Source organism: Mycobacterium gordonae (genome assembly GCF_001417955.2).
In the GTDB taxonomy this organism is placed as follows: Bacteria; Actinomycetota; Actinomycetes; order Mycobacteriales; family Mycobacteriaceae; genus Mycobacterium; species Mycobacterium gordonae_B.
On record NZ_LKTM01000361.1, the window covers coordinates 1 to 57,671 of the forward strand.

The window sequence follows — 57,671 nt, forward strand, 5'->3', positions numbered from 1 at the left end:
ACACCCCCAGCCAACCAGACCCCCCGATCACCAGTCGAAAACAGCTGACCGCCCTACACCCTCAATTGCGAAGAGCCGGTTTTCCGATGACGATGTCATGCGGCAGGTCCAGGCGTGGCAACGAGATTCGCTGTTGCGCGAACTCCGCTCCATCTACCGCCGCGAGCAGGCCACCAATCCGATCAGCCACGAGTGGATCGTCAGCGGCGCACCTGCATTCGAATTCAGTTAGCCCCGACGAAGATTCACGCATCACGCGGTCGCGCCGCACACTGCCGCTGAATCACCGAACAAGCTCCTGGCAGCGGTTCAGCGGTACTCGCGAACTTCTCGTCAGCGGGAAAGGATGAACATGCGCGCCGAGCACGGCATTCGAAAACCCTTGGCGATAGTAGGAATCGGGTGCCGCTTCCCAGGTGGCGCAGACAGCCCGGACGATTTCTGGAACTTGCTGTGCAGCGGAACGGATGCCACGCGCGTCGTCCCGGAGACGCGATGGAACGCCGCGAAGTATTACGACCCGAACCCGGCGAAGGTCGGCAAAATGGTCACCCGCCGGGGTGGGTTCCTCAGCGAGATCGACAAGTTCGACCCACAGTTCTTCGGCATCTCGCCACGCGAGGCGAACCTGCTCGACCCGCAGCAGCGACTGATGCTGCAGGCCACCTGGGAGGCGCTGGAGGACGGCGGCCTGCCCGCCGACAAGTTGGCGGGTACGGACGTCGGTGTGTTCATCGGCGGCTTCACCCTGGACTACCAGCTGCTGCAGAATCAGGGCCGCACCAGTCGCTACCGTTTCAAGACCCATTCCGCCACCGGGATGATGATGACGATGCTGGCCAACCGGATCTCCTACACCTTCGACTTCCGCGGGCCGAGCATGACGGTGGACACCGCCTGTTCGAGCTCACTCGTCGCGGTACACCTTGCGGCTCAAAGCATCTGGAACGGCGAGTGCGACCTCGCGCTGGCCGGCGGCGTGAACATCATGGTCGGCCCCAACACGGCTATCGCCGAGTCCAAGAGCGGGTTCCTCAGTCCCGACGGCCGCTGCAAGGCGTTCGACGAGTCCGCTGACGGTTACGCACGCGGAGAAGGCGGCGCCGTCGTCGTCATCAAACCCCTCGAGCAGGCACTGCGCGACGGCGACGAGATATACGCACAGATCCTCGGCACAGCGGTCTCGCAGGACGGCCACACCGACGGCATCACCGTCCCCAGCGAAGAGGCGCAACAGGCGGCGATCACCACCGCGCTGCAGCGCGCTGGGGTCCGTCCCGCCGAGATCGGATACGTGGAGGCGCACGGCACCGGAACCCCGGTCGGTGACCCGGTCGAGATGCGGGCGCTCGCCAACGCGCTCGCCGCGGACCGTCCGGCGACCGAGCCACTGCTGATCGGATCGGTCAAGACCAACATCGGCCACCTCGAAGCCGGCGCCGGCGTCGCCGGTCTGATCAAGACGGCGCTGGTGCTCAAATACGGGCACATCCCGGCGAACCTGCATCTGAAGAATCCCAGTGGGTCAATCCCGTTGGCAGAGCTGAAGATCGACATCCCCCGCAGCGGCCGTGAGTTTCCCGCGAGCCCGCGGCGGCTGGCGGGGGTCAACTCCTTCGGCTTCGGCGGCACGAACGCTCACGTCGTGCTGGCGCAACCGCCTGCTCCAAGCGTGGCGCCCGACCAAGCTCAGCACCTACCGCTGGCCGTGCTGCCCATCTCGGCGCGCAACGAAGAAGCGTTGCTGGCGACCGCGGACAATCTGGCCCGGCACCTGCGCGCCCATCCCGAGTTGACGCTGCCGGATCTCGGTTACACCCTCGGCCAACGCCGCTCGCATCTGAACTATCGCCGTGCGCTGGTGGCGAGCAGCGTCGCCGACGCCCGGGACCAACTTCAGGCGCTGGCCGACGGGGGACAGATCGCCGCGAACCGCACCCAGCCGACCACACCGAAACTGGCTTTCGTCTGCACCGGCATGGGTCCGCAGTGGTGGAAGATGTGCCGGGGACTGCTCGACGTCTATCCCGCCTTCACCGAGAGCATCGTGCGCAGCGACCGCGAACTGTCGCGCTACGCGGACTGGTCTTTGCTCGAGGAACTTCGCCGCGACGAGGCGAGCTCCCGGATGGCCGAAACCGCGATCGCGCAGCCGGCCAACTTCGCCGTCCAGGTAGCCCTGGCCGCTCAGCTCGCACAGTGGGGGATCACACCAGACGCGGTGATCGGACACAGCGCCGGCGAAGTGGCGGCGCACCACCTGGCCGGACTGTTGACCTTCGAGCGGGCCATCGAGGTGATCTACCACCGCAGTCGTCTCCAACAACGCACCAGCGGACTCGGCCGCATGCTGGCGGTCGGCCTCGGCGCCGACCTGCTGCTGCAGACGCTCGACGACAAAGCGCGCGATGAGATCGGGCGGCGGGTGTCCATCGCAGCGATCAACAGTCCGTCAGCGGTGACCATCGCCGGCGACAGCGACGTCCTGGACGACATCGCCGGCCAGCTGGAGGATGCCGAAGTCTTCAACAGGTTCCTCAACGTCAAGGTCCCGTACCACACCCACTACATGGACGCGGTGAAAGACGACCTCTGTAGCGCCCTGCAGGGGTTGTCCTCGGACCTGGGGACGGTCCCGCTGTACTCGACGGTGACCGGCGAACTGTTGGACAGCTATGCGGCGGGCGCCGCCTACTGGTGGCAGAACACCCGCGCCACCGTCCTTTTCGAACCGGCGGCCCGCCGCATGCTCGAAGACGGATACACCCACTTCGTCGAGCTGGGTCCGCATCCGGTGCTGGCGTCGTCGATCATCGAGATCGCCGGCAGCCAGAACACCGACATCGTCGTCATGGCCGCGCAGCGCCGCGACGACGACGATTCGCGCACATTGATGAATTGCGTTGGCGCGCTGCACTGTCACGGCCACCCCATCGCATGGGATGCGCTGTACCCGCGCGACCGGTCCCGCCTGGTGAAGCTGCCCAACTACCCGTGGCAGTCCAAGCGCTTCTGGAACGAAACCCAGGAAGCGGTGGAGGATCTGCACTACAACCCGGTTCACCCCCTGCTGGGGCAACCGGTGAGCGCCGTGCACCCCACCTGGGAAGTCGAGTTGAGCACCACCATCGCGCCCTTCCTCGCCGACCATCAGGTGCAGGGCAGCACGATTGTGCCGGGCGCGGTGTTCATCGAAATGGCGCTGGCGGCAGGCAGAGAAACCTACGGATCCACCGACCACCGGGTCGACAACCTGGTGCTCAAACGCGCCCTCATCCTCGACGAGACGTGCGACCCGGTGCTCCGGACCACGCTCAACCAGGACACCGGCGCCCTGGAATTCGCCGCGTTCACCGCAACCGCCGACGGCGAGCTGAAGTGGACGATCACCGCGACCGCCGAACTGAGCACCCGGTCCAGGTCGTCCCGGCCCGACGCCCCCGACACCCACCACGACGGCGAACTCGTCACCACGCTGAGCGGCGACGAATTCTACGACCGCACCCGTGCCATCGGGTTCGCCTACGGCGAGGCGTTTCAGACCGTCGCCAAGCTCACCTCCGGGGACGGCTGGGCGGCCGCTCAGATCGCCGTTCCAGCACCGATCGCCGGCGAACTCGATGACTACCGATTTCACCCGGCGCTCATCGACGGTGCCTTCCAGACATTGTTCGGCGCCGACATCGCCGGACAGGACTCCGACGAGAGTCCTTACCTTCCCACCCGGATCCGGCACAGCGCCATCTACGGTCCGCCCCGGCAGAACATGACCGCTCACGTACGCGTCGTATCGGCGACCAGGGAACAGATCGAGAGTGACATCACGATCACCGACGACCTCGGAGAGTTGCTCGCGGTCTTCACCGGCTTCACGGTGGAATCCCTGAGTGCCTCGTCCCGCATGTCGCCCGAACGGATCGACAAGGGCCTCTACGAAATCGCCTGGGTGGCAAGCGAAGAAGATCATCAGCAGGACGCAGCCGAGGATCGCGCCTGGCTGGTCCTGGTCGACGATTCCGGCGTCGGCACCGCGGTTGTGGAGGAGTTGCGACGCCGCGGCCAACGTGTCCGGGCAGTCGCACACCGACCCGTCGCCGCGCTGACGGAAGACGACGAAGGGTATGCCGCCGATCCTCGTCGGCCCGACCAGCTACGCCAGTTGCTCACCACCCATCTGGACCGAGAAGGTGATCTCGCCGGGGTGATCGACTGCTGGCCGCTGGATATCGCCGAGGAGTCCGAAAAAGACTACGGGATCGGCGTTCTCGCGGTCCTGCACCTCGGCAAGGCCCTGGCGGAGCACGACTCCGCCCAAACCCGCCTGTACCTGATCACCGCTAACGCGCAACCGGTGCCGGGTACCACAACACTGGCCGTCGACCAGGCCCCGCTCTGGGGGCTCGGCCGGGTCATCGGGCACCAGGAAGTCGCCAATCACTGGGGCGGGCTGATCGACATCGATGACGCCGACGACCACGATCAGCAGGCCGCCCGGATCTGCGGGCACGTACTCGGCGAGGCAACCGAGGACCAGATCGCGATACGCGGCGACACCACCTATGTACCGCGGCTTCGGCTGTGCACCGGCCTGACGAAGCCATTCCCCACCAAGCTCACCAGCGACGCGACCTACGTCGTCACCGGCGGTGCCGGTGCGCTCGGCCGCACCGTGGCCGGCTATCTCGCCGAACGCGGAGCGCGACACATCGCGTTGCTGAGCCGAAGCCCAATCCCGCCGCGGGAGCACTGGCCGATGCTGGCCGAGGACAGCGCGCATTACGCGACCATCAGCACCATCCGCAAGGTGGAACGCCATGGCGCCCAAGTGATCACCGCCAGCGTCGACATCACCGACGCCGACCAGGTGCAGTCCTGGCTGAGTGACCACATCCGGGCCGGGGGCCGACCGGTCCGCGGCATCATCCACGCCGCCGGATCCGTCGACGACCAGCTCCTGGTGAACATGAGTGAAACCGATTTCACCACCGTGCTGGCTCCGAAGATCACCGGCACCCGAGTGCTGCACAAGGTATTTCACGATCTGGAGTTTTTCGTCATGTTCGGCTCCGCGGGGTCGGTCATCGCCTCGCCGGGGCAGGGCAACTACGCCGCCGCGAACGCGTTCCTCGACGCCTTCGCGCACTACCGGCAGGCCCGGGGGCTGCCCGCGCTCACCATCGGGTGGGGTCCCTGGTCGGTAGGCATGGTCGAAGAGCTCAAGCTGGAAATGGTTTACGCACAGCGGGGAATCGAGCTCATCACACCCGCGGCGGGAGCCCGGATCCTGGATCGCCTGATCAATCAGCGCACGCCCAACGTCGTCGCCATCAGCGCCGACTGGAGGCGGGCCCGCAGCATCGGGCTCGGCGGCCAACTGCCGCCGATGTTCTCGGAACTCGGCACGGCCGAGACCGCGACGGACCCCGGCGATTCAGAATCCTCCGTACTCGAGTTCCTCGCGGCGATTCCGGAAGCCGACCGACTCGACGCGCTGGCCGCCCAGGTCCGCCAGATCGCCTCGGCGGTATTCGATCTCGCGGTCACCGACATCGGCGCCGACGACACCCTCAACGACATCGGCCTGGACTCGATGATGGCCATGGATTTCCGGGTGCGGGTGAACTCCATGTTCGCGATCGACCTGCCGGTGCTCGAACTGCTCAGAGGCGTCAGCGTCAACTCACTGGCCGCTCGCATCCTCGCCGAGCTGGCGCTACCCGGTGCCGAGGCGGACGTGGTCGACGACCGACCAGCGGAACCAGCCGCAGCCGGGGAAGATGTCGACCATCTTCTCGAACAGCTTTCCGAGGCCGAGCTGCGCCAGCTGCTGGCCGAGCTCGAAGGCCAACCCACCGGGCAGGAGCCCACCGGGGGACCCGCGTGAGCGCTGCACCGTGCGAGCCCGCCTGTGCGGTGCACGTCCGCGGTCTGTCCAAGGCCTACGGGCAGATCCACGCGGTCCGGGACCTGGACCTCGACGTCGGATACGGCGAGATCTTCGCAATCCTCGGGCCCAACGGCGCGGGCAAGTCGACCACCATCGAGATCCTCGAAGGTCACCGTAAACGCGATTCCGGCAAGGTCCGCGTACTGGGCGAAGATCCGGGCAGCGCGGGCAGGTCGTGGCGCGCGAAGATCGGCATCGTGCTGCAGGAGGCCAGCGACTTCGGGATGCTCACCGTGTCCGAGACCATGCAGATGTTCGCGAAATGCTATGGGACGGCCCGTGTTCCGCAGGAGGTGCTCGAACTCGTCGGGCTGGGATCGGTGTCGGCTTCAAAGGTGCGGACCCTGTCCGGCGGGCAGCGCCGCCGGCTCGACGTCGCACTCGGCATCATCGCCATGCCCAAGGTGCTGTTCCTGGACGAACCGACGACCGGATTCGACCCGGAAGCCAGACGACAGTTCTGGGATCTCATCAGGCTGTTGGCCGCCGACGGCACGACGATCCTGCTCACCACCCACTACCTCGAGGAAGCCGCCACCCTGGCCGACCGGGTGGCCGTCATCGCCGACGGCAGAGTGGTCGCGCTCGACTCACCGGCTAAATTGACCGGGTATGTGAACTCCGCTGCAACGGTTCGGTGGATGGAGGGTGACCGGGTCCACGTGGAGCAGACAGATCATCCGACGGACTTGATCCGGCAGCGGTCCAGGGATGGGGCGGAATTGACCCAGCTGACCGTTACCCGACCCACGCTCGAAGACGCCTACCTGCAACTGATCGGCCACGCGTGATGGCCATCGACCACACGAGAAGTACCCGGCCGACGAAACACCGCGCGGCTGGCCCGGATTCAACGCTCCCGTCTCCGCTGCGCATCGGGCTGTCGCGGGTCATCCCTGAATTGAAGATGTTCTACCGGCGGCCCGAGCAGGTGGCGCTGACGTTTTCGATGCCGGCGGTCATCTGCATCCTGCTGGGTTCGATCTTCTCCGCAAAACTGCCCGACAGCGATACCAGCACCGGCGCGGTGATCGCGGCGAGCATGCTCGCCTACGGCATCCTCTCGACATCGTTCATCAACCTCGGTATCAGCATCGCCGCCGATCGTGACACCGGCGCCTTGCGGCGACTGCGGGGGACGCCCACGACCGCGTCCTCGTACTTCATCGGGAAAATTCTGCTGGTCGCCATCGCCAGCCTCGCCGAGGCGGTGGTGCTGCTGTCGGTGGGAGTCTTGATCTTCAAACTGCGGCTACCCACATCGGTATTCGGGTGGTTCACGCTGACCTGGGTGTTTGTCCTGGGCATCGTCAGTTGCTCGTTGCTGGGCATCTTCATCAGCAACTTTGCCAGCAATGCGGTTTCGGCGGCCGTGCTCACCAATGGCCCGGCGGTGGGTTTGCAATTCCTTTCCGGAACCTATGTTCCGTTGATGGTGTTGCCGGCATGGATGTTGACCATCGGCTCCGTCTTCCCGGTGAAATGGATGGCTCAGGGATTCCGATCGGTGCTGTTGCCGCCGAATATGGTGATCTTCGAACCGGCCGGCAGCTGGGAGCACTGGCACACATTCTTCGTCCTGACGGCGTGGAGCATCGGCGGGCTGATCGCCTGTCTGGCCGTTTTCCGGTGGTCCGACAAGACCTGAGGCGACAGTCGGTGCTGCGCCGGCTGCACTCACGAAAGAGCATTTCGGCCCCCTAAACGAGGTTGACATCTGCGTTCCGCGGCGTCATAAACTAACGAACCGCGCGTCGTAAACGATGGAATAGACGGAATTGCTGTGCCGATTCACTCGAGGGAGTCGAAATGACATTCAAGCTTGTTCGCTGCGGCGCCGCGATATTGGGTTGTGCTGCGGCACTTGCCTTTCCTACGGCGGTTGCCAGCGCTGACCCACCCGACCCGCACCAGCCCGACATGACAAAAGGCTTCTGTCCCGGCGGGCGGTGGGGTTGGGGCAACTTGGCGGTATGCGACGGCGACAGGTACCCGGACGGGTCGTACTGGCATCAGTGGATGAAGACCTGGATGGTCGGTCCGCAGTTCTACTACGACTGCGTCAGTGGCGACGAGCCGATGCCCGGTCCGCCGCCGCCCGGTGGCTGCGGCGGCGCGATTCCGCCCGAGGGAGCCGCGCCGCCGAACTGACCGCCTGCGCTCACGGCAGCCGGTCGAGTTCGGCGATTGACGGCAGCGGCCGCCGCGGGTCGTCGGTCACCAGCGTCAACAGCTTTTGCAAGCGCCCGACGATGGTTTCTACGGCGTCGGGTGTGAACACCGAGGTCCGATATTCAACGACGCCGCTGATTCCGGCGGCTTCACCGGTATCCGTGAAGTGTTCCGCCAGCGACAACAGGAAGTTCATCCGCGCGGTCCCGGTGTGCACCGGGATCGGCGTGATATCGAGATCGCCGAGCGTCAACTCGGCGGGCTTGTTGTTCTGCCACGCCAGCATGACCTGTGTCAACGGCCCCGGCGGGAACGAACGGGCGGCGTTGATCCGGTCGACGAGAATCCCGTAAGGCATGTCCTGGTGATCGAATGCCTGCAGGCTGCGCGTCCGCACCTGTTCCAGCGCATCCGCGAAGTCCGGGTCGTCGGTCAACTCGATGCGCAGCAACACGGTGTTGACGAAGATGCCGACCAGGTCGTCCAGCATCGGGTGGCGGCGCCCGGCGACCGCGATGCCCACCACAACGTCGTCGCTCGCGGACAGTCGAGAGAGCAGCACGGTCAAGCCCGCTTGAACGACCATGAAGCTGGTGGCATGGTGCTCACGCGCCAGCTCGTTGATCTGGCGATGCAGCGCCGTGGGCCATTGCACGGCCGCCGTATCGCCCTGGTTGCCGTACGAAGTGGACCCGGCTTCAACAAGAGAAAACCGGGAAGGCGCGGGCATGTTCGCGAGAGTTCGCTCCCAGTAACGGAGTTCGGCGTCGATCATGCTGTCGGCATCCGCCGGGTCGCCCAGGTATGCGCGTTGCCACAGCGCGTAGTCGATGTACTGGATCGGCAGCGGCGCCCAGACCGGGGCCTGCCCGGCGCTTCGACTGCGGTAGGCCGCGCTGAGGTCGGCGGCCAACGGGGCCAGTGACCAGCCGTCAACCGCGATGTGGTGCAGCACAAGAGCCAGTACGTGCTCGTCGTCGGCCCGGCGGTAAAGCCGGGCCGACACGGGGAGCTCGGCAGCGACGTCGAAATTGCGGCGGGCTTGGGAGGCAACGGCTTCGCGGATCTTCTCCGGCGTCCATCCGGTGGCATCGATGACCTCGCAGCGCAATTCGGCCTCGCCGGCCGGCAGGACCACCTGGTGCGGTACACCGTCGACGGCGGGGTAGATGGTGCGCAACGGCTCGTGGCGATGCACCAGGTCGGCCAAAGCCAGTGCCAGCGCCTGCGTGTCGAGCTGCCCCCGCAACTCGAACACCCACGGGATGTTGAACACCGCCGACGGCCCCTGCACTTGGATGACACTCCACATGCGTTGTTGGGCAAGGGATAAGGGGACGGTCTCGGGGCGCTCGACCTGTGCAAGCGCTATGGACGGAGCGGTGCCGGTGTGGATGTGCGGCGCCAGCTCAGCGACGGTCGGGGCGTCGAACAACACCCGCACCGACAGGTCCGCGGCCAGGGCGGTGTTGACCGCCGCGACGACGCGCATCGCCAGCAGCGAATCGCCGCCCAGGTCGAAGAACGACTGGTCCGTGCCGACGCGCTGCAGGCCGAGGACGCGGGCGAAGATTCCGGCCACGATTTCCTCCACCGGTGTGGCCGGGGGCCGATACCCGATGGTGGTGTAGTCGGGCACGGGCAGTGCCGCGACATCGAGTTTGCCGTTGACGGTCAGCGGCAACCGGGGCAGCGCCACCACGGCCGACGGCAGCATGTAGTCGGGCAGGCGGTCCCGGAGCCCGGCGCGGACCGCGTCGGGGTCGGCCTCGCCGGTGATATATGCCACCAGGCGTTTGACGCCGGGACTGTCTTCCCGGGCGATGACGACCGCGTGCTCCACCCCCGTCGACCGGACCAGCGCCGCGGTGATCTCGACCGGCTCGATGCGGTAGCCGCGAATCTTCACCTGGTCATCGCAGCGGCCCTGGTACTGCAGCTGCCCGTCGGGTCCCCAGCAGGCCAGGTCGCCGGTGCGGTACATACGACCTCCCGACGCTGCGGCCCCGGTGAACGGGCACGCCACAAAGCGCGCCGCCGTCAATCCCGGCCGGCGCCAATACCCGACGCCCACTTGGCTTCCCGCGATGTACAGTTCTCCGACGACGCCCACCGGCACCTGCCGCAACCACCGGTCCAACACGAACAGTGCCGTCGACGGCAACGGTCGTCCGATGGGCGCCACTCCGGAACCGGCGGTCAATGGTGCGCTGATGGACACGCAGACGGTGGATTCGGTTGGGCCGTAGGCGTTCACCATCACCCGACCGGGGGCCCAGCGGTCCACCACCTCCGCGGTGCAGGCTTCACCGCCGACAACCAGTGCCGTGCCGGTCAAGGTCGGCAACGCCGCAACCGCCGATGGCGTCTGGGTCAGGACTGTCACGTGTTCTGCCACCAGCAGCGCGTGAAAGTCGTTGGGGGAGCGGGTGACATCCTCGCTCACCACCACCAGTCGCCCACCGTGCAGCAGCGTGCTCCAGATTTCCCACACCGAGAAATCGAACGCGTAGGAATGGCACTGGGTCACCGCAGATTCCGCCCGGTCATTGAGCGGGGTCTGCGCCATCGCGAGTTGCGCGATGTTGAGATGCGTGATCGCCACACCTTTGGGCGTCCCAGTTGTGCCGGAAGTGTAGAGCAGATAAGCGATGTCGCCGGCACCCGGCGCCGGCGGCGCGGTATCGGGCTGCGCGGCGATAGCCGGATCGTCGACGTCGATGACCGGCACGTCGTAGCGATCCACCAGGTCGCCCAGCTCGGCGGTGGTCAGCACGGCCGCCGGCCGGGTGTCCGCCAAGAGGAGGGTGACGCGGGCCTGCGGGTGCTCCGGGTCCACGGGCAGGTAGGCAGCTCCCGCTTTGAGGACTGCGAGGATCGCGACGATGGCCCGGCGGCCGCGGGGCAGCAGCAACGCCACGACATCGCCGGGCCCGATACCGCGTCCGGCCAGTAGCGACGCCAGCCGGTTGCTCGCGGCGTCGAGTTGCCGATACGTCAACACCCCGTCCGCGGAGGTCACGGCGACGGCTTCCGGTGCCCTGCTGACTTGGGCGGCAAACAATTCCGGTATCGATGGAAAGGAGTTGACGGGGCGAGCCAACACGGCGCGGTTGCTCCACGTCACGATCGAGCGGTCCGCCCGCGGGTCCAGCAGATCGATCGACGACAGCCGGTGCCCCGGATCGGCCGCCATGCGGGTCACCAGCCCGGCCAGGCGGTGGGCCAGCGCGGCACCCACGAAGCCCTTCGACGGCGCCCCGGCGCCGGCGGTGCTGACGAGCAGCCGCTGTCCTTCGTTCATGAAGAACAGCCCGAACCGATCCCCGCGACCGAAGTTGGTGTACAGCAGCGAAACCGGTGCATCGCCGAACGGCGGCACGCTCGTCGGCGGAAAGAGGTTTAGCGCGACTCCGCGGTTAGGTCCGCTGAGGTTCTGCACTGGAAACCGTTGGTGCTGCACGATTCCGCGTATCTGCGAGTCCGCGTGCAGGCACAGATCGGCAACGGACGACGTCGGCGCTGTCGTCAACGTCAGGGGAACCACCCCGGCGACCATCCCCGGGATCGTCTTCAACGTCGCACTGGTGCGCCTGGCTACCGGAAAATCGAGTACCACCTGAGGTCCGCCGCCCTCCCAGCCGTGCACGAGAAGGCCACATGCCGCCGCGATGACCGATGATCGCCTGATGCCCAACACCCTTGATAGCTGGTCGATTTCGTGCACGACCGCGGGGTCGATTTCAACCGGCTCCGCGGCGACGTAGTAATCGTCACCGTCGCCGGCATCGGTGCTCCGATATTCCACCGGGTCGTGATGCGGCGGAAGGTTGCCTTCCCAGAAATCCAGGTCTTCCCGATAGTCGCCGGATGCTTCATATTCCGATTCGATGCTGACCAGCTCACCCAGTGTGCCGAAGGGGGATTCCGGAACCGGTGAGCCGGCGGCGAGGGCGGAATAGACGGCGGCAATGCGGTTGACCAGCAGCACGGTACTGAAACCATCGACAACGATGTGGTGGAGGCAGACGAACAGGAAGGATTGCTTCGGGCCGGTGCGGAACAGTGCGAATCGGAACAGCGGGCCGGCCCACGACATCGGCTCGCGCTGCAGCAAGGATGCGAGCCGGTAGGTTTCCGCGACCGGGTCCTGCGAGTCGCTCACGTCGAGGAACGGGACCGGGACAGCCGGGTAGTCGACAAGCCTCTGGAAGACCTGCCCGTTCGCCTCGAAAATCGCGGCCCTGAGCGCTTCGCAGTCGCTTATCGCGCGATGGACCGCCCGCTCGACCAGGTTCGGCTCCACGGCACCCTCAATGACCGCGAAAAAGCTGGCCTGCCAGGGTATTCCCGATCCCCCGGTCTCCTGGTCGAGCCAGATGTCCAGCTGGCTCCGCGTCAGTGGCAGCGGCTGCTCGTCACCGGCCATGTCGTGGCGATCGCCCGTCAACTCCGGCATCAGGTACCGTCATGTCGCCGAATGGCCAAGACGCGACACCTATCTCTCGTGTGGGTGCTGATAGGTTACCCGCCGCAGATCGGAACTCATCGCGTTCACGTGTCCTCTGATCGGGGGACGTCGCTGTCCTCCGCACGGTGGAAAAGCCAATCCGCCGGATTCACGGCTATTCGGGGGATGTCTCGTTTCCCGAGAATCGGCAGACTTCATGTCGAAGGATGGCAAGCGCCTCCGACAGTTTCAATCACAACCACCAGAGGAGACGTTTCCATGGCACACGAGATCCTGTTCTGCGAGGCAGAGGCCGTCTACACCGCCCCCGCTTTCCACGCGGAAAACGTCGTCGACTGACTTCAGCACCACACCAATAGGAGTTCCATCCGCCTGGATGGGACTCCTATTGTCGTCAGCGGCTTGTCGTCAGCCGCCCGGTGACGATTTGATGGTCTGAGCATCCGCCGCACTACAGGAATGAGGCACCCGTCATGACCGCAGATCTGCCCGGCACCGCGCTCGAACTGCGTTCCCTGGTGAGTTCGGATGGCACGCTGGAACTTTCGCTGCAGGACGTTCCGGTGCCGACGCCCGGCGCTGACGAGGTGCTGGTCCGGGTGGAAGCCGCGCCGATCAATCCGTCAGACCTTGGGCTGCTGGTGGCGACCGCCGACATGTCCAAGGCGGCCGTGGCAGGGACGCCCGAGCGTCCTGTCGTCACCGCCCCGATCGGACAGTCCGCGTTGAAAGGGCTCGCCGCGCGACTCGGCCAGTCACTTCCGGTGGGCAATGAGGGCGCCGGCACCGTCGTGGCGGCCGGCTCGTCCGAGGCCGCCCAGGCGCTGGCCGGAAAGACGGTGGCGATCGCCGGCGGCGCGATGTATTCGCAATACCGGGCCGTTCCCGCGTCGGCATGTCTGGTCCTGCCCGGGGGCGCCACCGCGCGAGACGGGGCGTCGTCCTTCGTCAATCCGATGACCGCGTTGGGAATGACCGAAACCATGCGCCGCGAAGGACATTCGGCGCTGGTGCACACCGCCGCCGCGTCGAACCTGGGTCAGATGCTGGTCAAGCTGTGCCGGCGGGACGGGATACCGCTGGTGAACATCGTCCGGAAGCCCGAGCAGGAAGATCTGCTGAGATCGCTTGGGGCCGAATATGTCTGCAACTCATCGTCGCAGTCTTTCGAGGCCGACCTGGGTGCGGCGCTCAGGGCGACGTCCGCGACGCTGGCCTTCGACGCCATCGGTGGCGGGACGCTGGTGAGTCAGATCCTCAACGGCATGGAGGAGGCGATCAATGCGACGGCGGCACAGTACTCGCGCTATGGCTCGAGCGTCCACAAGCAGGTCTACATCTACGGCGCTCTGGACACCAGTCCCACCGTGCTCACCCGGAACTTCGGGATGTCCTGGGGCGTGGGCGGGTGGCTGCTCACCCCGTTCCTGCAGAAAGCCGGCGGCGAAACCTTTGCGCGGCTGCGGGCGCGGGTCGCGGCGGAGCTCACCACCACATTTGCCAGTAGGTACACCCGCGAGGTGTCACTGGCCGGAATGCTCGCGCCCGATGCGTTCAACGAATACGTCAAGCGGGCGACCGGTGAGAAGTTCCTGGTGACTCCGCACGGTTAGTCGCCTCCGTCGGTGAAGTCGATACGCACCGACACCGGCGTCGTCTCCAGCGCCTTGACCACGGTGGCTCCCAGTCGGCCGAACTGTCGGCCCCGCGCCACCACATCGTCATCGGGCCTGAAGGTTGCCACCCCGGTGCGCCACCGATTGCCCTGACGCACACGAACATTGGGGTTGTCGACGATGTTGCGGCCCCATCCGGAGCGGGTGCCGTGCTGGCAGATCAGCCACGCCCCGTCGTCGTCGAACCGCACGGACACCGGAACCCGGCGCAGCCGGCCCGTCTTGCGCCCCACGGTCTCGAGTTCGGTGGCCAGTGCGGTGTGCACACCGAGTTTGCTCAATCCCTTCACGACCGGGTTGAGCACGTACCGTCCGACAGCGCGTTCCCGGCGGAACTTCTGCAACGTCTTGGTGTCGCTCGTGTTCGTCATGGCACTCTCCGTGTTATACCGATTGGTCTACCGAGACGGTAGTAGACCAATCGGTATACTGCAACTGGTGAACCGACGGAGGAGACGATGACCGCTCGTGAGCGCCTGATTGCCAGCGCCATCGAGATGCTGCGCCGGCACGGGGTGGCCGGTACCGGTCTTGCCGAACTGCTCGAGCACAGCGGCACCGCCCGCCGGTCCGTCTATGTCAACTTTCCGGGCGGGAAATCGGAACTGATGACCGAGGCGACCCGAACGGCGGGCCGGCTCCTCGACTCGACACTCACGGTGCCGGACGGCGATGTCCGTGCCGCACTGGCGGCGTTCGTCGAGTCGTGGAAAGACACGCTGCGCACCAGCGACTACACCGCCGGATGCCCGGTGGTGGCGGCCGCGCTCGGACGCAGCGAGTCGCCGGCGGCCGCCGATGCCGCCGGTGAGGTGTTCACCTCATGGCAGCAGGTCATCGCCGATCGATTGCGCGACGAGGCGGTCGCAATGGACGAGGCCGAATCGTTGGCCACCACCATCGTGGCCGCCGTCGAGGGCGCCGTCATTCTGTGCCTGGCCGCCCGGTCTACCGACCCGCTGGACCGGACCGCACGGATGCTGGACCGGCTGGTGAGTCACGGCTAGTTACTTACCCCACGCGTCGGAGCATCACCACAGGGATCTCCCGGCTAGTTCGCTGCTGGTATTCGGTGAAGTACGGATACATCTCGACCAGCCGCTGCCACAACTCCGGGCGCCGCTCCGCCGGCGCGAGCTCCGCCTCGACGTTGAATCGTTCGTTGTGCACCTGTGCCACGGCGTGCGGATTGGCCTGCAGATTCAGCCACCACGCCGGGTCATTGTCGCTGCCGGCATAGGCGGCCGCGATCACGAACCGCTCGGCGTCGTTGATGTAGATCAGCGGAACCGTCTGCGGCTTACCGGTTCTGCGGCCCGTCACGGTGAGCAACATGGTCGGGTACCTGGGGTTCTGGGCTCTGCCCCGGGTCCATCGGTACATCGCCGCGTGCAGATTGCTGAACGTCCGGGTGACCGGCCGCATCGCGGGTCGGCTGAGTAGACGTCCGGCAGCGGAGAACGCTGCGGATGTTCGGGGCTGCCGAGTCATCGACGAAATCTCCTCTCTGGCCGAACACAGCCTAAGGTCGTTGTCAGGTGATACGAAGCCGACCGACAGGGGCAGCGGATGAAATTCGGGATCTCCACATTCGTCAATGACGACAGCATCGACACGGTGTCGCTGGCCCGGGCGATCGAAGAGCGCGGTTTCGAATCGCTGGTGATCGCCGAGCACACCCACATACCCACGAGCCGCGAGTCCGCTTATCCGCTCGGTGGGGAGTTGCCGAAGATCTACTACCGCACCCTCGATCCGTTCGTCACGCTGGCGGCGGCCGCGGCCGTGACGACCACGATCGAGCTCTTCACCGGAATCGCGTTGCTCATCCAGCGCGACCCGATCATCACGGCCAAGGAGGCCGCGAGCATCGACCTGATCTCGGGTGGTCGGTTCGTGTTCGGTGTGGGCGCCGGATGGAATCTCGAGGAGATGCGCGACCACGGCACCGACCCGAAGACGCGCGGCGCGCTGCTGGACGAGCGCATCGAGGCGATCAAGGTGCTGTGGACGGACGAGCCCGCCGAGTATCACGGCAAATACGTGGACTTCCCGCCGTCCTACATCCGGCCCAAGCCGGTGCGCCGGCCTCATCCGCCGATCTACATCGGCGGCAACTCCGACGCCACGATGAAGCGCGTGGTGCGGCATCAGGCCGGCTGGATCTCCAACCCGTTCCCGATCGAGGAAGTCACCCGCCGCGTCGAACAGTTGCGCGGCCTCGCCGGCCATGACGTTCCGCTGGCGATGTTCGGCACCCCCAACAACCTCGAATACTGGCGCGCGGCAGAGGATTTGGGCTTCGGCCAGCTCGCGTTGCTGCTGCCCACCAAACCGCGTGACGAGTCGTTGCGGTTGCTCGACGACTACGCGGCCCGGGTCGCGGAATACCGCGGCTGACGTCTCCACCGCGAGCAGACACAAAATCCCCGCGGAGCAGGCGTTCCAGGGTGACTTTGTGTCTGCTCGCCAGCAGGGGCGCGCAGAGCGAGTGACGGGATTCGAACCCGTGTGTACGGCTTTGCAGGCCGCTGCCTAGCCACTCAGCCACACCCGCGCGAACCCCTACGGTGCCAGTACGTACGGGTCGCGGCCCAGTGTTTACCTCGGGCAGATCGCTAACTATCGGCGTGGCCGGTCGATCTCGGTGACCGTGCCGTCCGCGGAGACCACGATCGATCCGCTGCGGCGGGTGTTGTCCGAGACGTGGATGTCGATGTACAGGCTGCCGTCCTTGCGGCTCTCGACCGCCAGGAAGGTCTGCGGCGCGTCGTACAACTGGAGGGTCTGCGGAGCGTCGTGCAACACGCCCAGCACTGCCTGCACGTCGAATTTGCCGAGGTCGCCGACGCCTGAGCCGGAGAAGGCGGCGGTGCTGGGTCCGCGGTTCGACCAGCTGCCGTCGCGCAGCATCCACTCCACGACGACGTGGGCGTTGGCGGTGTCGGGCCGCAGCACCACGACCTTGTCTTCGTAGATGTTGAGTTGGTAGCCGAGCGTGTCGCCGAATTGAGTGCGCATCTGCGCCAGCACGCCGGTCACCCCGCTCAGCGTCAGCAACTGCGGGGGCGCCGCGGGGGTGCTCGGCGGCGGCGCTGACGAAACGGTGATCGCCGCACTTGGTGACGACGTAGCTTGCGACGTCCGCGGCGCCGACGGGGAGTCGCTGCCGGACAGCCCCCAGGCGATCTGGATGCCGGCCGCGACGACCGCCAGCCCGACCAGCGCCAGCACCACGCGGCGTTTGTTGATCGACGCCGACGTGGACGTTCCGGGGGCCGCGGGGCGGATCTGCAAGTCCGTTACCAGGGCATGCAGCTGGCGCAAGGTGGTGGCCTTGGTCGCCGAGCTGACCCGCTGCCGGTGCTCCTCGGCCGACAGCTGGCCGTCATCGAGCGCCGCGTCGAGCACCTGACAGGTGTCGTTGCGGTCCTTGTCGGTTGCACGCGTGTTTTCGCTGGCCACGCCGAACATCGTAAGAGGGGCCAGGTATCTACCGGTCGCAAGTTTCAAGGCCCGCGCGGCCCGCCGAGCACCACCCCGGCCGAGTTTGCGGACCGGTGTTGGCGGGTAGGGGAGCGGGTGCTGTGATTGAACGTGCGGCACACGGGCACGGCGCACAACAACGGAAACCCGACGACTAGGCGCGAAAACTATGAACAACGACCGGCAGTCATCAGGCAGCGCGGGCGCCGGCTGGTGAGCGGAATCGACGAACAGCTCGACGAGCTGATAGCGGCTCGGGACCAACTGCAGCAATTGGTGCGGGTCATCGTCGAGATCGGGTCCGATCTGGACCTGGACATGACGTTGCACCGAATCGTCAACGGGGCGATGGAACTGACCGGCGCCAGGTACGGGTCGCTGGGATTACGGGCGAGCGACGGCTCTTTGTCCTCCTTCATCTACGAGGGGATCGGCGGCACCACATCTCAGCGGCTCGGGGACCTCCAGGTCGGTGAGGGCATCCGGGTGGATGATCTGACTGCGTTTCCCCAGTCCACGGCTCTTCAGGCGGACGATCCGCCGATCCGCGCGCTGCTGGCGATACCGATCACCGTTCGGGCCGCCGATTTCGGCAACCTGTATCTCGCTGACGACCGCCCCGGCCGGGTGTTCTCCGACTCGCAAGAGGGCGCGGTGCGGGCACTGGCCACGGCCGCGGCCGCCGCGATCGACAACGCGCGGCTCTTCGAGCGGGAGCGCGAAACCGCGAGGTGGACCAATGCCAGCCGCGAGATCACCACGGCGCTGCTGTCCGGCGACCCCCAGACCGGGCCGCTACAGCTCATCGTCAACCGGGCGCTGGAGTTGGCCGATGCCGAACAGGCGATTCTGTTGGTCCCCGGCGAGCCCGGTCTTCCCGCTTTCGAAGTGAACACCCTTGTGGTGGCCGCCACGGCGGGCCGGTACACCTCGCAGGTCGTCGGTCAGCAGGTGCCGATGGACGCCTCCACCACGGGCGGTGTGGCGCGCCGGGGCCTACCGCTGATCACCGACTCCTTCCAGTACCCGATCGAGGGTTTCACCGATGTCGGTGAGCGCTCGGCCATCGTCATACCGCTGGTCGCCGACGAGGCGGTGCTCGGTGTCATCGCAGTCGCGCGCGGCCCCCAACAACAGGCCTTCGGTAGTGACTACCTCGCGCTCGTCAGTGATTTCGCCCAGCATGCCGCTATCGCGCTGGCACTGGCGGCCGGACGCCAGCACGCGCTCAATCAGGAACTGGCACAAGCGGATTCGGTCGATGACGCGGTGCACGCGGCTGCCGAAGAACTGCGCCGGTTGTGGCGGGCGCGCCGCGTCCTGGCCGTCACCTTCCCGGCGCGCAGCGACGCCACCAAGTCCGTCGCCTACGGTGCGCCGCTGGTGGTCTCGGTCGGCGAGCCGGCGCGATGGGCGGACCTGTCGCCGGAGGAGCGCGACTTGCTCACCGCATTGCGCGACGGCGACCTGCTCACGCCCGACATCACGAAACCCGGGACCGCCGGCATCGCGCTGCAGCATCCCGAGGGGGTGCTCGTCGTCTGGATCGAACTGTCCGAGCGACGGCCGTTCACCCTCGAGGACCAGACCCTGCTCACCGTGCTGGCGGGCCGCCTCGGCCAGGGCCTGCAGCGGGTGCACCAGGTCGACCAGCAGCGGGAAACCGCCCTGGCGCTGCAACACGCCATTCTGGGACCCGCGGAGTTGCCGCACGGGTTCACCGTCCGATATCAGGCCGCCAGCCCGCCGCTACAGGTGGGCGGGGACTGGTACGACATCGTCGAACTGGACGACGGGCGCATCGCGTTGATCGTCGGGGACTGCGTCGGCCACGGCCTGGCCGCCGCAACCGTGATGGGGCAGGTACGCAGCGCGTGCCGCGCATTGCTGTTCGACAACTCCAGCCCCAGCGCCGTACTCGCCGGGATGGACCGGTTCGCCGCGCGGCTGCCCGGCGCACCGTGTACCACCGCCGTCTGCGTGGTGCTCAACCCCGACACCGGTGAACTGGTGTATTCCAGCGCCGGCCACCCCCCGCCGATTGTCGTCGACGCCGACGGAACCATCCGGAAACTAGACGACGGCCGCACCATCGCCCTGGGGATGCGGCCCGGCTGGCCACGCACCGATGCCCACGCGACGATGCCCGCACGCGCCACTCTGGCCCTCTACACCGACGGCCTGGTCGAACGGCGGCGCGTGCCGATCGAGAACGGTATCGCCCGCGCCGCCGGATTCATCCAGGACGGCCGCGCCAGCGAACTTGACGGACTGGCAAACCAGATCATGTCCGGCCTCGCCCCGAGCGACGGTTATCAGGACGACGTCGTCCTCATGCTCTACCGCCATCCGGCGCCGCTGGAGATGACGTTTCCCGCAGACCCGGAGAACCTCGCGGCGTCTCGCTCCGCGCTCCGCAACTGGTTGTCGCGCGCCCGGCTGGACCAGGATCAGGCGGCGAAGGTGCTGCTGGCCGCCGGAGAGGCCGTCGCCAACGCCATCGAGCACGGCCATCGGCACAGCCCGGGCGGCACCGTGACGCTCGGCGCGACGGCACTGGACGACCAGGTGCAGCTCACGATCACCGACAGCGGCTCCTGGAAGACGCCGGATCCGGATTCCTACCCGCGGCGTGGCCGGGGGATCAAGCTCATGCGCGCGCTCATGCACGAGGTCACGATCGCCTACGACAACGCCGGAACCACGGTTCATCTATCCGCGAGGATCTCCTGATGCCCACGTCACTCACCCTGGACACCGCCCGCGGAAACGATGGCGAATTCGTGCTGTCGGCAGTGGGTGAAATCGATTTGAGCAATGTCGACGCGTTCGACCGGGCGCTGACCACCGCCGCGAACGAGGCGGCGGGCCGTGACCAGAAACTCACCGTCGACCTCAGCGCCGTCGAATACCTGGACAGCGCCGCAATCAACGCGCTGTTCAACCAGGCCGACCACATCCACCTGATTGCGCATCCGCTGCTGATGTCCATTCTCTCCATGTGCGGGCTCACCGAACTGGTCACCACCGAACCGGCACCGGCAGGGCACTGAGCTCCTAGCGCCTCACCAGAACGCTATGTGGATTCCCATCTTGGTGATGGCTCTGGCAGTGAGCCTCGAACCGTTCCGGATCGGCATGACGGTGTTGATGCTGAACAGGCCCAGACCGGTGCTGCAGTTGGGTGCGTTTCTGTGTGGCGGCTTCTCGATGGGCGTCTCGGTGGGTCTGGTCGTCATTTTCGTCTTCCGGCGACGGCTGGTGGCTTCCGCGCACCTCACCCTGCCGACCGTTCAGGTCCTGATCGGCGGGCTGGCGGTCGTGGTGGCCGCGGTACTGGCTGTGCGGGTCGTGGTGGAGCGCTTCCGGCCCGGGCGCCCGGTGGACGGCGACGTCGTCGGGCGCGGCGACCCAGCCGAGCGCGAAACCTATGTCCGCCGGCTGCACATGTGGGTTCGACAGCTGCTGACCGGACGGCAGTTGTGGGTCGCCGCGTTGGCCGGTCTCGGGATCGCGCTCCCGTCGGTGGACTACCTGGCCGCGCTGGCCGTCATCCTTGCCTCGGGTGCGGCGGCCACCGACCAGGTTGGTGCGCTGCTGCTCTACAACGTCGTTGCCTTTGCGTTGGTTGAGGTTTCGCTACTCGCGTATCTGCTGGCTCCGGGTACCACGCGCCGATCTCTGACCGCCCTGAACACCTGGGTCGGCTCACGGCGCCGCGTGGAAGTCGCCGCCCTGCTCCTGTTCGTCGGCCTGGTCCTGATCGGCGCGGGCGTCGCGGGCTCCTGATACGCCGCCGGCCCGCCTCATCGATCGAGCACGCCTTCGAGCAAGTCAACGTAGCGGCCCGGGTCGGAAAGAACGGCGGCGTGCCCGAGTTGTCCGAGACTGACGACCCGTGGACGGCGTCCGAACATCCGCTCATACCTCGGAATGTCGCGGTCGCTCTGCGTCGGATCGTTCTCCGCGCTCAGGACGATCACCTCGCCCTGCCACCCGCGCAATGCCGCCGGATTGACCGTGCCGGACCGGATCAGATCCGCGGCGACGGCGAAGTGGGACACCACGTCGGCCCGGCGCAGCTTCTCGCGCAGCAGGAAGCGAATCGTTCCTGCCAGCTGGGCCGCTTCCGCAGGCGGCAGTTGGTGAGCAAGTCTGCCCAACCCGGCGGCCAGCAGGTCCTTCAATACCGGTTCGGGCAGCACGCGCGCGAGCAGCGTGGCCACTCTGGCGGCCACCAGCCAGGGGCGGGCGTACGTTGCGGGACCCGAACTTGAGAGCACGAGTCGCGTGACGGCCTGCGGGCGGTGAGCCAGATAGGCCTGCGCCAGCATGCCGCCGTACGACTGGCCTATAACTGTGACGGCCTCGACGGCTTCGCTGCGCAGCATTTCGTCGAAGGCAGCCATGAAATCGGCGATGGAAAGGGCCGGCGCATAATCCGGCGCTATGACGGTGTGACGTCCGGCAAGTTGCTCGAGAAACGCTGAGGCCACCGCGGCCCGGCGCAGACCGCCGGTCAACCAGAGCACCGGTGTGCCCGCACCGAGCCGGTAGTAGGACCATGGAATATCCCGGACCACCACGTGCTTTCCATGCTGGCGTGCGAAGCGCTCCATCTCGTCTGAAACGGTCATGGGTGCCACCAATCATGCTGCGCGGCAGCGCTGTATCGCAACGCCGAGCGCCGGCTCACTCCACCGGGATGTTCGGCACCACCGGCTCACCGATGGCCGCGTTGTACTGCGGGCAGTACGCCAGCGTCGCCGCATTCACAATGTTCAACGCCGTTCCCTCGTCTCCGGTTACCGAGCCGGTGCCCAGACCGATGGTCTCGACCCCGTTGCCGGCCACCACGATGTTGGCGGCCTGCAGGTCGGTCTGGCCCTGGGCCCTGGCATCGCAGACCTGTTGGGCCAGCGGGATTATCGCCCGTGCCGCGCTTTCTGACGTCGGGGGAGTGAAAACGCGCGTCATGTAGTCGACGAAGAAGGTCTCGCCGCTTCCCGGCCCCGGCTCGGCGGAGGCCGCCGGGGCCATCGCGATCGCCACCAACGCCAGACCCGCTACAACCCCGCTCACTCTGCCCGACACCGCGCCTCCAGCTGTCTCTGCACAATTGCCAGGCGAAAGTAGCACCGCCGGGCCGATGAGCGGGCCGATTCGCGCTGCATTAGGGGCTCACGCGTCGGTGAGATAGACTGTCTTCAACGTTGGCCCTCCATCATTACCGCCAACACGTCGTGGAACGTTCCTCATCCCCCCGGCGCCGGCCCGAAATTCGTGGCTCAGCGCGTCGCGTCCAGATGATCCGTGCATGAAGCACTACGGTCTCGCGGCGATCGATTTTGCCCACCGGCAATCTCGCCAGCTTGTGCCGGCTCTGCGCGAACCCCTCGCGACGATCCGGGGCACCCGATGCCTGAAAGGCACCGAAAAATGAATCCTGACAAGACCTTTGCCGACCTCGGCGTGAGCACACCGCTGATCGGCGTGCTCGCTGCCGCCGGCATCACCGCCCCTTTCCCGATCCAGGTCCAGACCCTGCCCGACACGCTCGCCGGGCGGGATGTGCTCGGACGCGGCAAGACCGGCAGCGGAAAGACGCTCGCCTTCTCGATTCCGTTGGTCAGCAGGCTCTCTCCGGCCAACCGGCGCCCGTCGCGGCCGTCGGGTTTGGTGTTGGCACCCACCCGTGAACTGGCGACCCAGATCACCGCGACGCTGGAACCCCTGGCCGCCGCCCGCAAACTGCGCGTCACCACCATCTTCGGCGGCGTATCGCAGAACCGGCAGGTAGCCGCCCTGCAATCCGGCGTCGACATCGTGGTGGCCTGCCCGGGCCGGCTTGAAGACCTGATGAAACAGCGGTTGATCAACCTGGACGCCATCGAGATCACCGTCATCGACGAAGCCGACCACATGGCCGACCTCGGGTTCCTGCCCGGCGTCACCCGCATCCTCGCCGCCACACCGGCCGGAGGCCAGCGCCTGCTGTTCTCCGCCACCCTCGACAACGGCGTCGACAAACTCGTCAACCGGTTCCTGCGCGATCAGGTGCTGCACTCGGTGGACGAGTTGAACGCACCGGTGTCCGCGATGACCCACCATGTGTTCCATGTCGCCGGCGCCGAAGCCAAGAAGGAACTCGTACACCGGCTGGCCTCGGGCAGCGGACGCCGAATCCTGTTCATGCGCACCAAACATCACGCCCGTCGGCTCGCCAAACAGCTCACCGATGCCGGTATCCCGTCAGTTGACCTGCACGGCAACCTTTCTCAGCCGGCACGCGACCGCAATCTCGCCGCTTTCACCACCGGTGAGGCCAGGGTCCTGGTGGCCACCGACATCGCCGCGCGCGGCGTGCACGTCGACGAGGTCGAACTGGTGGTGCACATCGATCCGCCCGCTGAGCACAAGGCCTATCTGCATCGCTCGGGGCGCACCGCACGGGCCGGCAACGCGGGCGACGTGGTCACTCTGGTGCTGCCCGAGCAGCGCACCGACACCCGCGCGTTGCTGCGCAAGGCCGGCATCCGGGTCGAGCCGCGACACGTGACCGCCGACTCCGCCGAGGTGCAGGCGTTGGTCGGAGAGGTCGCACCGTACCGCGCTCCCGCCCCGAAAACCACTGCGCCGCAACCCGCTAAGCCGGCCAGGCGACGCGGGCCGGGTGCCGCGGGGCAACGGCGTCATCGCCGGTCGGGCGAGCTGCAACGAACCGCCCGCTGAACGGCGATGGTCTCGGGGATCAGGCGGGCTCGCACTCCGGGATCGTGATGTTCTTCAGCTTGAGCTCGTCACAGTAGGCCTGAAAGTCCCTGCCCTGCTGCTCGTCTTCGGCGATCTGGTTCTCCAGGCCGCAGGTGTTGTTCAGCAGGCAGGGATCCTCCGGCGTCGCCGTGATCGAAGTCGGCCCACCGCCGAGCGTCTGGGCCTCCACTGCGCCGAAACTGACTGCCACGCCACCGATCACCGCGGCGACCCAGATCAACCGGATCGGCCGGCGTGCGCGCCGAAGGCGCGACTGCGCAGGCGCTGACTTTTCCTCGAACATCTACCACTCCTTGATAGTGACGGGCCAATCTGGCGTTTCCAGACGAGTCGGCGTCGCCGCCGCGGCACCAACTTTCGGGATCGTAGCTGCTCAGGCGCCAAACCGCCTGTCATAATCGACCCATATGCAACTATTGCATAAGGCACTAATTGCGGTCAAGGACGTCTTCCCGCCGGGGCGGCATCAGCGGAACTCGTCGACCAGACATCGCACCGACTCTGCCGCGTGCACCGTTGCGCGGGCTAGCGTCGCAAGTCCCTTCATCGCCCGGAATCAGAAGCGGATCAACCCGCGCAGGTTCACCCCGGCGTGCATGTCCGCATAGCCCTCGTTGATCTCCTCGAGCGGGTATTCCCGTGTCACCAGTTCGTCGAGCTTCAGCCGCCCGGCCCGGTACAGGTCGAGCATCCGGGGAATGTCGCGGCGTGGGTTCGATGAGCCGAAAAGTGAACCACGCAACTGCTTTTCGTACAGCGTGAGATCGAACAGCGACATGGCGACACTGGTGTCGGTGGGGTGGGGGATGGCGGTCATCACCACTCGGCCGCGCTTGCCGACCAGGCTCAGAGCCTGTGCCACATAGGCGCCCTCGGCCGAGTCGGTGCTGACCACGCAGACGTCGGCCAGCTGCCCGCGGGTCAGGTCGGTGACAAGTGCCAGCGCTTCGTCGACGGTCGCCGCCGTGTGGGTGGCGCCGAATTCCAGGGACCGGTTGCGTTTGTACTCGACCGGGTCGAGCGCGACGATGACGCGGGCGCCGGCGATGCGGGCCCCCTGAACGGCGTTCATGCCGATACCGCCGACCCCCATGACCACCACGGTGTCGCCGTCACGCGCCTCACCCGTGCGCACCATGCTGCCGTAACCGGTGGTGACCCCGCATCCGACCAGCGCGGCGGTATCCAGTGCGGTGCCGGGGTCAACCTTGATGATCGAGGCCATCGGGACCACCGTGTACTCGGAAAAGGTTCCCAGCACGCACATCTGGCCCAGCCCTTGACCTCTGGCGTGGAACCGGAAGGTTCCGTCGAGCTGCGGCCCGGCGATGATCGCCGCGCCCAGCACGCACAGGTTGCTCATCCCGCGCGCGCATGGTTCGCACCGGCCGCAGGCCGGAATGAAGCTCAACACCACCGAATCACCTTCGGCCACCTCGGTGACGCCCGGGCCGACCTCGACCACCACCCCGGCGCCCTCGTGCCCACCGACCACCGGCAACTGCATGGGCATGTCGCCGGTGATCAGATGATCGTCGGAGTGACACAGTCCGCTGGCCGTCAGCTTGACCAGAACCTCGTTCTGCCTGGGCCCGTCGAGGTCGACCTCTTCGATCTCCCACTTCTGGTGCAGGCCCCACAACACCGCGGCTTTGGTCTTCATCGTTCCGGCGTCCAGGTCGCGGGCAGGCTGTTGATGCCGTTGATGAAGTTGGCCAGCGCATACTGCGGCTCCGGCGCCGAGATGTCGGGAATGCGGGTGTAGACCTCGGTGAGCAGCGCCTTGAGCATGGTGCGGGCCAGCGCGGCGCCGAGGCAGAAGTGCGGGCCACCGCCCCCGAAAGCAATGTGCGGGTTAGGGTTTCGCAGGATATTGAAGGTGTGCGGATCGTCGAAGACGTCTTCGTCGCGATTGCCGGAGTAGTACCACAGCACCACCTTGTCGCCGGCCTTGATCTCCGCGTCGCGCACAGTGATATCGCGGGTGGCGGTGCGGCGCATGTGGAGCAACGGTGATCCCCAGCGCAGCACCTCCTCCACCGCAGTGCCGACCCGTCCCTCGACGTCCTCGGCCAGCAACGCGCGCTGGTCGGGAAACTTGGACAGGGCGGCGATCGCGTGCGCCGAGGCATGTCGGGTGGTGTCGTTGGACGCCACGCCCATCAGGACGAAGAAGGCCCGCAATTCGTCGTCGGTCATCTTCTTGCCGTCGAACTCGGCCTGCACCATCCAGGTCATCAGGTCGTCACCGGGATTGGCCCGCCGTTGCGGGATCAGCTCGGACGCCACCGCATGCAGATCCAGCACGGCCCCCATGAACAGTTCCAGTTCGCTCTGCTCGCCGCGAATGTTCGGGTCGGTCCACCCCACCAGTCGCTGCGCGGCGGTGACGGCCTTGTCGCGCAGATCGCCCTCGGGCAGGCCGAAGAAACTGCCGAAGATGCGGCCGGGCAGCTTCACCGACACCAGTTGGACGAAATCACCTTCGCCCAGGTGAGCCATTTCGCTCACCAGATCGTGGGCGTGGCCGCGGATCCAGCCCTCCAGTCGGCGCACGTTCTTGGGCTTGAACGCCTCGGTTGTGATGCCGCGCAACTGGGTGTGCCGCGGCGCGTCCATCGCGATGAACGACTGCGCGATTTCGACCGCTTCGGGGGCGAAGTCCTCCATGGTGATGCCCTGGGCCGAGGAGAAGATCTCGGGGTGGCGGCTGGCCATCCGGATGTCGTCCTGCTTGGTCAGCGACCAGAAGCCCCGGTTGTTGAGTTCGGGAGGCAGCAGGTCCGATTCAGCCGGCCGGCTCCAGGGCACCGGGTTCTCGGCACGCAACACGGCGAAGGCGGCGTCGCGCTCTTCGGGCGGCTTGGCCCAGAACGCACGCGCGCTCAGGTCGATGTCCTTGTGGGTGGGGTTGGTGGTGGGTGCGGTCATCCGAGGGTCCCTTTCTCGCCCGATGGCCCCAATGGTGGTCAGCCGGGGGCGGCGACGGCACCGGCGCGCGTGCCAACTAGTGGCCTGCGTGGGCCAACGAGTCAGACTGCCGGCGCGCGGAGGGTGGCGACGAGTCCGCCGCCGGCGCGTGCGGCGAAGTCGACCCGCCCGCCCATCGCCTCGACGATCTGCTGGACGATCCACAGGCCGAGGCCCGCGGTACCGCGCTGGCCGCCCCGACTGACGTATTTGGTGGTCAGCTCGCCCAGGCTGTCGGCCGGGATGCCCGGACCACGGTCGGCGACGGTGATGACCAACTCGTCGCCTTCGTGTGTGCACCTGACATCCACCGGTTCGTCGCGGCCGTGCCGGGCGGCGTTCTCGAGCAGATTGGTCAGGACCCGCCGCAGCGCCTGTGCGTCCACCGAAACGGCGCCGACGTCGGCGTTCACCTGGAGGCGCGGCGGCCCCAGGCCGACGGAGTCGGCGGCGGCGAGGATCAGGTCGGCGATGTCGACGCGGCGTACCCTGCCCGTCGAGAATGTCGGGCGACGACTCAACGCGACGTCGGACAGGGCGTCGAGCATGTCGCCGAGGTGGCGCACGTGCCGCGCGACCAGGTGCAGACTGGCTTCCCGGTCACCCTCGGACATCGGCCGCGGGGAAGTGAGCGCTTCGGTCAGTGCCTCCAAAGATGCTACCGGCGTGCGGAATTCGTGCACCAGAACCTGCAGTCCGTCCTGCTGAGATTGGTAGGAGCGCAGCAGGCGCGCCCGCAGGTCGCGTTCCTCCTCAGCGGCGGCATGCTCGGCTTCGGCTTCGACCAGCGCCGTCAGCCGCGAGCGGTGCTCGCGTTCGGCCAGCGCGGACAACCCGGCGGTGATGATCGCGACGAACAACAGATAGAGCGCCGACCAGCCGGCCAACAGCGCCGGTGCGGCGGTCACCGGCTGTCGCGGTGACGCGGTCAACGCCACCGGGACATAGGCCGCCCCTAAAAGCACTGCGGCAAACAGGGTTTCGATCAGCGACAGGCGCGCCGCCGAGGCGATGACGGCCAGCGCCAGCACCGACACCACCGGGCTGTACACGCCACCGCTCAACGCGATGAGCGCGAGGGTGAACGCCGAGTCGAAAGCGGTGACCAGCCACGCGTACCGGGTGCGGCGGACCTCCAGCTGCGGATAGGCCATCAACCCGGCCGCGTAGGCCATCGCGGCGCCGAGCACCACCACCGTGGCCGCGGTGTGCTCCCGGACCCAGTACGGTCCGATCGCCAACAGCGCACCGATCGAGATCACCACCGCCACCCGTACCGCCACCACGGTGCGGGCCAGACCGTAGTCCTGGCCCCCGAAGTCCGTCCTGAGTCGATCGAGCGGTCTCACCCGGCTGACCATAGGGTTTGGTCTAGCATCACGGCAATGACCCGCTCGCCGTATGTGGTGGTCATCGTCGACGACCACGAGCTGTTCGCGCAGGGCCTGGCCCTGTTGCTGACCCGCGAGTGGGGTGAACTGTTCACCGTCGGCGGCCAGACGACGTACGTCGAGGAGGCCGCCGACCTGGTGGCGCGGTGCAAGGCTGACGTGGCGATCATCGACCTGTCCATGCCGCCGCTGGGCGGCGTGGCCGCGATCCGGCACATCAAGGACCGCCAACCCGGCACCCGGATTCTGGCGCTGTCCGGGACTGACGATCTCGGCCTGGCCGAGGAAGCGTTGCGCGCCGGCGCCGACGGGTTCCTGCCCAAGACCGCGCGTCCGGAGGCGCTGGCCGGGCCGCTGTGGACGATCGCCGAAGGATTGCGGGTGATCGACGGCGTGTTGCTCGATGCGCTGCTGAGCAACACCCGCAAGCCGCCGCCGGCGCTGCTGAACAGTCTGAGCGCCCAGGACCTTCGGCTCTGGACGCTGCTGGCGACCGGTATGGAAACCGGCGATATCGCCCAGCGCATGCTGGTCTCGGAGCGCACCGCCAAACGCATGGTCGCCGCGCTGCTGCACAAACTCGGTGTCACCAACCGCATTGCCGCTGCCGCGCTGGCCGGACGGTTCGGGGTCCTGGACGAGGCCGCCGAAACCGACCGGCTCAGTTGAGGATTCGGATCGCCTGCGCGGGACACATGGCGGCCGCTTGAATCACCAACGCGCGCTGGGCTTCCGGCGGATCCGGGTCGAGCACCACTACCTGATCGGCGCCGTCCGGAAGATCGAACACCTCCGGTGCGGCCAGCAGGCACTGGCCGTGGCCCTCGCACACCTGGTAGTCGACAGTGACGTGCATGAACACCTCCGGATTTCCTGACTGCCACCGAGTATCCGCGCCGCAGCCGATGCGGTGGACGGTCCGTCCGCGCCAGAAGTGGCCTGTGCGGGCCAGATAACCCGAAACCTACGACCGTGAGTTCAGCAGCTCGTTGATCTTCTTGAGCCGCTTGGTCACCAACGTCCCGATATCCACCGAGCGGTCCGGCGAACAGGTCACGATCTCCGAGACGACGTTGGCTTTGGCCAGTACCGCGAATTGGCAAATCCATTGCTGGCCAGACAGATTCGTCGACCACTGGGCAGCCTCGGGCGGACTCTGGGTCAACGGCGCCGGGTTCACCGTCATCTTGTGGCCGTCGTCGCCCCAGGCGGTGACCGGATGCTGACACCCGGACACTGTCTTGCGAATCGAGTCGAGGAACGCGGCGGCGTCGAAGTTCGCGGGATAGGTGGCCGCCACCTCCAGCAGTTGGTGCTGGTCGGTTCGGTGGTCCTGCTGGGTGCGGGCCTCGCGGCCGGTGTAGTTCGTCGGGAACAGGGGATAGCGGCCGAACGCGACGACGCCGTGGCACTCGGCCGGATCGGCGCCGATGAACAGCGCCGACTGCATGTCGTCCTCAATCAGCGGGCTACCGGCCACTGCCGAATAGGATCCGGACGGTGTCAGCAGATCTTCGAGTTGGGACGGCTGGATAGGCCCGCCCGACGATGGCCCCCTCGCCGCCGCCCTCGGACTGCCGTCGACAACGCTGGTGCAACCGGAAAGTGCCACGCAGCAGGCAACCAGCAGCCCCATCGCAGCACCCGAGCCGGCGTCACGCACCATCCCAGCATCCCTGAACCGACCGCCGTCCGCGCGGGAAGGTGACTCTTGATCGTCAGAAGTCGCTCAAGTTGCTCAGGCTCGTCACCTGGTGCGCCACGTCGATCAGCTTGGTGTTTCGTTCCTGCGAGAGGCGTTTGAGCAGTTCGAAGGCCTGTACGGCATCGATGTTGAACCGGGCCATGAGGATGCCCTTGGCCTGGCCGATGATGTCGCGGCTGGCCAGCGCACTGAGAAAATGGTCCTCGCGACGCACCGTGTCCCAGGCCAGCGCGGCATGGGTGGCCAGGACATAGCCGATCTCTTCGGCCGCCTCGTCGAAGGCATAGGGCTTGTCCGAGTACAGATTCAGAGCACCCATCGTGTGTTCGGAGGCGAACAACCGAAACGACAGAATCGACACGATGGGCGTGGCGGCCAGCGCGTCACGCCGGTAGTTCGGCCAGCGTTTGTCGTTCGTGAGATCGTCGATCCGGACGGTGTGCTGGTGCCAGGCTGCGATGAAACAGGGGCCTTCTTTGTAGCGCTGCTGGATGTCGTCGAGCAGGACGGGATAGGCGTGGGTCGTCGCGGGCGTGTCGATATCACCGGAGGGTGTTGCCAGTGTGATTCCCGCGTACTCTGCGCCGGCCACCGCGTAGACGGCGTACTCGACTATGCGTTGAGCGACGGTGTCCGCGGCGTCCGACGGGCTGCCGTGCAGACTTCGGGCAAGATCGGCAATGCGGTGATGGACGTCCGTGCCGCGAGCGTGCTCAGTCAGCTCTCGTCCCCCTGGATAGATGTCGTTCACCACGAAGATATCGCCGGAGACGTTGCTGGTGGGGCCGCTAAGCGAATGTGCGCGTGACTTTTGGCTTCGCGTAGTGGACACTGGGAGACACGATCGGCTCAACCACGATGCCGTGTGGTTATTTGCCGACTGAAATGGAACGTCCGATGTCGACCGTTCTTCTTGATACCACCGATCTCACCGAAGCTGTGAATGGCATTTGTGCGGCGTATGAACAAGTGCAGCTTTTTCGCCATCCCAGCAGCGAGGTCGGACGTACGTGCATTCGCCGGACCTCTCTGGGTTCCCTCGACGTCGACGAGGTCCAGCTGGGTTGTGAACTGGGGTTCCGCTCGAATCCGCCCGACCGGATCTACGTGGCCCGCATGCGCTCCGGAACCTTCGTCTATGAGTGGATGAAGAACGGGCAGTTGATCTTTGGGCCCGACGACGTCGCCGCGTACGACAGCCTGGAAAACGGGCCGTTCACCGGCTGGGCCGGCCGTACGCACTGCGACGTGCTGTCCATCGACCGCCGGGCGCTCAGCGAGGTCGCGGCCGGCCCGAAGGACACACCTGTCCGGCTGACCGGGATGTCGCCGGTGTCGCCGGAAGCCAAGCGGCACTTGGTGCGCGCCGTGGACTATGTCTGCCAGAGTGTGTCCGACGATCTGGGTGTTGTCCGAGATCCGTTGATCAGCAGCAGCATTCAGCGTTATCTCGCGGCAAGCATGCTGGCTGCCTTCCCGAGTACCGCGGTGCGCGATACCAGGCTAGGGGACCGGCGCGACAGCACCCCGCAATTGCTGCGCCGCGCAATGGCTTTTATCGACGACAACGCACACAACGACATCTCGCTGGCCGACATCGCGAGCGCGATCTTCGTGACGCCCCGGGCATTGCAGTACATGTTCCGCAAGCACCGCGACTGCACACCCACCGAATACCTGCGGCAGGTGCGTCTGCACCACGCCCACCTCGAATTGATGGCCGGCACCCGTGACACCACGTCGGTGGGTGACATCGCCCGCAAATGGGGGTTCGGCCACATGGGGCGCTTTGCTGCGTACTACCGGCAGCACTACGGCCGGAGTCCGCACGTCACCCTGCTCGACTGAGTCAGAGCGGGTGGACGTTGACAGTGTTACCATAACAGTGTCACTATCGAGTTCATGCCGGAACAGACGGCCTGGACTTTGGACGAGTTGGTGGGGCGGGTCTCCGCCGCCCTGTCCAGTGCGGCATATCCGGGATCGCCGAATGGACGGGTCCGCGAGCTACCTGACCGGCGGGCCGTGCGGTGGTACACGACGACCGGACTGGTCGACCGGCCGATCATGCAGGGGCGCAATGCGGCTTACCGCAGCCGGCACCTGCTGCAGATCGTCGCCGTCAAACGCCTGCAGGCTCAGGGCCTTTCGCTGGCCGAGATCCAGGCGAAATTGGCCGGGGCCACCGACGAGGCGCTGCGGCGGATCGCCGAAGTGCCCGATGAACTGATCACTGCCGAGCACGGCCTGCGCCCGCCGGCGGCGGCCGCAGGCCGCAGCAGCCGATTCTGGGCCGAGCCGCCTCCCGCCGAGCCCACTACCGACGGCGCTGACACTGTCACGGCGCTCGCTGCGGTGACCCTGCCGGGTGGGGCGATGCTGCTGCTGCCGGCCCGCCCCGACGACGGCGACATCCACGCGATTCGTTCGGCCGCCGCGCCGTTGCTCGAGTTACTGGCCGACCGCGGCCTGCTGTCCCTGGATGATCGGAGTCCGCTATGACCGCCCGTATCACGTCGACGACCGACGCGCAGACGCAGCGCGATCCCGGTGAATCCGGTCTTGGCGCGTTGCGCACCGAGCGCGGCAGTCTGCCGCTCGATCGCATCGACATCCGGGCCGACATCATGGGACTCACCAGTCGGGTCGAGGTGACCCAGGACTTCGTCAACACCTTCGACGTACCTCTGGAAGCCAGCTATGTGTTCCCGTTGCCGGACCGGGCCGCGGTGACCGGGATGCGGATGACCGCCAACGGCCGTGTCGTGGTCGCCACCCTGGCCGAACGCGAAGCCGCACGGCGGGCTTACGACTGCGCGGTCACGTCGGGCCGTCGGGCATCGATCGCCGAAGAGGAGCGGCCCGACGTCTTCACCATGCGGGTCGGCAACATTCTGCCGGGCGAAAAGGTCAGCGTGGCAATCACCCTGGTGAACCCGTTGGCCTATGCGGACGGTGAGGCGACGTTCCGCTTACCGCTCGTCGTTGCGCCGCGGCATATCCCGGGTGAACCCCTGGACGACGTCGCCGTCGGAGACGGTTATGCCGACGACACCGACGCTGTCCCCGATGCCTCGCGCATCACCCCGCCGGTGCTGCTGCCGGGCTTTCCGCATCCGATTGCGCTGACCATCGACGTCGGCATCGACCCCGCCGGACTGACCTTGTCCGGCGTCCGGTCCAACCTGCCCACCGAACCTGCCGGTGACGGACGCATCCGGGTGCTGCCGGGTCAGCGGGCCGACCGGGATCTCGTGCTGCGCCTGGGTTATGCGCCGGACGACTTCACCGACACGCTGTTGCTGGTCCCCGACGCCGACGGCGACGAGGGGACCTACCAGCTCACGGTGCTGGCGCCGGAGTCGGCCACGATCTTCCAGCCGCCGCGCCCGCGCGATCTGGTGTTGCTGCTGGACCACTCGGCGAGCATGGGCGGCTGGAAGTTGGTGGCCGCACGCCGGGCGGCCGCCCGCATCATCGACACGCTCACCGATGCCGACCGGTTCGCGGTACTCAGCTTCAACGACCGGATACAGCGCCCCGCCGGCCTGCCCGACGAGTTGGTCGAGGCCACCGATCGCAACCGGTTCAGGGCGGTGGAACATCTCGCAGGTATCGAGTCTGACGGCGCCAGTGAGCTTTTCGCGCCACTACGCGCCGGGCTGGCCCTGCTGGGGGAGAGCGGCGGCCGGGACGCGATCCTGATCCTGGTCACCGACGGTCAGGTGGGCAACGAGGACCAGTTGATGCGCGGGCTCGCCGCGGACTTGCGCCGGGCCCGGGTGCTGGCCATCGGAATCGACCAGGCGGTCAACGCCGGATTCCTGACCCGCCTGGCCGGCGTCGGCGGGGGGCGTTGTGAGTTGGTGGAGAGCGAAGATCGGCTCGACGAGGCGATGGAGGCGATTCACCGCCGCGTCGTCGCCCCGCTCGCATATTCGTTGGCGTTGCGCGCCGAGGGGCTGGAGACCATCGAGGACACGATGACTCCGGCCCGGCTGCCGGACGCGCTGCCCGGGGTTCCGACGGTGGTCAGAGGGCGATACCGGGGAGCCGCCGAGGGTTCGATCGTCCTGCGCGGCAGCGACGGTGCCGACGGCCACTGGTCGGTCGCCGTCACCGGCCGGTGTCGCGAGGCGCCGGTGGTGACCGCCGCATGGGCGCGGGCGCACCTGCGCGACCTCGAGGACCGTTATGCCGCGGCGTCGGGAACCAGTTCGGCGGCGGCGCTGGCGAAGCGCATCGTCGACACGTCGTTGCGCTTCGGTGTGCTGTGCCGGTTCACCGCTTACGCCTCGGTCGACGGGCCGGTCGTCGCCACGGGCGGATTGCCACACCGGGTCATGCAGCCCGTCGAGGTGCCGGCCGGCTGGGATCCGGGCCCGGCCGACCCGGTTGCCGTCGGTACCCAGGCCCACGTCAAGACCGCACAGGTGCGAATGGTCAAGCTGCGCAACGTGATTGTGGTAGCGGCGGTGAGCGTCCTGGTGCTTGGCGGAGGCTGGCTGTGGTCGCTGGGCCGGGGTGGTCCGTCGATGGCGATCCGCGATGGCGTGGTGGGCAGCAAGGTGACGGAGTCACCGGAGCAGAGCCGGTCCCGGCCGAGCGGTCAGATTCCGGCGACGATGGGCGGCGGCATCGCCGACCAGACCACCGTAAATCCGGCGCCGCTGGCCCCCCCGCCAGACAACAACTTCAAACGTGACATCGTCACCAACGGATCGCTGCATCTGGTCGTCGGCGATCCGGGCGCCGTGGCCGACCGACTCGTCACCGAAGTGAATGACGCTGGCGGAAGGGTGGATTCGCGGTCGGAGCGGTCGGGGCAATCGTCGCCGGTGGTCGACCTGGTGGTCCGCGTGCCCGCGGACAAGCTGGACGGCGTGCTGGCCGACACGAAGAAACTGGGGACGGTCGAGTCGATGTCGATCAGCCATACCGATGTCACCACCCAACGCGTCGACCTCGACGCTCGCATCGACGCCCTTCAGACGTCGGTCAAGCGCCTGCTGGAACTGATGAGCAAAGCCGGCGACGTCGCCGACCTGCTCGCCGCGGAATCGGCGCTTACCCAGCGGCAGGCCGAATTGGATTCACTCAAGGCGCAGCGCAGCACATTGCATGACGAAATCGACTACGCCACAATCACTGTCAACATCTCCACGCAATCGACGGTGGCCCACCCAGGATTCTTCGGGGAGCTGGCACGCGGATGGCACTCGGTGCTGGCCGCCGCCGACACCGGCGTGCTGGCAGTGGGTTTCCTGCTGCCGTGGCTGTTGCTGTTGGCCCTGCCGGTGTTAGGGCTGGTGCTGGTGATGCGGCGGCTGTCCCCGCGGCGGGCGGCCGCGGGCCCGGTGGCGGAGGAAGGCTGACCCGCCGCCGGTCTGTTTCAATTGTTTCAATTGCGGCGGCGCGGGATAGAATGTCGGCATGTCTCCCGTCAATGCGCTCGTCAGCCAGGTCGAGGAACGCGTCCGGCGTGACCCGGATTTCGCCAAGCTCCTCGACACGCTGCTGGACGTGCCGACGGTGCCCATGGAGGAGCTGGAACGCGTCGCCGCCCGCAAGCTCAACAGCGAGCGGCGCGACGGCGTGTTGAGCGATTTCCGGGCCGGCGCCCTGCCGACGCGGGAGGTTCAGTCGCGGCTGGGCTACGAGACACCCCAGGCGGTCCACGAACTGCGCCGGCGCGGCAAGGTTCTCGGTGTCACGGTCGGCAACAACACGTGGTTCCCGGCCTGGCAGTTCGACGGTGGCCAGTTGCGTTCCGACCTTCCGCAGATCCTGGTCCTGTTGGCGCGGTTCACCTCCGACCCGGTGGTCGCCGATCGCATCATGCGGATCAAGCGCGAGGAGCTGGCGGGGGCGTCCATCTCCGAGGCGCTGCGCCGCAAGAAGACCGCCAACACCGCCTGGCAGCTGCTCAACGCCGTCGGTGCCTAGTCTCCCCGGCGGCTACCGGCGTTCGCTGCCGTTGCGGCGCCCGGCGGGCCTGGCAAGCCGAACGGTGCCCGCCGGTGTCGAGTTGTGGCGAGTCGAAGCCGCCGCGCCGGCCGACTGGACCTGGAACGGATTTCCGCAGCCGCGCTTCCGGTTCGACCCGGTGTCAGGCGCATTCCGTACCCGTTATGCCGCAACGGCTTCCGAGGGTGCCTTCCGCGAGCGCTACCGGGATACCGGCCGCACCATCCCCGCCGACCACTCATCGCAGTACCTGATCCGGCTGGTCTCGACCAGGCCGCTGCGGATCTTCGACCTCCGGACCCAGCGCAACCTCGATGCTCTCGACGTCGACGACCAGATCAGCACCGGTCAGCGCGCGCGGGTGTGGCAGCAGTGCCACCACCTCGCCGACGCCGCCAGGCGCTGGTGGCCGGATCTCGACGCCATCGTGTACCGGTCGCGCACCACACCTGAAACCTCGATCAATTACGCGTTCTTCGCCCACGACGCATTCACCGCCGAATCGTGGGAACTCGCGAGCCGCAGCGACGTCCTCGTCGACCTGGTGCTGCGGCATGACTTCACCGTCAATTGGGAGATCTGACCCGGGAACGACGCCAAAGCCGGGTACCGTGCACGCACAGCCGTTTTGGTAGGAGTAGATGTCCGAGACAGAGACGCCCGAGGCGCCCATGCAGGCGCGGGTGCGCACCGCGTTGCGCGCGCTGGCTCGTGCGTCGGCCCCCCGTCCCACCGCGGCCCGGCGGGCCGCCAGTGACTTCGAGAAGCCGATACTGCCGGCGGTGGGCGCCGAGATCCGCTGGGCCTTCCATCCGCCACGCACCTGGTTGTCGGGCGTCATGACCAACCTGGTGCTCGCGGCGGCTTGGTTGTTGGTCCAGCCGTTGTCGGTCGTGCACAGCAACCACATCACCCGCCACTTCCATCACAATCAGCTCGACTGGGTGGTCCTGGTCAGCACCTACTTCTCGTCATTCGTCCTCGCCGACGTGACGACCACCAATCTGCTTGGCGGTGATCACTATCGCGTCACCCAGGGCCTGTCGGCCGGTGTGCCGCTGTGGCGGGTGCTGGTGATCAAGAACCTGGCGCTGGTCGTGATCGTCGGGCTCCCCACACTGGCCGTGGCTGCGGCGCTGACGATGTGGAAGGAAGGGGTACCGCAGATGGCCATGACCATCCCCAACGTCGCGGTGCCCCTGGTGTCCTGGCTCGGTGTCGGCAATGTCATTTCGGTGCTGCACCCGGTGGGCGCTGAGCCGCTGCTGCGGCGGTGGCGACAGCGGCGAAACCTGCGTCGCACCGCCGGCTGGCTGGTGGCGATCACCCTGCCCTACGCCCTCTATTACGTCGCCGATCCGATGGGCGGGATCGAGCACCGGGTCATGTGGACCCAGATTCCCGCGGCCATCGGGCCGGTGTTCGGCCGTGACACCAAGAGCTTTGTGCATCTGGCGATGGCACTGGTGGTCTGGGTCATCGGAACCGCCGTGGCGCTGCTCTGGGCGCGCAAGCGCGGGCTGCGGTTCGGTTAGACCGGCGAACCACTACCTGCGCACGCCCTCTGGTAGCACAATCGATCTGGCGTCCGGGGATCGCCGGACGATGACACAGGGGAGGCGTGCAATGGTCAGATTCCTCCGGCATTGCGCTTTCGGCGCGGTCATTCTGGCGTCCAGCGTGTTACCGGCGTTCGTGGTGCCGGCAGTGAGTCGGGCGGACGACTGCGCCCCCGGCTGGGCGTGGAGCGTCCAGTTGAACGAGTGCGTGTTCGTAGCTCCCGCCGCGAACGGACCGGGTGGGCCCGGCGGCCCCGGCGGCCCCGGTGGTCCTGGGGGCCCGGGCGGGCCCGGCGGACCTGGGGGCCCGGGCGGCCCCGGCGGCCCCGGTCGCTAGAGGGCGAGTGAGCTGCTTCACACCTGCGTTCTGGGCCGGGTCATTAACCTAGCTAAGTGTTAAACTAGCTAAGTATCTTTGAGTCGGACATGGGAGACGCGCGTGCCACGTACGGAAAACGACACCTGGGACCTGGCTACCAGCGTGGGAGCGACGGCGACAATGGTGGCCGCTGCCCGCGCGATCGCGACGAATGCGGACAACCCGGTCATCAACGATCAGTTCGCCGAACCGCTGGTTCGGGCCGTCGGAGTGGATTTCTTCACCCGATGGGTCACCGGCGACCTCGCGGCCTCCGACGTTGACGACGAGGAGTCGAGCTGGAAGCTGGCGCACATGCCCGCTGCGATGGCCGCGCGGACCCGCTTCTTCGACTCGTTCTTCCAGGATGCGATCCAGTCGGGCATCCGGCAGGCCGTCATCCTCGCCTCCGGCTTGGACGCTCGCGCTTACCGCCTGACCTGGCCGGACGACATGACCGTCTTCGAAATTGACCAGCCCGAGGTGATCGCCTTCAAGACGTCCACACTGGCCCAATTGGGCGCGGCGCCGAAGGCGGACCTGCGCACCGTCGCCATCGACCTGAGGCAGGACTGGCCCGCGGCCCTACGGGACACCGGCCTGGACCCTGACCGGCCGACCGCGTGGATCGCCGAGGGGTTGCTCGGGTACCTGCCGCCCGAGGCGCAGGATCTGCTCATGGACAACATCACCGCGCTCAGCGCCGAGGGCAGCCGGTTGGCGGTTGAAGCCCTTCCGCCACAGCCGGAGCGGGATATGGAACAAGCGCGCGAGATGATGCGCCGGTCCACGGCCAAGTGGCGCGAGCACGGGTTCGAACTCGACTGGGACGAACTCGGATTCGAGGGAGAACGCAAGGATGTCGCCACCTACCTCGATGAGTTGGGCTGGCGTTCGACCGGCACTCCGATGAGTCAGCTGCTGGCCGACAACGGGCTCGAGGCCGTCCCGCAGGTGCACGACTCGGTGTCGATGGCCGACACCGTCTACTACGCGTCGGTGCTGCATAAGTGAGCGCCCCGCGCCGCACGCTGAACAGCGCGGTCACGGGGATGTGGAGTCTGTTGTCCCCGGCCTACGACCTGCCGTTCCTGCAGCAGTGGGTCTATCGGCCCCCGCATGACGAGGTGATCGCCCAGCTGCGTGCCCACCAGTCCCGCAGGATCGCCGACATCGCTTGTGGGACGGGTGTTCTCAGTTCCCGGATCGAGCGGGAACTGAATCCCGACGAGATCTACGGCGTGGACATGTCCGACGGCATGCTGGCCCAGGCCCGCGCGAAATCCGATCGGGTGCACTGGTTGCGAAGCCCCGCCGAACAGCTTCCGTTCGACGACGGCGCACTGGACGCGGTCGTGACGACCTCGGCGTTCCACTTCTTCGACCAACCCGCGGCGCTGCGCGAGTTTCATCGCGTGCTCGCTCCGGGTGGTCTGGCGGCCGTAGCGACCCTCAGCGCACGCCAGCATTCGGTGCAGGTTCCCAGCCGCTGGAAACCACAGCACAACCCGCCACCCGGGGAGATGCGAACCCTGTTCGAGGACGCCGGTTTCACCGTCAGTGACCAGCACCGCATCCGTCGCCCGATCTGGACCCAGATCATCTCGGACCTGATCACGGTGGGCACCAAGAGCTAGGTTCGGCGTCACGCGGCGGTCACAAAAGCACGACGAGTCCCCAAAATCTATGGGGGACCGATCACATCAGGTGTATCCGCGGAAGCATTCGGGTAGCCGACTAGCCGTGAGCGGTTCCACGTCAAATGATCCCGTCGGCATCGGAGAGGCCGACGAGATTTGGCATGCGCACACCGGCACCGCCGATGCGCGTACCGTGGCGACCTTCCGCCGCTCCTTCAGCGAATGGCTGGACCGGCATCTGGAACTCGGCGAGGAGCGGATCGCCGACATCGTGCTGGCCACCGACGAGGCGATGTCCAACTGCGCCGACCACGCCTATCGCGTCGTCGGCGATGTCGGCACCATGACGCTGCAGATCGCCTACTACCCGGCCACCACCGAGCTGCAGGTGCATGTCGTCGACCACGGACGCTGGCTGGAACCGGATTTCGAGGTCTCCAGCATGCGAGGCCGCGGCATCCTGTTGATGCGCGCACTCGCCGATGACTGCGCCATAGACGGAGGTGGCGACGGCACCACCGTACGTCTCCGGTTCTACGGATGTCCGCCCAAGAGCTTCGTCCTCAGCCAGGCAAGTTGAAGCAGGGGTTTCAAGCGCGCCGAATACGGCTAATCCTCGACAGGTTCCAGACAAGGGGCCGCCAGCCTCCGTCCACGCAGTGGGTTCTGATACCGAGGAGCGCGTCATGAGTCTTGCCGCCACCGAAGTGTTTGCCGCTCCCTTAAGGTTGAGCGCAAAGCTGGTCTCCGAACTGGGCGCCGAAACGAGTACCCTACGGGCGGCTGTCCAGGGCTTTGATGCCGCTGTCATCGTCTACGTCGGCGGCGAGATCGACGCGTTGAATGACGACACCTGGCGGTTGCTGCTGACGGAGGCTTCGGCGTTCGCGAGCGCTCCGCAGCTGTTCATGGTCGACGTCAACAGCGTGGACTTCATGTCGTGCTCCTCGCTGCTGACGCTGGCCGAAGAGGCCAACCGGTGCCGGGAGCGTGGCATCGAGATGTGCCTGGTCAGTCTGCAGCCGTCGGTTGCGCGCACCATCGCGGTGTGCGGACTCAGCGACGTGCTGCCCGTGCACGAGACCGCGCCGCAGTGCCTGCAGCTGGTCGAACAGGGGCGCGTTCAGGCCAGCTGAACGGGCTCGCGACCCGCTTCGCCCGGCTGCGCCGCGGGTTTCAGGGCCGGCGCAGCGCGACGACGGTCACGTCGTCGTCGATGTTGTCCGAGGCCATCTCGGTCCAGATCCACGAGGCCGGCGCGGTGTGGCCGCGGCCGAGGGTGCGGGCCAACCGATCCAGACCGTCGTCTATCGACTCACCGCGGCGCTCCACCAGACCGTCGGAGTACAAAACCAGCCCGTGTCCGGGCTCGACGGTGAACGCACTCGGTTCGTAGCGCACGCCTTTGATGCCGATGGGCGGCGACAGCCGAATCGGTGCCTGAACCGCGCCCGGTGAGGAGTTCGTCAGGTAGGGCTTCAAGTGGCCAGCGCAGGCGGCCTCGACCCGTCCCGAGTCGAGGTCGACCCGGGCGGCGACGACGGTGGCGAACGCGCTGGGCATCATGTGCAGGCAGAAGTCGTTCAGCTGGCCCAGCGCGTCGGCAGGCGTGGCACCGGCGAACAACTGGGCCCGCAGGGCGTTGCGCAGCTGCGCCATGGTGCCGGCCGCGGTGATGCCGTGTCCGGCCACGTCGCCGATCAACACGACCAACCGGCCGTCACGCAGTTTGAAGGCGTCGTACCAGTCGCCGCCGACGTTGTCGCCCGCCGCAGGTTCGTAGTGGGCCGACAGGTGCCAGTCCGGCAGCGCCGGGATGGACTCGGGCAGCAGGCTGCGCTGTACCCGCTCGGCCACCCGCAGGGCGCCCCGGGTGCGGCGGTACAGCGACTCCACCAGGTGGCGCCGCAGAGACTCGGCGGACTCCGTCTCGCTCAGGGTCCAGGGATCGCTGCGCTCGCGGACCACCTCGCGCCAGCGGTCGAATGACTTCCGCGGGCTCAACCGGATCTCGTCACCCTCGCCTTGGATGATCGTCTTGTTGTGCGGGTCGCCGCCCCAATCCACCGAGCGCAGCACCTCCCGGCGGAACCAGATGGCGCACTGCCCGTCGGGCAGATTCAGCGCGAGCGCGCCGGCGGCCAACTCCTGATCCAGGTTGAGTTCGGGCAACTCGTGGGACAGGCAGTCGGTGCTGGCGATCTCGTCTCCGGCACCGCGTGCCCAGGCCGCGACGGCGGACACGATCTGCGGCGGGGGAACCGAGCCGTGGGTCCGGTAGTCGCCCTGGATGTCGACGACCACACCGTCGGCAGGCACCAGGTCCAGCAGGTCGGGCGCCCCGAGCAGTGCCGCGGAAAGCGGTTCCCCGTCATCCAGGGCGGCCGCGGTCAGCTTGGCCAGCACCGCTTGGGCGGATAGTCGCTTGTGCAGTTGGTCGCCTTCGAACCGGTCGACCAGCCGGAGCGACAGGGTTGACCCAAGGAACTCCGCGGCCGCGCGGGTGCCGAACGGCGGCAGATGCGGACCGGCGTAGTGGTGGCAGGCGATCAGCCCCCACAGCCGGCCGTGGCGTAGCAACGAGATCGACATCGACGCATGCACGCCCATGTTCTGCAGGTACTCGATGTGAATCGGGGAGACGCTGCGCAGGGTCGCGTGGGTGAGGTCCAGTGGCGCACCGGAACCCGGGTCCATCGCCGGCACCAGTGGTGCGGGTGTGTAGTCGACATCGTCGATCAGCCGCAGCCAGTTCTTCTCGTACAACGCGCGGGCCTGGGCCGGGATATCGGTGGACGGGTAGTGCAGACCGAGAAACGAATTGAGGTCGTCGCGCTTGCATTCGGCGACCACCTCGCCGTTGTAGTCCTCGTCGTAGCGGTAAACCATCACCCTGTCGAAGCCGGTGAGGTCGCGGACGGCGCGCGCGGTGATCGCGTACAGGTCGGCCAGCGTCTCGGCCCGGTTGAGCTCCTCGACCGAGCTGCGGACCGCCTGATAGGTGTTGGGGAAGGAGAACGGCCGCTCGCCGTAAGCGACCTCGATCTCGACCAGCAGCACGCCGCCGGGTCCCCGGTGCAAGATGGCGTCGAACGCCCGTGACTGCCCGGCGACGTCGATGTCGCACTCCAGCGGGTTGCGCTGGCTCAGATCGCCGAAGGTCGACGCCGCCTGCTCGATTCGGCCGGCCTGCTCGGCTCCCATCAGGGCCGACAGGGGCCGGCCCACCACATCGTCTACCGGGCGACCGAGCAATTCTTCGACGTTGGCGCTGACCTGGCGTACTTCGAAATCGGGTTCGCGCACCACCGCGAGCACCCCCCGGGGCTGAATGCTGCCGGGGATGTGGATGGGTTCGCGGGCGCAGTTGTCCAGGTCGATGGGCGTACCGGCCGGGAGCAGGTCGGGTACAGCCTGACCGTCCGGCGCCGAGAGCGCGAAATGCCTCTGGCCGCCGGTCACGGCGCTGCCGAATCGGTTCTGGTTACCGCCTGCTCGGCAGGAGGCCGACGCATAAGCACAAATTACTCCCGCGGCCCGCGAAGGGGCATCGCTTTGGTCGGCGGAAAACAATTCGGGCGGACGCCCGCATCCGAGAATTCAATCCGCGCAATATCGACGACAGGCTGGGAACTCAACCTATAGACAATCTACGCATATGCGGGCGTTCGTGCCACGCAGCCCATCGGCGTTGCGCCCATTTCGGGCGGCGATTCGGCGCGCCACCTCGAAACCCGCTGCGCCGCAATAGTCGGACAAATACTCTGCGGATCAATGTCTTTCGCCGTCTGCCGGCGAATCCGTGGTGGATTCAGACGCTTTCCGGAGGTCCGGCGGACCGTCGGCAATCTCACAGGACTGCCCGCACCGGTCACCGCCGGCGCACACCCAAACCGGCGAACTGCCGCAGCCAGTCAAACCATGCCGTCATGCCCTCACCGGTGCGTGCGCTGACCGGCAGAATCGTGGCGGTCGAATTCACCTGCCGAACGTGGTCGATGTAGACGTCCACGTCCACGTCTAGGTACGGGACCAGGTCGATCTTGTTGAGCAGCACCACGTCGACCGACCGGAACATCACCGGGTACTTCAGCGGCTTGTCCTCGCCTTCGGTGACTGAGTAGACCATCGCCTTGGCGTGTTCGCCGACGTCGAACTCGGCCGGGCAGACCAGATTGCCGACGTTCTCGATGATCACCAGGTCCAGCTGCGGCAGGTCGAGTCCCTGCAAGGCGCGGTTGACCATCGGGGCGTCGAGGTGACACTCACCGCCGAACCCGTTGTTGGTGTTCAGCAGCGACACCTGGGCGCCGCGGCCGCCGAGTTTGGCGGCGTCGAGGTCGGTGGCGATATCGCCCTCGATCACGCCCACAGCCAGGTCGCCGGCCAGTTCGTCGAGGGTGGCGGCCAACACCGTGGTCTTGCCGGAGCCCGGTGAGCTCATCAGGTTCAGCGCGCGGATGCCGTTGCTTTCGAAGGCCTTGCGGTTGATGTCGGCGCGGGTGTCGTTCTCGGCGAAGATCGACTCCAGCACCTCGATCCGCTGCGAGCCGGTCGAATAGCCACTGTGGTCCCCGTGATCGTGATCGTGATCGTGATGGTGGTCGTGCCCGTCGTGCTCGTGGCTGTGCACCGTGCCGTCGTCGTGCCGGTGGAATCTACCCATTTGCCTGACCTTTCATGACACCAGAACCGAGGTGACCAGGAACTCGTTGCCCCGGACCACCTCGACATCGGCACTCTCGCACTCCGGGCAGCACACCGACCATCGAGACTCGATCTCCGAACGTCGTCCGCAGCTCCGGCACTGCACCTCGGCGGTGACGAACTCGAGTTCCAGCGCGGTATCGACCATCGTGTCGTCGAGGTGCTGACACACCAGTGACCAGCAGAATTCCAGCGACTCCGGCACCACCTGGCGCAGGGCGCCGACCTGGACCCGGACCACGTCGACGTGACGACCTGCCGCGTGCGGCTTGACCACACCCGCGATGGCATGGCAGAGCGACAATTCGTGCACTACACCATGCTGCCCTGTCGGAGTTATCGGTGTCGCGAAGATTGGGTGCGGAAAAACGCAGACTTTGTGTGCGAAATTGTGATTGTCGGCACATTTGGGCAGGTCTAGCCTGAGCGAGACCGCCCGTGCCGCCAGCCCTGTAGGCACGGGGGTCCTTGCTGCTCAGGAGGTTCGGGTGGGCAGTCGGAGTGGCACGGTGACAAGCGTGCGGTTGCGACTCGACATTGCGGGCGTGGTCCAAGGCGTTGGATTCCGCCCCGCCGTCGCGCGCATCGCCGCGCGGCACGGCCTGTCCGGCTGCATCTACAACGACTCCGGGTCGGTGCACTGCGAGTTGGAGGGTCCGCCCGACGCGGTCGATGCCGCGGCGCTCGAGATCGGCACCGATCATCCTCCGATGGCCCGCATCGATTCGATCCGGACCACTCCGGTGGCCCCGACCGGCGAGTCGGGATTCCGGATCGTGGCGAGCCGCAGCGGCGACGACCGCCGCACCCTGGTCCCGCCGGACATCGCAATCTGTGACGACTGTCTGCGCGAACTGCGTGACCCCGGCGACCGCCGCTACGGCCACCCGTTCATCACATGCACCAACTGCGGGCCCCGCTACACGGTCATCACCGACCTGCCTTACGACCGTCCCGCGACCACCATGGCGCCTTTTGAGATGTGTGCACGGTGCGCGACCGAATACCGCGACCCGCTGGACCGTCGCTTCCACGCGCAGACCATCGCCTGCCCGGACTGCGGGCCGGCCCTGTCATGGCACGGCCCCGGTGCCGGTGGGGATCCGCTGGGGGCCGCGGCTGCCGCGATCAACGACGGCCTGATCGTCGCCGTGAAGGGTATCGGCGGCTTTCACCTTGCCTGCCGCGCCGACGACGCTGCCGCGGTGTCCGAGCTGAGGCGTCGTAAAACCCGGCCGGCCAAGCCGTTTGCCGTCATGACCGCCGATGTCGCTGCCGCCCAGAGCATCTGCCGGGTCGACGGGGAGACGGCGAACCTGTTGCGGTCGCCGGCAGCGCCGATCGTGCTGCTGCCCGGGCGAGACGGTCCGGTGCAGGCCGCGGTGGCTCCGGGGCTATCGGAAATTGGTGTGATGCTGGCATATTCGCCGCTGCACCACCTGCTGTTCGACCGGTTGGGTCCGGTGCCGCTGGTGATGACGTCGGCCAACAACGGCGGGTCCCCGATCGTCTTCCGCGACGGTGACCTGGGCTGGATCGACGGCCTCGCGGATGCGGTGCTCACGCACGACCGTCCCATCCACGTCCCCTGCGAGGACTCGGTGCTCGCCGTGGACGGCGACGGCAGCGTGGTTCCGATCCGGCGGTCTCGCGGTTACGCGCCGCTGCCGGTCTCGGTGCCCGTCACGAGGACGCGCGCGCCGATTCTGGCCACCGGCGGCGACCTCAAGACCACGTTCTGCCTGATGTCTCCCGACGGCCATGCGCACATGTCGTCGCACCTGGGCGACATGGCCGACCCACGCACTCAGTCCTGCTTCGAATCCGCACTGGATCACTTGGCGTTCATGACCGACAGCCGTCCAGGCCTCATCGCCTGCGACCTGCATCCGGCGTACGCGACCACCCACTGGGCGCATCGCCAGGGGCGGCCGGTGGTTCAGATCCAGCATCACCACGCCCACGCCGTGTCGTTGCTCGCCGAGCACGGACGGCTCGGCACGCCGATGCTCGCGGTCGCCTTCGACGGCACCGGCTACGGCACCGACGGATCCATCTGGGGTGGTGAATTCCTGATGGTCACCGACCCGGTGTCGTTCACCCGGATGGGACACCTCGCGCCCTTCGCGCTGCCGGGTGGCGACGGGGCGGTGCGCCGGCCCGGCCGGATCGCGCTCGATCTGCTGCATCGGGCCGGAATTGACTGGGCGCCGGGGATTCCCGCGGTCGACGATATGAGCGATGAAGAACTCCATGTGCTGGCTCAGCAGATACCGCGGGGCGTCGGGTGTGTGCAGACCAGCAGCATGGGTCGCCTGTTCGACGCGGTGGCCAGCCTGCTCGGCGTCTGCCAGGAGGTGACCTACGAGGGGCAGGCGGCCGTCGAACTCGAGCACCTGGCCCGTCGCGGCGATGCCGTGCCGCTGCAATTCGGGTTCACCGCAGGCGTTTTGGATCCGGCGCCACTGGTGGCGGCGTTGGTGCGCGGGTTACGCAGCGGCACTCCGGCGGCCGATCTGGCCGCGGGTTTCCACGACGCGGTGATAGCGGCGACGGTGCAGGTGGTAACCCAGGCGGCGGCGGGGACCATCGGGCTGACCGGTGGTGTCTTCGTCAACCGGCTGTTGCGCGAGGGGCTGCGTGATGAGTTGGCCGGCTTGGGGTTTGAGGTGCTGACACATGCTGTGCTGCCGTGCAACGACGGCGGTCTGGCGTTGGGTCAGGCCGTCATTGCGGCGCAGCAACAAGAAAGGGGGACCAGCGTATGTGTCTCGGAATTCCCGGCAAGGTAGTCGACACCTGGGAGGAGGCGGGCACGCGGATGTGCACCGTTGACTTCGGTGGTACCACCAAGACCGTGTGCCTGGCGTACCTGCCGGACATGCAGGTCGGCGAATACACGATCGTGCACGCCGGATTCGCGATCACCCGCCTCGACGAGGCTTCGGCGCAGGAGACCCTGCGGATGTTCGAAGAACTCGGGGTTCTGGACGAGGAGCTGTCCGGCGACCAGGGACAGGTCAGGAGGGAGCCGGCATGAGGTACCTCGACGAGTTCCGCGATCCGGTGGCTGCCCGCACGTTGGTGGACCACATCAAAAAGCGCGCCACCAAGACCTGGACCATCATGGAAGTCTGTGGCGGACAGACGCATTCGATCATCCGCAACGGGATCGACCAGTTGCTGGACGGTGCGGTGGAATTCATCCACGGACCCGGTTGCCCGGTCTGTGTGACGCCGCTGGAGATGATCGACCGGGCCCTGGAGATCGCGGCGCGCGACGACGTCATCTTCTGTTCCTTCGGCGACATGCTGCGGGTGCCCGGGAGTCGCCAGGACCTGTTCGGTGTCCGGGCCCGCGGCGGTGACGTCCGCATCGTCTACTCGCCCCTGGATGCGACCCGGGTCGCGGCTGACAACCCCGACAAAGAGGTGGTGTTCTTCGGAGTCGGCTTCGAGACCACCGCACCGGCCAACGCGATGGCCGTGGTGCACGCGCAGCGCCTCGGGCTGACCAACTTTTCGATGCTGGTCTCGCATGTGCTGGTGCCGCCGGCCATGACGGCGATCCTGAGTTCGCCGACCAACCGGGTCGAGGGTTTCCTGGCGGCCGGGCACGTCTGCACGGTGATGGGCACCGGAGAATACGGGCCGCTGGTCGAGGAATTCGGCGTCCCGATCGTGGTCACCGGTTTCGAACCGCTGGACCTGCTCGAGGGCGTGCGCCAGGTCGTGGATCTGCTCGAGGCCGGAACGCCGGAATTGCGCAATGCCTATCCGCGAGCGGTGACCGCCGTGGGCAATACCGTTGCCCAACAAACCCTTTCCGAGGTCTTCGTGGTGACCGACCGGCAGTGGCGGGGGATCGGCATGATCCCTAAGTCAGGGTGGACCCTGTCACCCCGCTACGCGCAGTTCGACGCGGAGCTGAAGTTCGGCGTGGGGCACCTGCGGGTGTCCGAGTCTGCGGAATGCCACAGCGGGGAAGTGCTGCAGGGACTGCTGAAGCCGAACGAGTGCCCGGCGTTCGGCAAATCCTGCACACCGCGCACACCGCTGGGCGCGACCATGGTGTCCAGCGAAGGCGCCTGCGCGGCCTACTACCAGTTCCGGCGGCTGGAAGCGTCCGCGCATGCCTGAGCCGCCCGTCGCGATCGATCCCGCGGACTGGGTGTGCCCGTTGCCGTTGCGGGAGACCAAACGCATCGTGCTGGGCCACGGTGGCGGCGGGGTGCTGTCCGAGGAGCTGATCGAAAACCTCTTCCTGCCGGCGTTCGGTGGTGCAGCCGGTGTCGCGCGTGACTCGGCGCTGCTCGATGTCGCCGGCGGGCGCATCGCACTGACCACGGATTCCTATGTGGTGCAACCGCTTTTCTTCCCGGGCGGCAACATCGGCGACTTGGCCGTCAACGGCACCATCAACGACCTGGCCTGCAGCGGAGCACAACCCGTCGGTCTGACGGCCGGGTTCATCCTGGAGGAAGGGCTGGAACTCGACGTGCTCGGTGCCGTCGCCGAAACCATGGGCAAGGCGGCCGCGAGTGCCGGCGTCGGCATCGTCACCGGTGACACCAAGGTGGTTGCAAGGGGCAGTGCAGACGGGCTTTTCGTCAACACGGCAGGGGTCGGGGTGGTCCCGCCGGGGGTGCACATCGGACCGGAACGGGCGCGTCCCGGTGACCACATCATCGTGTCGGGCAACCTCGGTGAGCACGGCGTGGCCATCATGAGCGTCCGCGAAGGCATCGACTTCGGCACCGTGGTGACCACCGACAGCGCACCGCTGCACCATCTGGTCGCGGCCATGCTGGCGGCCGGGGGAGCCGCCGTGCATACGCTGCGCGATCCGACCCGGGGTGGCCTGGTGGCGTCGGTCGTCGAGATCGCGCGCGCCGCCGCGGTGGGTGTCGAGTTGGATCTGGCTGTGATCCCGGTGCCGGAGACGGTGTCGTCGGCCTGTTCATTCCTGGGACTGGACCCGCTGCAAGTGGCCAACGAGGGCAAAATGGTGGCGTTCGTCGACCCGTCGCACAGTGAGGCCGTGTTGGAGGCGATGCGGGCCCGACCGGAGGGTGCCGACGCGGCGCTCATCGGTCGCGTAGTCGCCGAGCACCCGGGCATGGTGGTGGGCAAGACGCCGTTCGGCACCACCCAGGTGATCGAACGTCAACTGGGCGAACAGCTTCCGCGGATCTGCTGAGGCGTCCCGGCCATAGCGCCGAGTGGGAATTTCACGACGCGACACGCCGATGTGCCGTCGTGGAATTCACGCTCGGCGCGCTGCGTCCGCCCACCATTGCCGGTGCACGTCGCGGCAACCATCGGCAAGCAGTTGCGCGGGCCGGTCGAACCCCGGTCGCACCGCCGCCGCGCCGGTGAAGTCCTGGCCGACGGTGTACCCGTTGGTGACCACCAGTGTGGCCAGCCCGGCCGAATGCGCAGCCCGCAGGCCGATAGCCGAATCCTCCACCGCCAGTACATCTTCGGGCCGCAACGCCAGCCGGGCCAGCGCCGCCAGGTACGCCTCGGGATCGGGCTTGAGCCGTTCGACGTCGTCGCCGGTGACGATCACCTCGGCGACACCGTCCCCGACGACGTGCCGGACCAGTGGCTCTACCCAGCGGCGGCGCCCGGTCGTCGCGATGGCCACCCGGACACCGGACCGGTGCAGGTCGACGATCAGCTTCGACAGTCCGGGACGGGCGCAGATCGCGCCGTTGAGGACGCGCATGGTGAACAGCGCCGTCTTGGTACGGTGCACGTCCTCGGCCAACCGGCCGGCGCGGGTGCCGAATCCCCGCTGTCGTAGGTCATGCGTGATGCGGCGGCGCCCACCGGCGATTGCCAGCAGCCGACCGTAGGTCTCGGGCGTCCAGACGATGTCCAGTCCGTGCTTGGCGAACGCGTCGTTGAACGCCAGCCGATGACCGTTGCGTTCGGTGTCGGCCAGCGTTCCGTCGACGTCGAAGATGACCGCTTGCAGCACGATTCCTCACCCGGACGCACGCGCGATGGTGTGCAGTGCCGCTTCGGCGACCGCGGACGCGGTCAGGCCCAGATGCGCGGCCACCTCCGGCCCCGGTCCGCTCGCGCCGAAGCACTCGATGCCGATGACCGTGTCACAAGGTCTGGCCAGCGCCCGCCAACCGATGCCGACCCCGGCCTCGATCCAGACCACCGGCAGATCCGGCAACGCCGCAATCCGTTCCCGCCACATCACCGACACCACGATCGCCGCTATCCCGCGCTCGCCCAACAGCTCTGCGGCCTGCATCGCCAGCGCGACCTCGGAGCCGCTGGCCGCCAGCATCACGTGCGGGGTATCGGCGACCGGCCGCACCACCCGCATGCCGTACTGGCGGACGTCGTCGAGGCCGGCGCCGCCGAGCTCCGGCAGGTCCTGGCGGCTCAGCACCAGAACCGTTGGGCCATCGGTGTTGTCGGCGGCGATCTGCCACGCCAGTGCGGTCTCGGCGGCATCGGCCGGCCGCAGCACGGTCAGTCCCGGGATGAGCCGCAACGACTCCAGCTGCTCGATAGGCTGATGCGTGGGACCGTCCTCACCGACATGCACCGAGTCGTGGGTGAACACGTACACCACGGGCAGTTTCATCAACGCCGACAACCGCAGGGCCGGCCGCAGATAGTCGGCGAACACCAGGAAGGTGCTACCGAACGGCCGCAGCCCACCGTGCAGGGCGATACCGTTCATCACCGCCGCCATGGCATGTTCGCGGATTCCGAAATGGATGGTGCGACCACTGAAGTCATCCGGTGCGACGTCCCCGCCGGGGATGGCGGTGTTGGTCGAGGCGGCCAGGTCCGCAGACCCGCCGACCAGGCCCGGGTAAACTGCCGCCAGCGCGTTCAGCGCCTGTCCAGAGGCCTTGCGGGTGGCCGACTTTCCGCCCGCGGCGGCGCCGTCGGCCAGCGGTTTCAACACCGACAGGTCGTCGGCAACCGGGACGCAGTCCAGCGGGAAATCGGTGGACAGCTGCGGGTGGTCGACCTGCCACGCCGCGTGCGTCTGCGCCCACTGTGCGTGCGCCGCGGCCCCGCGAGAGGCGACCACCGCCGCGGCCGCACCCACCGCGAGCGGCACGTGAAACTGCTCGTCGGGCCAGTCCAGGCGGGCGCGCATCGCCTGGAGCACATCCGAACCCAGCGGGCTGCCATGGGCTTTCGGCGTTCCCTCCACTCCGGGAGCACCGAAGCCGATGGTCGTGCGCACCCGGATGAACGTCGGGCGCCCGTCACCGTCGGCGGCTTCGGTGAACGCCCGGTCGAGGGCAGGCACGTCGTTGCCGTCGGCAACACTGAGCACCCGCCACCCGTACGCCGCGAACCGGCCCTCGACGTCGTCGGCGCAACTCTGCGACGCCGGTCCGTCGATGGTGATGTCGTTGTCGTCGAAGATGACGATCAGCCTGCCCAGCCGCAACCGGCCGGCCAGCGAGGCGGCCTCGTGGCTGATGCCCTCCATCAGGTCGCCGTCGCCCGCCAGCACCCAGGTGCGGTGGCCGACCACGGTGTGGTCGTCGGTGTTGCAGCGGGCGGCCAGCATCCGCTCGGCCAGCGCCATGCCGACCGCGTTCGCAATGCCCTGTCCCAGAGGTCCTGTCGTGGTTTCGACGCCGGGCGTGTGGCCGTATTCGGGATGGCCGGGTGTTGCCGAGCCGAGCTGACGGAACCTGCGCAGCTGGCTGACCGGCAGGTCGTATCCGAAGACATGCAGCAGGGCGTACAACAGCATGGAGCCGTGGCCGGCGGAGAGCACGAACCGGTCCCGGTCGGGCCAGCGCGGGTCGGCGGGGTCGTGGCGCAGATGCCGCGACCACAGCGTCCAGGCGATGGCGCTGGTGCCCAGCGGCAACCCCGGGTGCCCGCTGTTCGCGGCCTGCACGCCGTCGGCGGCCAGAAACCGCAGCGTGTTGATCGCCAGCTGGTCCAATTCGTCGGTGCGGGTGGATGTTTCGTGGGCGAGCGGCGCAATGGTCATTGGGTCACCAGTCTTCCGTTGGTTTCACAAGCGGCGGAGCGGAGCGCCTCGGCGCGCTCAGTCATAGTGCCGGCGAACAACGCGGACCCGGCGCAGAACACGTCGGCCCCGGCGGCCGCGGCCCGCCCGATCGTGGACGGTCCGATGCCGCCGTCCACTTCGAGCTCAATTTCCATTCCGCGACTGTCGATTTCGGCTCTGGCGGCCGCGATCTTGGGTTCCATGCTCGCCAGATACCGTTGTCCGCCGAATCCCGGGTTGACCGTCATGATCAACAGCAGGTCGGTGATGTCGAGCACGTCGACGACCGCGGCCAGCGGAGTGGCGGGATTGAGCGCCACACCGGCGCGTGCGCCGAGTTCGCGGATGGCCGACAGGGTGCGGTGCAGGTGTCGACATGCTTCGGCATGCACTATGACGATGCCGCAGCCCGCCTCCACCCAACGCGGCAGCATCGGGTCGGGGTCCTCGACCATCAGGTGCGCCTCGAACCCGATCGTCACCAAGTCGCGGCAGGCGGCGATCACGTCGGGGCCAAACGTCAGATTCGGCACGAACCGGCCGTCCATGACGTCCCACTGAATACGGTCGACGCCGGCGTGCTCGATCTCCGCGACGTCGCGGCCGAGCTCGGCGAAGTCGGCCGGCAGCACGGATGCGACCAAGACTGGGTCCGTCACGTCACACCTCCCTTCAGTGGTCAACCTAAGACGGCCCGGTGGTAAATAGATCCCCATCGTGGGGGTAATCGGGGGGTACCGTGGCGACGACTGTGGAATGCACGACGGCCCCTCAGCGTGTCGCGTCGTGAAATTCACAGTCGGCAGAATAAAAGGTTGCTGTTGCCATTATCGTTAATGCATGACGGTGGTAACCGCGACACCCGTTCGCGTCGTATTGGTCGATGACCACGAAATGGTGATCGAAGGTCTCAAAGCCATGCTCGCGTCTTTCAAGAACCGGGTACGGGTGGTCGGGGAGGCGGTCGGCGCCGAGAACGCGATCGGGGTCATCGACAGTCTCCGGCCCGACATCGTGCTGTGTGATGTGCGCATGCAGGGAGCCAGCGGGCTCGACCTTTGCCGCACCATCCGGGAGCGCAACCCAGCGTCCAAGGTGATCCTGCTGTCGGTCTACGAGGACGAGCAGTACCTCTTTCAGGCGCTGCGGGTCGGGGCATCCGGTTACCTTCTCAAGGGCATCAGCAGCGACGAACTGGTGCGTCAGCTCGAGTATGTGCAGGGCGGGTCGACGGCCATCGACGCCGGCCTGGCCGCCCGCGCCGCCGACACCGCCGCCCGCCTGCAGCGCGACGAATTCTGGCCGGGAGCGCGCCAGGGCCTCAGTCAGCGCGAAAGCGAGATTCTGTCGTTCGTGGTCGCCGGCCTGTCCAATCGGGGCATCGCCGGCAAACTCGTCATCGGCGACGAGACGGTCAAGAGTCACCTGCGTTCCATCTACCGCAAGCTCGGCGTCAACGACCGCACCGCCGCGGTTGCGGTGGCCCTGCGCGAGGGGATCTACCAGTGAACGTGCGCGGTCTGGTGGACGCCGACCGCGAGGTGGCGCTACTCCTCGACATCGTGGCCGCCACCGGCAGCGGGCCGGCGGTGGAACCGGTGGCCGCGGCCGTCGCCCGGCTGATCACCGCCGCCACCGCATCCGACGTGTGCTTCGTGCACGTGCTCGACGACTCCGGCGGTTCGTTGACGCTGGCCGGTGCCACGCCGCCCTTCGACGAGTACATCGGCCAGGTGCAGCTGCGGCTGGGCGAGGGCGTCTCCGGCTGGGTGGCCCAGCACCGCGAACCCGTCGTCATCACCAGCGGCAAGGACGAGGACCCCCGCTATGTGCCGATCGCGGCGCTGCGCGGCTCGGATTTCACCTCGATGGCGTCGGTGCCGATGGAGACCGGCCTGGGCCGGCTCGTCGGCGTCCTCAACGTGCACACCGTGGCCCGGCGCGAGTTCACCGAACGCGACATCCAATTGCTGCTGGCCATCGGCCGGCTGACCGCCGGCGCCCTCGACCAGGCCCGGGTGCACCGGCAGCTGGCGGCCAAGGAACGGGTGCACGGAAACTTCGCCGAACAGGTGATCGCCGCTCAGGAATCCGAGCGCAGGCGACTGGCCGGAGACATCCACGACGGCATCAGCCAGCGACTGGTCAGCCTCAGTTACCGGCTCGACGCCGCCGCCCGTGCCGTCGAGATCGACGACTCCGCCGAGGCCACCGAACAGCTGGAGAAGGCCCGCGACCTGGTCGACCTCACGCTGGCCGAGGCCCGATCGGCGATCGGCGGCCTGCGCCCGCCGGTCCTCGACGACCTCGGCCTGGCCGGCGGCCTGGCCAGCCTGGCGTCGACCATCCCCGAGGTCGACCTCGATCTCGAGTTGGCCGACGAGCGGCTCTCCGAACATGTCGAAGTGGCGCTGTACCGCATCGCCCAGGAGTGCCTGCAGAACGTGGTCAAACACTCCAAGGCGATGACGGCCATCGTGCGTTTCGCGGTTTCCGACGGAGAGGCCCGGCTGCAGGTCTCCGACGACGGCGTGGGTTTCACGCCGTCTCCAGGGCGGGCGCCGACCAGCTACGGGATGCTGTCGATGACAGAGCGCGCGGAGCTGGTCGGCGGTCGGCTGGCGGTCCGTTCCACCCCGGGATCGGGGACAACCGTAACGGTGACCGTGCCCCTGCCGGCTCAGGCCGGCTGAAGCTCACCGCGCAGCCGCAGCGCCGCGGCATTGGCGTTCACGTGACTGGACAACGCATCCTGCGCGGCACCGATCTTCAGCTCGTCACCACGCCACGCCTTCAGCGCGGGCGACACCAGAGCCCGGCCGAACGAGAACGTCAGCGGCCATGGCGTCTGGTGGGCCTGCAGCGCGGTGAGGTTTGCTGTGGCGCGCTCCGGGGACTGGCCGCCGGACAAGAACGCGACGCCGGCCAGGTCGCCCGGCCAGGCGCGCAGCACCGACACCGTCGCCTCGGCCACCTGTTCCGCGGTCGCTTGGACCGGGTGGCGCTCGCCCTCGATCACCATGTTGGGTTTGAGCACGATGCCGGCCAGGTCCACCCGAAGCAGGCCGAGTTGCTGGCGGACGGCGGCGTGCACGCTGGCGGTCACCTCGGCGCAGCGCTGGATGCTGTGATCACCGGTCATCAGAACCTCGGGTTCGACGATCGGCACGACGCCGGCCTCCTGGCAGGCGGCGGCGTAGCGGGCCAGCGCATTGGCGTTGCACGCGATCGCGCCCCAGCTCGGGGTGTTGTCGCTGATGGTGAACACCGCGCGCCACTTGGCGAACGCCGCTCCCATCGCCGCGTAGCGGGCGAGCCGGGCCGGCAGACCGTCCAATCCTTCGGTCACCGTCTCGCCGGGGAGGCCCGGGCACGGCTTGGCGCCGGTGTCGACCTTGATGCCGGGCAGCATGCCGAGGTCGCGGACCGCCTGGGCGAACGGCCTGCCGTCGCTGAACACCTGAGCGAGGGTCTCCTCGCAGAAGATGATTCCGGAGACTCCGCCGGCCAGCCCCGGCGTGCTGGTCAGGATCTCGCGGTAGATGCGTCGACTATCCGCGGTGGCGGTGACGCCGGCCTGCTCCAGTCGGCTGGACATCGTCGCGATGCTCTCGTCGGCGGCCAGAATTCCTTTGCCGGGCGCGGTCATGGCCTGGGCGATCTTCCTGCATGTGTTCATGGCGCACACCGTAGAAAGACCCCCGACACCTGATCCTCACCCGAATGGTGGAACCGGCGGGGGTGACACAAAGACTTAACTATTTACTTCAGAATCAATGGCCTAATCTCGATAGACAGCTTCAGTATCACGATGCCACGATTCGAGCCATGACAGAGAGATGGAACGCGGGAGTCATCCCGTATGCAGAAATGGGTTACTGGCAGCCGGACTACGTGCCGAAGGACACCGACGTGTTGTGTGCCTTCCGGATCACACCGCAGGAGGGGGTGCCGCCCGAGGAGGCCGGCGCTGCCGTCGCCGGTGAATCGAGCACCGCGACCTGGACGGTGGTGTGGACCGACCGGCTCACCACGTTCGAGCACTATCAGGCCAAGTGCTACCGCGTCGACGCGGTGCCGAACACGCCCGGGCAGTGGATCGCCTGGATCGCCTACGACCTCGACCTGTTCGAGGAAGGGTCGATCGCCAACCTGACCAGCTCGATCATCGGCAACGTGTTCGGGTTCAAGCCGCTAAAGGCGCTGCGTTTGGAGGACATGCGGATCCCGACCCACTACGTCAAGACCTTCCAGGGGCCCGCGCACGGGATCGTGATGGAACGCGAGCACCTCGGTAAGTTCGGCCGGCCGCTGCTGGGCGCCACCACCAAGCCGAAGCTGGGACTCTCCGCGCGCAATTACGGCCGAGTGGTCTACGAAGCACTGCGCGGCGGTCTGGACTTCACCAAGGACGACGAGAACATCAACTCCCAGCCGTTCATGCGGTGGCGCGACCGCTTCCTGTTCTGCATGGAGGCCGTCAACCGGGCGCAGGCCGCGACCGGCGAGATCAAGGGCCACTACCTCAACATCACCGCCGGGACCATGGAGGAGATGTACGAGCGGGCAAACTTTGCCGCCGAACTGGGCTCGGTGATCGTGATGATCGACCTGACCATCGGCTACACCGCGATCCAGTCGATGGCCAAGTGGGCCCGCGACAACGGCGTCATCCTGCACCTGCACCGCGCCGGGCACGGCACTTACACACGGCAGAAGACCCATGGTGTCAGCTTCCGGGTCATCTCCAAATGGATGCGGCTGGCGGGCGTCGACCACATCCACGCCGGCACCGTCGTCGGCAAACTCGAAGGCGACCCCAACACCA

The 57,671-nt window shown here is 67.1% G+C and carries 51 protein-coding genes and 1 tRNA gene (1 of these 52 running past the window's edge); 31 read left to right on the top strand and 21 right to left on the bottom strand.

Annotated features, from left to right (window positions below; genetic code table 11):
• From AO501_RS39750 to AO501_RS28640, 5 genes are all read left to right on the top strand, one after another.
• A partial coding sequence (locus AO501_RS39750; RefSeq protein WP_156452837.1) for a hypothetical protein occupies positions 1–232 on the top strand: 232 nt, incomplete at its 5' end.
• A gap of 120 nt (positions 233–352) precedes the next feature.
• Entirely contained in the window at positions 353–5,884 is a 5,532-nt protein-coding gene (locus tag AO501_RS28625) for a type I polyketide synthase (RefSeq protein ID WP_156452838.1), read from the top strand.
• Positions 5,881–6,738 (top strand): ABC transporter ATP-binding protein, encoded by an 858-nt coding sequence (locus tag AO501_RS28630; protein WP_156452839.1) that lies wholly within the window; start codon positions 5,881–5,883, stop codon positions 6,736–6,738. Before AO501_RS28625 ends, AO501_RS28630 begins: the two co-directional genes overlap by 4 nt.
• 116 nt (positions 6,739–6,854) lie before the next feature.
• Complete coding sequence (locus AO501_RS28635) at positions 6,855–7,595, top strand: ABC transporter permease (RefSeq protein ID WP_231752653.1); 741 nt, start codon at positions 6,855–6,857, stop codon at positions 7,593–7,595.
• Between the two features lie 161 nt (positions 7,596–7,756).
• Positions 7,757–8,098, top strand: coding sequence for a hypothetical protein (locus tag AO501_RS28640; protein ID WP_055580956.1), 342 nt, complete (start codon positions 7,757–7,759; stop codon positions 8,096–8,098).
• 10 nt (positions 8,099–8,108) lie between these two features.
• Here AO501_RS28640 and AO501_RS28645 read toward each other — a convergent pair whose 3' ends face one another.
• Complete coding sequence (locus AO501_RS28645; RefSeq protein ID WP_055580957.1) at positions 8,109–12,578, bottom strand: non-ribosomal peptide synthetase; 4,470 nt, start codon at positions 12,576–12,578, stop codon at positions 8,109–8,111.
• Positions 12,579–13,063: 485 nt separating this feature from the next.
• On the opposite strand from AO501_RS28645, the gene AO501_RS28650 reads away from it, so the two are divergent.
• On the top strand, positions 13,064–14,203 hold the full coding sequence (locus tag AO501_RS28650; protein ID WP_055580958.1) for a zinc-binding dehydrogenase: 1,140 nt from the start codon (positions 13,064–13,066) through the stop codon (positions 14,201–14,203).
• On the opposite strand, the gene AO501_RS28655 is transcribed toward AO501_RS28650, so the two are convergent.
• The gene (locus AO501_RS28655) at positions 14,200–14,637 is read right to left on the bottom strand and encodes a nitroreductase/quinone reductase family protein (protein WP_055580959.1); all 438 of its coding nucleotides are present in this window, start codon (positions 14,635–14,637) and stop codon (positions 14,200–14,202) included. The two genes, AO501_RS28650 and AO501_RS28655, sit on opposite strands and share 4 nt — an antisense overlap.
• Positions 14,638–14,724: 87 nt before the next feature.
• On the opposite strand from AO501_RS28655, the gene AO501_RS28660 reads away from it, so the two are divergent.
• Positions 14,725–15,273, top strand: a complete 549-nt coding sequence (locus AO501_RS28660) for a TetR/AcrR family transcriptional regulator (RefSeq protein WP_055580960.1) — start codon at positions 14,725–14,727, stop codon at positions 15,271–15,273.
• Between the two features lie 4 nt (positions 15,274–15,277).
• Here the strand turns inward: AO501_RS28660 and AO501_RS28665 are convergent, their stop codons facing one another.
• On the bottom strand, positions 15,278–15,757 hold the full coding sequence (locus AO501_RS28665; protein WP_082658900.1) for a nitroreductase/quinone reductase family protein: 480 nt from the start codon (positions 15,755–15,757) through the stop codon (positions 15,278–15,280).
• Between the two features lie 78 nt (positions 15,758–15,835).
• On the opposite strand from AO501_RS28665, the gene AO501_RS28670 reads away from it, so the two are divergent.
• Positions 15,836–16,666, top strand: coding sequence for an LLM class F420-dependent oxidoreductase (locus AO501_RS28670; protein ID WP_055580962.1), 831 nt, complete (start codon positions 15,836–15,838; stop codon positions 16,664–16,666).
• Between the two features lie 86 nt (positions 16,667–16,752).
• Here the strand turns inward: AO501_RS28670 and AO501_RS28675 are convergent.
• Together AO501_RS28675 and AO501_RS28680 are read right to left on the bottom strand one after the other, a co-directional pair.
• A tRNA-Cys gene (locus tag AO501_RS28675) sits at positions 16,753–16,823 on the bottom strand.
• A gap of 65 nt (positions 16,824–16,888) precedes the next feature.
• Complete coding sequence (locus tag AO501_RS28680) at positions 16,889–17,731, bottom strand: DUF1707 SHOCT-like domain-containing protein (RefSeq protein ID WP_063892951.1); 843 nt, start codon at positions 17,729–17,731, stop codon at positions 16,889–16,891.
• 210 nt (positions 17,732–17,941) lie between these two features.
• On the opposite strand from AO501_RS28680, the gene AO501_RS28685 reads away from it, so the two are divergent.
• The 3 genes from AO501_RS28685 to AO501_RS28695 are packed head-to-tail and all read left to right on the top strand — an operon-like array spanning position 17,942 to position 21,541.
• The gene (locus tag AO501_RS28685) at positions 17,942–20,485 is read left to right on the top strand and encodes a SpoIIE family protein phosphatase (protein WP_055581081.1); all 2,544 of its coding nucleotides are present in this window, start codon (positions 17,942–17,944) and stop codon (positions 20,483–20,485) included.
• The gene (locus AO501_RS28690) at positions 20,485–20,805 is read left to right on the top strand and encodes an STAS domain-containing protein (protein WP_055580964.1); all 321 of its coding nucleotides are present in this window, start codon (positions 20,485–20,487) and stop codon (positions 20,803–20,805) included. Before AO501_RS28685 ends, AO501_RS28690 begins: the two co-directional genes overlap by 1 nt.
• A 25-nt stretch (positions 20,806–20,830) precedes the next feature.
• Complete coding sequence (locus AO501_RS28695) at positions 20,831–21,541, top strand: GAP family protein (RefSeq protein ID WP_055580965.1); 711 nt, start codon at positions 20,831–20,833, stop codon at positions 21,539–21,541.
• A gap of 17 nt (positions 21,542–21,558) precedes the next feature.
• Here the strand turns inward: AO501_RS28695 and AO501_RS28700 are convergent, their stop codons facing one another.
• Positions 21,559–22,389 carry an alpha/beta hydrolase gene (locus tag AO501_RS28700; RefSeq protein ID WP_055580966.1) on the bottom strand — a complete coding sequence of 277 codons (831 nt, stop codon included), beginning with the start codon at positions 22,387–22,389 and terminating at the stop codon, positions 21,559–21,561.
• A 55-nt stretch (positions 22,390–22,444) separates the two neighbouring features.
• The gene (locus tag AO501_RS28705) at positions 22,445–22,834 is read right to left on the bottom strand and encodes a DUF732 domain-containing protein (RefSeq protein ID WP_055580967.1); all 390 of its coding nucleotides are present in this window, start codon (positions 22,832–22,834) and stop codon (positions 22,445–22,447) included.
• 235 nt (positions 22,835–23,069) lie between these two features.
• Here AO501_RS28705 and AO501_RS40400 point away from each other — a divergent pair, with 235 nt between their 5' ends.
• A complete protein-coding gene (locus AO501_RS40400) occupies positions 23,070–23,195 on the top strand; it encodes a hypothetical protein (protein WP_269435193.1) in 126 nt (41 codons plus the stop codon).
• Positions 23,192–24,484: a DEAD/DEAH box helicase gene (locus AO501_RS28710; RefSeq protein ID WP_055580968.1), complete on the top strand. Its 1,293-nt coding sequence runs from the start codon at positions 23,192–23,194 to the stop codon at positions 24,482–24,484. The genes AO501_RS40400 and AO501_RS28710 overlap by 4 nt, the downstream gene beginning before the upstream one ends.
• 19 nt (positions 24,485–24,503) lie before the next feature.
• On the opposite strand, the gene AO501_RS28715 is transcribed toward AO501_RS28710, so the two are convergent.
• The 4 genes from AO501_RS28715 to AO501_RS28730 form a co-directional block, all read right to left on the bottom strand.
• The gene (locus AO501_RS28715) at positions 24,504–24,809 is read right to left on the bottom strand and encodes a hypothetical protein (RefSeq protein WP_055580969.1); all 306 of its coding nucleotides are present in this window, start codon (positions 24,807–24,809) and stop codon (positions 24,504–24,506) included.
• A 273-nt stretch (positions 24,810–25,082) separates the two neighbouring features.
• Positions 25,083–26,189: an NDMA-dependent alcohol dehydrogenase gene (locus AO501_RS28720; RefSeq protein WP_055580970.1), complete on the bottom strand. Its 1,107-nt coding sequence runs from the start codon at positions 26,187–26,189 to the stop codon at positions 25,083–25,085.
• Positions 26,186–27,457 carry a cytochrome P450 gene (locus tag AO501_RS28725; protein WP_055580971.1) on the bottom strand — a complete coding sequence of 424 codons (1,272 nt, stop codon included), beginning with the start codon at positions 27,455–27,457 and terminating at the stop codon, positions 26,186–26,188. The genes AO501_RS28720 and AO501_RS28725 overlap by 4 nt, the downstream gene beginning before the upstream one ends.
• A 101-nt stretch (positions 27,458–27,558) precedes the next feature.
• The gene (locus AO501_RS28730; RefSeq protein WP_231752637.1) at positions 27,559–28,845 is read right to left on the bottom strand and encodes a sensor histidine kinase; all 1,287 of its coding nucleotides are present in this window, start codon (positions 28,843–28,845) and stop codon (positions 27,559–27,561) included.
• 36 nt (positions 28,846–28,881) lie between these two features.
• Between AO501_RS28730 and AO501_RS28735 the strand changes: the two genes are divergently transcribed.
• Positions 28,882–29,556: a response regulator transcription factor gene (locus AO501_RS28735; RefSeq protein WP_055580973.1), complete on the top strand. Its 675-nt coding sequence runs from the start codon at positions 28,882–28,884 to the stop codon at positions 29,554–29,556.
• On the opposite strand, the gene AO501_RS28740 is transcribed toward AO501_RS28735, so the two are convergent.
• The 3 genes from AO501_RS28740 to AO501_RS28750 all read right to left on the bottom strand — a co-directional run bounded on the left by AO501_RS28740 (position 29,549) and on the right by AO501_RS28750 (position 31,313).
• A complete protein-coding gene (locus AO501_RS28740; protein WP_055581082.1) occupies positions 29,549–29,743 on the bottom strand; it encodes a ferredoxin in 195 nt (64 codons plus the stop codon). The genes AO501_RS28735 and AO501_RS28740 overlap by 8 nt on opposite strands.
• A gap of 108 nt (positions 29,744–29,851) precedes the next feature.
• The gene (locus AO501_RS28745; RefSeq protein ID WP_055580974.1) at positions 29,852–30,553 is read right to left on the bottom strand and encodes a sensor domain-containing protein; all 702 of its coding nucleotides are present in this window, start codon (positions 30,551–30,553) and stop codon (positions 29,852–29,854) included.
• 52 nt (positions 30,554–30,605) lie between these two features.
• Positions 30,606–31,313 (bottom strand): GAF and ANTAR domain-containing protein, encoded by a 708-nt coding sequence (locus AO501_RS28750; RefSeq protein WP_055581083.1) that lies wholly within the window; start codon positions 31,311–31,313, stop codon positions 30,606–30,608.
• A gap of 248 nt (positions 31,314–31,561) precedes the next feature.
• Here AO501_RS28750 and AO501_RS28755 point away from each other — a divergent pair, with 248 nt between their 5' ends.
• The 10 genes from AO501_RS28755 to AO501_RS28800 all read left to right on the top strand — a co-directional run bounded on the left by AO501_RS28755 (position 31,562) and on the right by AO501_RS28800 (position 41,252).
• On the top strand, positions 31,562–32,440 hold the full coding sequence (locus AO501_RS28755; protein WP_197419968.1) for a helix-turn-helix transcriptional regulator: 879 nt from the start codon (positions 31,562–31,564) through the stop codon (positions 32,438–32,440).
• A 54-nt stretch (positions 32,441–32,494) separates the two neighbouring features.
• Positions 32,495–33,094 (top strand): MerR family transcriptional regulator, encoded by a 600-nt coding sequence (locus AO501_RS28760; protein WP_063892949.1) that lies wholly within the window; start codon positions 32,495–32,497, stop codon positions 33,092–33,094.
• Complete coding sequence (locus AO501_RS28765) at positions 33,091–35,967, top strand: DUF4349 domain-containing protein (RefSeq protein ID WP_055580976.1); 2,877 nt, start codon at positions 33,091–33,093, stop codon at positions 35,965–35,967. Before AO501_RS28760 ends, AO501_RS28765 begins: the two co-directional genes overlap by 4 nt.
• A gap of 58 nt (positions 35,968–36,025) precedes the next feature.
• Positions 36,026–36,538 carry a hypothetical protein gene (locus AO501_RS28770; RefSeq protein ID WP_055580977.1) on the top strand — a complete coding sequence of 171 codons (513 nt, stop codon included), beginning with the start codon at positions 36,026–36,028 and terminating at the stop codon, positions 36,536–36,538.
• On the top strand, positions 36,531–37,142 hold the full coding sequence (locus AO501_RS28775) for an RES family NAD+ phosphorylase (protein ID WP_082658902.1): 612 nt from the start codon (positions 36,531–36,533) through the stop codon (positions 37,140–37,142). The genes AO501_RS28770 and AO501_RS28775 overlap by 8 nt, the downstream gene beginning before the upstream one ends.
• A gap of 88 nt (positions 37,143–37,230) precedes the next feature.
• A complete protein-coding gene (locus AO501_RS28780; protein ID WP_055581085.1) occupies positions 37,231–38,094 on the top strand; it encodes a hypothetical protein in 864 nt (287 codons plus the stop codon).
• Between the two features lie 463 nt (positions 38,095–38,557).
• Positions 38,558–39,490 carry an SAM-dependent methyltransferase gene (locus tag AO501_RS28785; RefSeq protein ID WP_055580978.1) on the top strand — a complete coding sequence of 311 codons (933 nt, stop codon included), beginning with the start codon at positions 38,558–38,560 and terminating at the stop codon, positions 39,488–39,490.
• Complete coding sequence (locus AO501_RS28790) at positions 39,487–40,113, top strand: class I SAM-dependent methyltransferase (protein ID WP_055580979.1); 627 nt, start codon at positions 39,487–39,489, stop codon at positions 40,111–40,113. Before AO501_RS28785 ends, AO501_RS28790 begins: the two co-directional genes overlap by 4 nt.
• 106 nt (positions 40,114–40,219) lie before the next feature.
• The gene (locus tag AO501_RS28795) at positions 40,220–40,696 is read left to right on the top strand and encodes an ATP-binding protein (RefSeq protein ID WP_231752638.1); all 477 of its coding nucleotides are present in this window, start codon (positions 40,220–40,222) and stop codon (positions 40,694–40,696) included.
• A 106-nt stretch (positions 40,697–40,802) separates the two neighbouring features.
• A complete protein-coding gene (locus tag AO501_RS28800; protein ID WP_055580980.1) occupies positions 40,803–41,252 on the top strand; it encodes an anti-sigma factor antagonist in 450 nt (149 codons plus the stop codon).
• A 40-nt stretch (positions 41,253–41,292) separates the two neighbouring features.
• On the opposite strand, the gene AO501_RS28805 is transcribed toward AO501_RS28800, so the two are convergent.
• From AO501_RS28805 to AO501_RS28815, 3 genes are all read right to left on the bottom strand, one after another.
• Positions 41,293–43,578 (bottom strand): SpoIIE family protein phosphatase, encoded by a 2,286-nt coding sequence (locus tag AO501_RS28805; RefSeq protein WP_082658904.1) that lies wholly within the window; start codon positions 43,576–43,578, stop codon positions 41,293–41,295.
• 409 nt (positions 43,579–43,987) lie between these two features.
• The gene (gene hypB, locus AO501_RS28810) at positions 43,988–44,782 is read right to left on the bottom strand and encodes a hydrogenase nickel incorporation protein HypB (protein WP_055580981.1); all 795 of its coding nucleotides are present in this window, start codon (positions 44,780–44,782) and stop codon (positions 43,988–43,990) included.
• 12 nt (positions 44,783–44,794) lie between these two features.
• A complete protein-coding gene (locus AO501_RS28815; protein WP_055580982.1) occupies positions 44,795–45,136 on the bottom strand; it encodes a hydrogenase maturation nickel metallochaperone HypA in 342 nt (113 codons plus the stop codon).
• A gap of 175 nt (positions 45,137–45,311) precedes the next feature.
• On the opposite strand from AO501_RS28815, the gene hypF reads away from it, so the two are divergent.
• Genes hypF through hypE form a run of 4 tightly spaced genes read left to right on the top strand, consistent with a single transcriptional unit; the run spans position 45,312 to position 50,023 of the window.
• Entirely contained in the window at positions 45,312–47,615 is a 2,304-nt protein-coding gene (gene hypF, locus AO501_RS28820) for a carbamoyltransferase HypF (protein WP_231752639.1), read from the top strand.
• Positions 47,588–47,863 (top strand): HypC/HybG/HupF family hydrogenase formation chaperone, encoded by a 276-nt coding sequence (locus AO501_RS28825; protein ID WP_055580984.1) that lies wholly within the window; start codon positions 47,588–47,590, stop codon positions 47,861–47,863. Before hypF ends, AO501_RS28825 begins: the two co-directional genes overlap by 28 nt.
• Entirely contained in the window at positions 47,860–48,963 is a 1,104-nt protein-coding gene (hypD, locus tag AO501_RS28830; protein ID WP_055580985.1) for a hydrogenase formation protein HypD, read from the top strand. Before AO501_RS28825 ends, hypD begins: the two co-directional genes overlap by 4 nt.
• Positions 48,956–50,023, top strand: coding sequence for a hydrogenase expression/formation protein HypE (hypE, locus tag AO501_RS28835; protein ID WP_055580986.1), 1,068 nt, complete (start codon positions 48,956–48,958; stop codon positions 50,021–50,023). Before hypD ends, hypE begins: the two co-directional genes overlap by 8 nt.
• A 66-nt stretch (positions 50,024–50,089) precedes the next feature.
• On the opposite strand, the gene AO501_RS28840 is transcribed toward hypE, so the two are convergent.
• Genes AO501_RS28840 through rpe form a run of 3 tightly spaced genes read right to left on the bottom strand, consistent with a single transcriptional unit; the run spans position 50,090 to position 53,502 of the window.
• A complete protein-coding gene (locus AO501_RS28840) occupies positions 50,090–50,809 on the bottom strand; it encodes an HAD-IA family hydrolase (RefSeq protein ID WP_231752640.1) in 720 nt (239 codons plus the stop codon).
• Positions 50,810–50,815: 6 nt separating this feature from the next.
• A complete protein-coding gene (gene tkt / locus AO501_RS28845; protein ID WP_055580988.1) occupies positions 50,816–52,822 on the bottom strand; it encodes a transketolase in 2,007 nt (668 codons plus the stop codon).
• Positions 52,819–53,502: a ribulose-phosphate 3-epimerase gene (rpe, locus tag AO501_RS28850; RefSeq protein WP_231752641.1), complete on the bottom strand. Its 684-nt coding sequence runs from the start codon at positions 53,500–53,502 to the stop codon at positions 52,819–52,821. The genes tkt and rpe overlap by 4 nt, the downstream gene beginning before the upstream one ends.
• Positions 53,503–53,683: 181 nt before the next feature.
• Between rpe and AO501_RS28855 the strand changes: the two genes are divergently transcribed.
• Complete coding sequence (locus tag AO501_RS28855; protein ID WP_055580989.1) at positions 53,684–54,352, top strand: response regulator; 669 nt, start codon at positions 53,684–53,686, stop codon at positions 54,350–54,352.
• A 2-nt stretch (positions 54,353–54,354) separates the two neighbouring features.
• Positions 54,355–55,536 (top strand): GAF domain-containing protein, encoded by a 1,182-nt coding sequence (locus AO501_RS28860; protein ID WP_082658917.1) that lies wholly within the window; start codon positions 54,355–54,357, stop codon positions 55,534–55,536.
• Here AO501_RS28860 and AO501_RS28865 read toward each other — a convergent pair.
• Positions 55,524–56,522 carry a class I fructose-bisphosphate aldolase gene (locus tag AO501_RS28865; RefSeq protein ID WP_055580991.1) on the bottom strand — a complete coding sequence of 333 codons (999 nt, stop codon included), beginning with the start codon at positions 56,520–56,522 and terminating at the stop codon, positions 55,524–55,526. The genes AO501_RS28860 and AO501_RS28865 overlap by 13 nt on opposite strands.
• 149 nt (positions 56,523–56,671) lie before the next feature.
• Between AO501_RS28865 and AO501_RS28870 the strand changes: the two genes are divergently transcribed.
• Positions 56,672–57,671, top strand: partial view of a form I ribulose bisphosphate carboxylase large subunit gene (locus tag AO501_RS28870; protein ID WP_055580992.1) — the 5' portion only. 431 nt of this gene lie beyond the right edge of the window; the window shows 1,000 of its 1,431 coding nt (coding positions 1–1,000); it begins with the start codon at positions 56,672–56,674; its stop codon lies off the right edge, out of view.

Coding starts and splice junctions, on each gene's coding strand:
- AO501_RS28625 (WP_156452838.1), top strand. CDS start 353: ATGCGCGCCGAGCACGGCATTCGAAAACCCTTGGCGATAGTAGGAATC.
- AO501_RS28635 (WP_231752653.1), top strand. CDS start 6,855: ATGTTCTACCGGCGGCCCGAGCAGGTGGCGCTGACGTTTTCGATGCCG.
- AO501_RS28640 (WP_055580956.1), top strand. CDS start 7,757: ATGACATTCAAGCTTGTTCGCTGCGGCGCCGCGATATTGGGTTGTGCT.
- AO501_RS28645 (WP_055580957.1), bottom strand. CDS start 12,578: ATGCCGGAGTTGACGGGCGATCGCCACGACATGGCCGGTGACGAGCAG.
- AO501_RS28650 (WP_055580958.1), top strand. CDS start 13,064: ATGACCGCAGATCTGCCCGGCACCGCGCTCGAACTGCGTTCCCTGGTG.
- AO501_RS28655 (WP_055580959.1), bottom strand. CDS start 14,637: ATGACGAACACGAGCGACACCAAGACGTTGCAGAAGTTCCGCCGGGAA.
- AO501_RS28660 (WP_055580960.1), top strand. CDS start 14,725: ATGACCGCTCGTGAGCGCCTGATTGCCAGCGCCATCGAGATGCTGCGC.
- AO501_RS28665 (WP_082658900.1), bottom strand. CDS start 15,757: ATGACTCGGCAGCCCCGAACATCCGCAGCGTTCTCCGCTGCCGGACGT.
- AO501_RS28670 (WP_055580962.1), top strand. CDS start 15,836: ATGAAATTCGGGATCTCCACATTCGTCAATGACGACAGCATCGACACG.
- AO501_RS28690 (WP_055580964.1), top strand. CDS start 20,485: ATGCCCACGTCACTCACCCTGGACACCGCCCGCGGAAACGATGGCGAA.
- AO501_RS28695 (WP_055580965.1), top strand. CDS start 20,831: ATGTGGATTCCCATCTTGGTGATGGCTCTGGCAGTGAGCCTCGAACCG.
- AO501_RS28700 (WP_055580966.1), bottom strand. CDS start 22,389: ATGACCGTTTCAGACGAGATGGAGCGCTTCGCACGCCAGCATGGAAAG.
- AO501_RS40400 (WP_269435193.1), top strand. CDS start 23,070: ATGAAGCACTACGGTCTCGCGGCGATCGATTTTGCCCACCGGCAATCT.
- AO501_RS28710 (WP_055580968.1), top strand. CDS start 23,192: ATGAATCCTGACAAGACCTTTGCCGACCTCGGCGTGAGCACACCGCTG.
- AO501_RS28715 (WP_055580969.1), bottom strand. CDS start 24,809: ATGTTCGAGGAAAAGTCAGCGCCTGCGCAGTCGCGCCTTCGGCGCGCA.
- AO501_RS28720 (WP_055580970.1), bottom strand. CDS start 26,189: ATGAAGACCAAAGCCGCGGTGTTGTGGGGCCTGCACCAGAAGTGGGAG.
- AO501_RS28725 (WP_055580971.1), bottom strand. CDS start 27,457: ATGACCGCACCCACCACCAACCCCACCCACAAGGACATCGACCTGAGC.
- AO501_RS28735 (WP_055580973.1), top strand. CDS start 28,882: ATGACCCGCTCGCCGTATGTGGTGGTCATCGTCGACGACCACGAGCTG.
- AO501_RS28740 (WP_055581082.1), bottom strand. CDS start 29,743: ATGCACGTCACTGTCGACTACCAGGTGTGCGAGGGCCACGGCCAGTGC.
- AO501_RS28745 (WP_055580974.1), bottom strand. CDS start 30,553: ATGGTGCGTGACGCCGGCTCGGGTGCTGCGATGGGGCTGCTGGTTGCC.
- AO501_RS28760 (WP_063892949.1), top strand. CDS start 32,495: ATGCCGGAACAGACGGCCTGGACTTTGGACGAGTTGGTGGGGCGGGTC.
- AO501_RS28765 (WP_055580976.1), top strand. CDS start 33,091: ATGACCGCCCGTATCACGTCGACGACCGACGCGCAGACGCAGCGCGAT.
- AO501_RS28770 (WP_055580977.1), top strand. CDS start 36,026: ATGTCTCCCGTCAATGCGCTCGTCAGCCAGGTCGAGGAACGCGTCCGG.
- AO501_RS28780 (WP_055581085.1), top strand. CDS start 37,231: ATGCAGGCGCGGGTGCGCACCGCGTTGCGCGCGCTGGCTCGTGCGTCG.
- AO501_RS28800 (WP_055580980.1), top strand. CDS start 40,803: ATGAGTCTTGCCGCCACCGAAGTGTTTGCCGCTCCCTTAAGGTTGAGC.
- hypB (WP_055580981.1), bottom strand. CDS start 44,782: ATGGGTAGATTCCACCGGCACGACGACGGCACGGTGCACAGCCACGAG.
- AO501_RS28825 (WP_055580984.1), top strand. CDS start 47,588: ATGTGTCTCGGAATTCCCGGCAAGGTAGTCGACACCTGGGAGGAGGCG.
- hypD (WP_055580985.1), top strand. CDS start 47,860: ATGAGGTACCTCGACGAGTTCCGCGATCCGGTGGCTGCCCGCACGTTG.
- hypE (WP_055580986.1), top strand. CDS start 48,956: ATGCCTGAGCCGCCCGTCGCGATCGATCCCGCGGACTGGGTGTGCCCG.
- tkt (WP_055580988.1), bottom strand. CDS start 52,822: ATGACCATTGCGCCGCTCGCCCACGAAACATCCACCCGCACCGACGAA.
- AO501_RS28855 (WP_055580989.1), top strand. CDS start 53,684: ATGACGGTGGTAACCGCGACACCCGTTCGCGTCGTATTGGTCGATGAC.
- AO501_RS28865 (WP_055580991.1), bottom strand. CDS start 56,522: ATGAACACATGCAGGAAGATCGCCCAGGCCATGACCGCGCCCGGCAAA.